42 protein-coding genes are annotated in these 43,635 nt (G+C 73.4%); 12 read left to right on the forward strand and 30 right to left on the reverse strand.

Annotated elements, in window-relative coordinates; genetic code table 11:
• From ACTIDRAF_RS0205720 to ACTIDRAF_RS27435, 3 genes are all read right to left on the reverse strand, one after another.
• Positions 1 to 3,353 (reverse strand): type I polyketide synthase (locus tag ACTIDRAF_RS0205720; RefSeq protein ID WP_016697761.1); only part of this gene is annotated, 3,353 nt, incomplete at its 3' end.
• 24 nt (positions 3,354 to 3,377) lie between these two features.
• Positions 3,378 to 4,994: a PfaD family polyunsaturated fatty acid/polyketide biosynthesis protein gene (locus ACTIDRAF_RS0205725; protein ID WP_039786008.1), complete on the reverse strand. Its 1,617-nt coding sequence runs from the start codon at positions 4,992 to 4,994 to the stop codon at positions 3,378 to 3,380.
• Between the two features lie 22 nt (positions 4,995 to 5,016).
• The gene (locus ACTIDRAF_RS27435; RefSeq protein ID WP_016697763.1) at positions 5,017 to 6,138 is read right to left on the reverse strand and encodes an SDR family oxidoreductase; all 1,122 of its coding nucleotides are present in this window, start codon (positions 6,136 to 6,138) and stop codon (positions 5,017 to 5,019) included.
• A 726-nt stretch (positions 6,139 to 6,864) separates the two neighbouring features.
• Between ACTIDRAF_RS27435 and ACTIDRAF_RS0205735 the strand changes: the two genes are divergently transcribed.
• Positions 6,865 to 7,647, forward strand: a complete 783-nt coding sequence (locus ACTIDRAF_RS0205735) for a trans-aconitate 2-methyltransferase (RefSeq protein WP_016697764.1) — start codon at positions 6,865 to 6,867, stop codon at positions 7,645 to 7,647.
• A gap of 604 nt (positions 7,648 to 8,251) precedes the next feature.
• Here ACTIDRAF_RS0205735 and ACTIDRAF_RS0205740 read toward each other — a convergent pair.
• The 6 genes from ACTIDRAF_RS0205740 to ACTIDRAF_RS0205765 all read right to left on the reverse strand — a co-directional run bounded on the left by ACTIDRAF_RS0205740 (position 8,252) and on the right by ACTIDRAF_RS0205765 (position 14,842).
• The gene (locus ACTIDRAF_RS0205740) at positions 8,252 to 8,452 is read right to left on the reverse strand and encodes a hypothetical protein (RefSeq protein ID WP_016697765.1); all 201 of its coding nucleotides are present in this window, start codon (positions 8,450 to 8,452) and stop codon (positions 8,252 to 8,254) included.
• Positions 8,453 to 8,560: 108 nt separating this feature from the next.
• Entirely contained in the window at positions 8,561 to 9,115 is a 555-nt protein-coding gene (locus ACTIDRAF_RS0205745) for a hypothetical protein (RefSeq protein WP_016697766.1), read from the reverse strand.
• On the reverse strand, positions 9,112 to 11,019 hold the full coding sequence (dnaG, locus tag ACTIDRAF_RS0205750; RefSeq protein WP_016697767.1) for a DNA primase: 1,908 nt from the start codon (positions 11,017 to 11,019) through the stop codon (positions 9,112 to 9,114). Before dnaG ends, ACTIDRAF_RS0205745 begins: the two co-directional genes overlap by 4 nt.
• Positions 11,020 to 11,103: 84 nt before the next feature.
• Positions 11,104 to 12,234, reverse strand: a complete 1,131-nt coding sequence (locus tag ACTIDRAF_RS0205755; protein ID WP_026065815.1) for a serpin family protein — start codon at positions 12,232 to 12,234, stop codon at positions 11,104 to 11,106.
• Positions 12,235 to 12,759: 525 nt separating this feature from the next.
• Positions 12,760 to 14,061: a deoxyguanosinetriphosphate triphosphohydrolase gene (locus ACTIDRAF_RS0205760; protein WP_016697769.1), complete on the reverse strand. Its 1,302-nt coding sequence runs from the start codon at positions 14,059 to 14,061 to the stop codon at positions 12,760 to 12,762.
• Between the two features lie 199 nt (positions 14,062 to 14,260).
• A complete protein-coding gene (locus tag ACTIDRAF_RS0205765) occupies positions 14,261 to 14,842 on the reverse strand; it encodes a YdcF family protein (RefSeq protein ID WP_052168716.1) in 582 nt (193 codons plus the stop codon).
• A 419-nt stretch (positions 14,843 to 15,261) separates the two neighbouring features.
• Between ACTIDRAF_RS0205765 and ACTIDRAF_RS0205775 the strand changes: the two genes are divergently transcribed.
• A complete protein-coding gene (locus ACTIDRAF_RS0205775; RefSeq protein WP_016697772.1) occupies positions 15,262 to 15,822 on the forward strand; it encodes an NADPH-dependent FMN reductase in 561 nt (186 codons plus the stop codon).
• Between the two features lie 202 nt (positions 15,823 to 16,024).
• A complete protein-coding gene (locus ACTIDRAF_RS0205780) occupies positions 16,025 to 16,759 on the forward strand; it encodes a Type 1 glutamine amidotransferase-like domain-containing protein (protein WP_016697773.1) in 735 nt (244 codons plus the stop codon).
• A gap of 148 nt (positions 16,760 to 16,907) precedes the next feature.
• Here ACTIDRAF_RS0205780 and ACTIDRAF_RS0205785 read toward each other — a convergent pair whose 3' ends face one another.
• The 3 genes from ACTIDRAF_RS0205785 to ACTIDRAF_RS0205795 all read right to left on the reverse strand — a co-directional run bounded on the left by ACTIDRAF_RS0205785 (position 16,908) and on the right by ACTIDRAF_RS0205795 (position 19,705).
• Positions 16,908 to 18,296 carry a glycine--tRNA ligase gene (locus tag ACTIDRAF_RS0205785; RefSeq protein WP_016697774.1) on the reverse strand — a complete coding sequence of 463 codons (1,389 nt, stop codon included), beginning with the start codon at positions 18,294 to 18,296 and terminating at the stop codon, positions 16,908 to 16,910.
• 149 nt (positions 18,297 to 18,445) lie between these two features.
• A complete protein-coding gene (locus ACTIDRAF_RS0205790) occupies positions 18,446 to 19,162 on the reverse strand; it encodes a class F sortase (protein WP_016697775.1) in 717 nt (238 codons plus the stop codon).
• A 165-nt stretch (positions 19,163 to 19,327) separates the two neighbouring features.
• Positions 19,328 to 19,705 carry an antibiotic biosynthesis monooxygenase family protein gene (locus ACTIDRAF_RS0205795; RefSeq protein ID WP_157162875.1) on the reverse strand — a complete coding sequence of 126 codons (378 nt, stop codon included), beginning with the start codon at positions 19,703 to 19,705 and terminating at the stop codon, positions 19,328 to 19,330.
• A gap of 59 nt (positions 19,706 to 19,764) precedes the next feature.
• On the opposite strand from ACTIDRAF_RS0205795, the gene ACTIDRAF_RS27440 reads away from it, so the two are divergent.
• From ACTIDRAF_RS27440 to ACTIDRAF_RS0205810, 3 genes are all read left to right on the forward strand, one after another.
• On the forward strand, positions 19,765 to 20,103 hold the full coding sequence (locus ACTIDRAF_RS27440; RefSeq protein WP_342626673.1) for a DUF6703 family protein: 339 nt from the start codon (positions 19,765 to 19,767) through the stop codon (positions 20,101 to 20,103).
• Between the two features lie 156 nt (positions 20,104 to 20,259).
• Positions 20,260 to 20,715 carry an ArsR/SmtB family transcription factor gene (locus ACTIDRAF_RS0205805; protein ID WP_016697778.1) on the forward strand — a complete coding sequence of 152 codons (456 nt, stop codon included), beginning with the start codon at positions 20,260 to 20,262 and terminating at the stop codon, positions 20,713 to 20,715.
• A gap of 10 nt (positions 20,716 to 20,725) precedes the next feature.
• Entirely contained in the window at positions 20,726 to 21,157 is a 432-nt protein-coding gene (locus tag ACTIDRAF_RS0205810) for a Fur family transcriptional regulator (protein WP_026065817.1), read from the forward strand.
• A gap of 754 nt (positions 21,158 to 21,911) precedes the next feature.
• Here the strand turns inward: ACTIDRAF_RS0205810 and ACTIDRAF_RS0205825 are convergent.
• The 5 genes from ACTIDRAF_RS0205825 to recO all read right to left on the reverse strand — a co-directional run bounded on the left by ACTIDRAF_RS0205825 (position 21,912) and on the right by recO (position 26,485).
• Positions 21,912 to 22,694: a TIGR03943 family putative permease subunit gene (locus tag ACTIDRAF_RS0205825; protein WP_016697782.1), complete on the reverse strand. Its 783-nt coding sequence runs from the start codon at positions 22,692 to 22,694 to the stop codon at positions 21,912 to 21,914.
• Positions 22,695 to 22,763: 69 nt separating this feature from the next.
• Entirely contained in the window at positions 22,764 to 23,804 is a 1,041-nt protein-coding gene (locus tag ACTIDRAF_RS0205830) for a permease (protein WP_016697783.1), read from the reverse strand.
• Between the two features lie 35 nt (positions 23,805 to 23,839).
• The gene (locus tag ACTIDRAF_RS0205835) at positions 23,840 to 24,283 is read right to left on the reverse strand and encodes a YbjN domain-containing protein (RefSeq protein ID WP_016697784.1); all 444 of its coding nucleotides are present in this window, start codon (positions 24,281 to 24,283) and stop codon (positions 23,840 to 23,842) included.
• 61 nt (positions 24,284 to 24,344) lie between these two features.
• Entirely contained in the window at positions 24,345 to 25,337 is a 993-nt protein-coding gene (locus ACTIDRAF_RS27445) for an isoprenyl transferase (RefSeq protein ID WP_016697785.1), read from the reverse strand.
• A 332-nt stretch (positions 25,338 to 25,669) separates the two neighbouring features.
• Positions 25,670 to 26,485, reverse strand: coding sequence for a DNA repair protein RecO (gene recO / locus ACTIDRAF_RS27450; RefSeq protein ID WP_016697786.1), 816 nt, complete (start codon positions 26,483 to 26,485; stop codon positions 25,670 to 25,672).
• A gap of 175 nt (positions 26,486 to 26,660) precedes the next feature.
• Here recO and ACTIDRAF_RS0205850 point away from each other — a divergent pair, with 175 nt between their 5' ends.
• The gene (locus tag ACTIDRAF_RS0205850; RefSeq protein ID WP_016697787.1) at positions 26,661 to 27,080 is read left to right on the forward strand and encodes a VOC family protein; all 420 of its coding nucleotides are present in this window, start codon (positions 26,661 to 26,663) and stop codon (positions 27,078 to 27,080) included.
• A gap of 55 nt (positions 27,081 to 27,135) precedes the next feature.
• On the opposite strand, the gene ACTIDRAF_RS0205855 is transcribed toward ACTIDRAF_RS0205850, so the two are convergent.
• The 3 genes from ACTIDRAF_RS0205855 to ACTIDRAF_RS0205865 form a co-directional block, all read right to left on the reverse strand.
• Complete coding sequence (locus ACTIDRAF_RS0205855) at positions 27,136 to 27,546, reverse strand: arsenate reductase ArsC (protein WP_016697788.1); 411 nt, start codon at positions 27,544 to 27,546, stop codon at positions 27,136 to 27,138.
• Positions 27,547 to 27,696: 150 nt separating this feature from the next.
• On the reverse strand, positions 27,697 to 28,812 hold the full coding sequence (arsB, locus tag ACTIDRAF_RS0205860) for an ACR3 family arsenite efflux transporter (protein WP_016697789.1): 1,116 nt from the start codon (positions 28,810 to 28,812) through the stop codon (positions 27,697 to 27,699).
• Positions 28,809 to 29,180 carry an ArsR/SmtB family transcription factor gene (locus tag ACTIDRAF_RS0205865; RefSeq protein WP_039786002.1) on the reverse strand — a complete coding sequence of 124 codons (372 nt, stop codon included), beginning with the start codon at positions 29,178 to 29,180 and terminating at the stop codon, positions 28,809 to 28,811. The genes arsB and ACTIDRAF_RS0205865 overlap by 4 nt, the downstream gene beginning before the upstream one ends.
• A gap of 80 nt (positions 29,181 to 29,260) precedes the next feature.
• On the opposite strand from ACTIDRAF_RS0205865, the gene ACTIDRAF_RS0205870 reads away from it, so the two are divergent.
• On the forward strand, positions 29,261 to 29,698 hold the full coding sequence (locus tag ACTIDRAF_RS0205870; RefSeq protein ID WP_016697791.1) for an ArsI/CadI family heavy metal resistance metalloenzyme: 438 nt from the start codon (positions 29,261 to 29,263) through the stop codon (positions 29,696 to 29,698).
• Between the two features lie 216 nt (positions 29,699 to 29,914).
• Positions 29,915 to 30,748, forward strand: coding sequence for a metal-dependent hydrolase (locus tag ACTIDRAF_RS0205875; protein WP_016697792.1), 834 nt, complete (start codon positions 29,915 to 29,917; stop codon positions 30,746 to 30,748).
• A gap of 99 nt (positions 30,749 to 30,847) precedes the next feature.
• On the opposite strand, the gene era is transcribed toward ACTIDRAF_RS0205875, so the two are convergent.
• From era to hemW, 10 genes are all read right to left on the reverse strand, one after another.
• Positions 30,848 to 31,756, reverse strand: coding sequence for a GTPase Era (era, locus tag ACTIDRAF_RS0205880; RefSeq protein ID WP_026065819.1), 909 nt, complete (start codon positions 31,754 to 31,756; stop codon positions 30,848 to 30,850).
• A 269-nt stretch (positions 31,757 to 32,025) separates the two neighbouring features.
• Positions 32,026 to 32,391: a hypothetical protein gene (locus ACTIDRAF_RS0205885; protein WP_016697794.1), complete on the reverse strand. Its 366-nt coding sequence runs from the start codon at positions 32,389 to 32,391 to the stop codon at positions 32,026 to 32,028.
• Positions 32,384 to 33,787, reverse strand: coding sequence for a hemolysin family protein (locus tag ACTIDRAF_RS0205890; RefSeq protein WP_016697795.1), 1,404 nt, complete (start codon positions 33,785 to 33,787; stop codon positions 32,384 to 32,386). Before ACTIDRAF_RS0205890 ends, ACTIDRAF_RS0205885 begins: the two co-directional genes overlap by 8 nt.
• 16 nt (positions 33,788 to 33,803) lie before the next feature.
• Positions 33,804 to 34,382 carry an rRNA maturation RNase YbeY gene (ybeY, locus tag ACTIDRAF_RS0205895; protein ID WP_026065821.1) on the reverse strand — a complete coding sequence of 193 codons (579 nt, stop codon included), beginning with the start codon at positions 34,380 to 34,382 and terminating at the stop codon, positions 33,804 to 33,806.
• Between the two features lie 5 nt (positions 34,383 to 34,387).
• Positions 34,388 to 35,539 carry a PhoH family protein gene (locus tag ACTIDRAF_RS0205900; RefSeq protein WP_016697797.1) on the reverse strand — a complete coding sequence of 384 codons (1,152 nt, stop codon included), beginning with the start codon at positions 35,537 to 35,539 and terminating at the stop codon, positions 34,388 to 34,390.
• 159 nt (positions 35,540 to 35,698) lie between these two features.
• The gene (locus tag ACTIDRAF_RS0205905; RefSeq protein WP_016697798.1) at positions 35,699 to 36,082 is read right to left on the reverse strand and encodes a histidine triad nucleotide-binding protein; all 384 of its coding nucleotides are present in this window, start codon (positions 36,080 to 36,082) and stop codon (positions 35,699 to 35,701) included.
• A 39-nt stretch (positions 36,083 to 36,121) separates the two neighbouring features.
• A complete protein-coding gene (locus ACTIDRAF_RS0205910) occupies positions 36,122 to 36,877 on the reverse strand; it encodes a 16S rRNA (uracil(1498)-N(3))-methyltransferase (protein ID WP_016697799.1) in 756 nt (251 codons plus the stop codon).
• A gap of 1 nt (position 36,878) precedes the next feature.
• On the reverse strand, positions 36,879 to 38,051 hold the full coding sequence (gene dnaJ, locus ACTIDRAF_RS0205915) for a molecular chaperone DnaJ (RefSeq protein WP_016697800.1): 1,173 nt from the start codon (positions 38,049 to 38,051) through the stop codon (positions 36,879 to 36,881).
• 207 nt (positions 38,052 to 38,258) lie between these two features.
• The gene (gene hrcA / locus ACTIDRAF_RS0205920; RefSeq protein WP_016697801.1) at positions 38,259 to 39,284 is read right to left on the reverse strand and encodes a heat-inducible transcriptional repressor HrcA; all 1,026 of its coding nucleotides are present in this window, start codon (positions 39,282 to 39,284) and stop codon (positions 38,259 to 38,261) included.
• A 171-nt stretch (positions 39,285 to 39,455) separates the two neighbouring features.
• Entirely contained in the window at positions 39,456 to 40,682 is a 1,227-nt protein-coding gene (hemW, locus tag ACTIDRAF_RS0205925) for a radical SAM family heme chaperone HemW (RefSeq protein WP_016697802.1), read from the reverse strand.
• 446 nt (positions 40,683 to 41,128) lie between these two features.
• Here hemW and ACTIDRAF_RS0205930 point away from each other — a divergent pair, with 446 nt between their 5' ends.
• The 3 genes from ACTIDRAF_RS0205930 to ACTIDRAF_RS27455 form a co-directional block, all read left to right on the forward strand.
• Positions 41,129 to 42,817, forward strand: a complete 1,689-nt coding sequence (locus tag ACTIDRAF_RS0205930; RefSeq protein WP_016697803.1) for a nitrite/sulfite reductase — start codon at positions 41,129 to 41,131, stop codon at positions 42,815 to 42,817.
• The gene (locus tag ACTIDRAF_RS0205935; RefSeq protein WP_016697804.1) at positions 42,814 to 42,969 is read left to right on the forward strand and encodes a hypothetical protein; all 156 of its coding nucleotides are present in this window, start codon (positions 42,814 to 42,816) and stop codon (positions 42,967 to 42,969) included. Before ACTIDRAF_RS0205930 ends, ACTIDRAF_RS0205935 begins: the two co-directional genes overlap by 4 nt.
• Before the next feature lie 77 nt (positions 42,970 to 43,046).
• A partial coding sequence (locus ACTIDRAF_RS27455) for a phosphoadenylyl-sulfate reductase (protein ID WP_039786020.1) occupies positions 43,047 to 43,635 on the forward strand: 589 nt, incomplete at its 3' end.

The raw sequence follows: 43,635 nt of genomic DNA on the forward strand, positions 1-43,635 counted from the left end.
GCCCGCGCCCAACTCGACTCCTCCGCCTCCTTCCCCCGGAAGGGCACGCCGCCGAACAGCGCGGCGAAGGTCGACTCGGACATCCGGAGGAACGCGAGGTGGCTCTGGGTCATCATCCGCTGGAAGTCGGAGTGGGCCTGCGCCGCCTGCCGTTGCGCCTCCCCCACGACGCGCAGCCAGTCGGAGCCGCCGTCCGGGGTGGAAGGCGGGGAGTACCCGGAGTCCTCGGTGTCGGCCCCGTGCGCGGCGAACGCGGTCAGGGGCGGCTCGGCGGGTGCCGGAGCAGCTACCCGGTCGCTCTCCGGCGCGAGCCCCGGCCCGTTGTCCGGCACCGTCCGGCCGTGCTGGGCACGGCGTCCCGGTAACGGCGTGGACCCGCTGGTGGTGTCGCCGCGGCCGGCGGGCGTGGCCGGCACCGGAGTGGCCGGCGGCGCCGGCGCGGGAGGAGGTGGAGCGATGGGGGGCGGGGAGCTGGGGGGCGGAGCGGGAACGACCGCGGGCGCGGAGGGGACGGGCCGCGGGACCGCCGACGGGGGGAGTTCCCCGGAGCCGTTCGCCGTCGGGTAGGGCCGGCCGTGGTTCCCACCGTTGATTGACACCGTCATCCTGGGCTTCGCCTCCACTGTCGTCCGGGTCGGCTCGTAGGCCGACCACAACCGGGGGAAATCGAGGGGAACACCGCGCACCGCCAAGCGCGCCAGGCCGTCCCACAGGGCCGTGACGCCGCACCGCCCCGGCCTGTCCAACGGGACGGCCAGGTGTTCGCGGGTTCCGAGGACACGTCCCACCAGGCCCGTCAGCACCGCCGACGGCCCGACTTCGACGAAGGTGCGAACCCCCGCCTCGTACATCGCCTCGACGACGTCCCGGAAACGCACCGCCCGGGTCACCTGGTCGACGACGCGCGCCCGGATCTCCGCCGGGTCCGTGGGGTAGGGCCGCGCATCGGAGCCCCCGTAGACCTCGAGCCGGGGCGGTGCCGCGCTGATCCCCGCCAGGAAGGCCGCGAGGGGGCCCCGGGCGCCGGACATCATGGGGGTGTGGAACGGGCCCGCCGTCCGCAGTGGCACCGAGCGCATGCCCCGCGCGGCCAGGTCGGAGGCCACCGCTCCCACGGCCTCGCGCGGCCCCGCGACCACCACCTCGTCGGGCGCGTTGTGGTTGGCCAGCCAGACCCCCGGGTGGGCGCGCTGCACGTCGGTGACCTCGTCGCCGGGTGCCGTGACCGCGAGCATCGCTCCGGCCTCGTCGGGCAGGTCCGCCATCACCTCACCACGGCGGCGGGCGAGCCGTGCCAGCGAGTCGGCGTCGAACACCCCGGCGGCGTGCAGGGCGACGAGCTCGCCGAAACTGTGCCCGGCCGCGCAGTCCGGTCGGAGGCCCACCTCGCCCAGCACCCCCAGCAACGCCAGGGAGTGGGCGGCGAGCGCCGGTTGCGCCCACGCGGTCTCGGTCAACCGCTCCTGCCGCTCGTCCAGCTCGGCCTGGGAGAACGACGGGGGCGGGAAGACGCGGCGGTGCAGTTCCACACCGAAGTCGAGGTCCGCCACGCGGTCCCAGGGCTCCCGGCCGTCGGGGAGGTGCACCGCCAGGTCCGCGCCCATGCCCACGTACTGGCTCCCCTGCCCGGGGAAGAGGTACCCGAGCCGTCCGGGCCGGGGCACTCCCACGGCGTAGTGCCAGCCGGTGGGGGTGTCGAACGAGGACCCCTGGCGGCGCTCGACGAGATCGGCGGCCTCGCCGAGGGTGTGGACGCCGTCCGTGCCGACGACCAGTGCGAGCCGGACGGGCGCCTCCCCCCGGAACTCCCGTTGGGACCGCCGGGCGAGGTCGGCCAGCGGTTGACCGGTGTCGAGGGACCGCGCGGCCGCCGCGACCTCGGACGCGCTCTCCGCCGAGAGCAGGACGAGTTCGGCCGGCGAGGACCTCACCCGCCACGCCGGCCGGCCCCGTGTTCCCGGTGTCGGCCGGTACTCCTCCAGCGTGACGTGGAAGTTGCTCCCCCCGAACCCGAAGCTGGAGACCGAAGCGCGACGGGGGTGGTCGGAGGGGCGGACCCAGGGTCTGCACTCGGTGTTCAGGTGGAAGGGGCTCTCGTCCAGCCCCAGCTCCGGGTTGGGGCGGTCGACCTTGATCGTCGGCGGCAGAACGCCCTGTTTCACGGCCAGCACGGCTTTGAGCAGGCCCACCGCCCCTGCCGCGCACTTCGTGTGCCCGATCTGCGACTTCACCGAACCCAGCGCGCACCACTGCCGGTCCGGCCGGCCCGTCGCGTCGAAGACCGCCCGCAACGCGGCGAACTCCGCCACGTCCCCGGCCGGGGTGGCGGTGCCGTGCGCCTCGAGCAGTTCCACGGTCTCCGGCCCGTACCCCGCCTCGGCGTACGCCTGGCGCAACGCCCGGCGCTGCCCCCGCTCCAGCGGGGCGTAGATCGACGTGCTCCTCCCGTCGGAGGAGGCGCCGACTCCCCGGATGACGGCGTGCACCCGGTCGCCGTCCCGCTCGGCGTCGTCGAGCCGTTTGAGCGCGACCATGCCCAGCGCCTCCCCGAGCATCGTCCCGTCGGCGCGGTCGGAGAACGGCCGGCAGTCCTGGGTCGGGGACAGCGCGGGGGTCTTGCTGAACCCCACGAACGCGGTGATGTCGTTAAAGGTGTCCACCCCGCCGGTGACCACCAGGTCGGCCCGCCCCAGCCGCAGCTCCGCGACGGCCGAGGCGAGCGCGGCGAAGGAGCTGGCGCAGGCCGCGTCCGTGGTGTGGTTGACGCCGTGCACGTCGAACCGGTTGGCGACCCGGCCGGCGACCACGTTAGTCAGGCCACCGGGGAAGGTCGCCTCCCCCCAGGGGGGCACCAGGTCGACGACGCGCCGCACGAGGTGCTCGACGTCCTCCTCGGGCAGGCCGTGCTCCCGCAGCACCTTGCGCAGCAACGGTCCCTGCAACCGGGTCGCCGTGTAGGGGATCAGGTCCAGGGTGGAGGCGCCGAGGATCACCCCGACCCGTTCCCGGTCGAGGTCGTCGAGACCGATCTCGTCGAACACCTGCCGGGCCACCACGAGCGCCAACAGCTGGGCGGTATCGGTGGCGGAGAGGATCGACGGGGGGATGCCGAAGGCCAGGGGGTCGAAGTCGACGGGGGACAGGAACGCGCCCCGTCGCACGTAGCTGCGGTCGGGTGCCAGGGGGTCGGGGTCGTAGTAGTCCTCGGCCAACCACCGGTCGCGGGGGACATCGGTGATCAGGTCCCGCCGTTCCAGCACCATCCGCCAGAAGTCCTCGACTCCGACGGCACCGGGAGCGAGCACACCGAGGCCGACGACGGCGATCGGCGGGCAGGTCGGTTCAGTTGACATCGTGGCCTCTCTGTCCAGATGGCATCAACCGAGCGGCCGGGAACGGAACCGCAGCGCTTCGGCTGGTACGGCGACTCCTGAGGTCCTGGCCTGGTGCGCCCGGGTGACCACCGCCGCGCCTTCCAGCAGGTTGCGGGCGATCTGCACGACCGAGCGGTTCGCGGGGTCGGCGAGCCACCCGTCGGCGACCCACCGGTTGAAGGCGCCCATGGCGGGCCCGCACCAGAGCTGGTAGTCCAGCCGTCGCTGGTGGTCGCCCTCGATCGCCCAGCGGCTGGAACTGCCCAGGTACCAGCGGAACACCAGCGCCATCCGGTGCCGGGGATCGCGCCGGGCCCTCTCCAGCTCGGCGGGGTCGCGGTGCCGCCAGAACTCCTGGGTCCTGGCCCACACCTCGTCGAGGGAGGCGTGCAGCACCTCCCGTTCGAGGGTGTCCCGCACGGTCTCCGGGAGGTCCTCCAGGCTGGCGTAGGACTCGTACAGGGAACGCAGGCGCCCGGCGCGCGCGGGGAACAGGGTCCCCCGCCGGAGCACCTGGAGGCTGACACCCAGCTCGAACATGTCCGCCGCCGGCGCCATGGTCACGTCGGCCACGCCCGCGTTCGCCAGCAGGTCCTTCGCCTCCTGGGACAGGTCGGCCTCCACGGACGACTGGTTGACCGACCCGGTGACCACGTAGGCGGCGCCGAGGGCGAAGGCCCCCGCCAACGCCTCGGGAGTACCGAGACCCCCGGCCGCTCCGACCCGGACCGGCCGGTCGTACCCGTGGCGGGCGACCAGCTCGTCGCGGAGGCGGAGCACGACGGGCAGCACGCAGCCCAGCGGACGGTTGTCGGTGTGACCGCCGCTGTCCCCCTCGACCGTGACGTCCTCGGCGAGGGGAACGGTCGCGGCGATCTCCGCCTCCTGCGCCGTCAGTTCGTTCCGGCCGACCAACGCGCTCAGCAGGCGGGCTGGTGCCGGCGACAGGAAGAGCGCGGCGGTCTCGGGCCGGGACACCTTCGCGAAAATCCGGGTGCGTCGCAGCACCTCCCCGCTCGGGGCCCTCCGCAGTCCCCTGGCCGCGACGCGGACCGCGGCGGGGGTGAGGTCCATGAAGGCGGACAGCGAGACGCAGGGCACCCGGCGGTCGAGCAGCAGCTCGGCCACGGCGCGTTCCAGCTCGGGTTCGGACGGCGAGTGGATCAGGTTGACCCCCCAGTTGCGGTGGTCGGGCAGCGCCGCCGCGAGTTCGTCCACCGCGCGTTCCACCTCGGCCAGCCCCAGGCCGCCCGCTCCCAGGAACCCGAGCAGGTCCTCCCGCGCGAGGGCGGACACCATCCGGATGCCGGCGATGCCGTTCGCCATCTCGCCGGCCACGTAGGGGAAGCGGACCCCGTGGGCGTCGAGGAAGGACCGGTCTCCCAGCCATTCCGGGTACAGGGGCGGCAGCGAACCGACCAGGGGGTAGCCGGGACGGCCCTCGGCGGCTCCCCCTCCGACGCCGAGGCCGTAGCGGCCGTCGGCGGCGCGGACGACGTGCAGCGGTTCCCTGATCCGGGGGAGGACCGCCAAGATCTCGGGGGCCGTGAACGCCGGGGGCACGGCGCCCGGTGTCCAGCTGGGTGCCGGAACCGAAGGGCTGGGGTAGGCGAGGGACATCACGCCGCTTCTCCTCGGACGGTCATCCACGCCCAGCGGGGCGGGACTCGCGGATGGCTGACGCCAGGTAGTCCAGGTCGACGGGGGGAGCCAGGAGTTCGTTGGCCCCCCGCGCCCCGGCGAGGCTGGCCCGCGCCCTGGACGCGTCGAACCGACGGCGGTGCAGCAGGTAGCCGGTGAGCGAGGGCTGGAGGCCCGTGGCGAACTCCAGTGCGGACAACGGGGGAGGCACCTCGGGAACGAGCTGGATGCGCAACGGCAGGACCCGCTCGATGAGATCGGTGAGGAGCAGGACGGAGACGTCGTGGTCCGCGACGACGTGGTAGGTGTCCACCGGCCCCGAGGGGGCCGCCGCCGCGAGCCGGACCATCATCCGCGCGGCCAGCTCGACGGGGAGGAAGTTCAGCCGTGCCTCGTTGTCCCCGACGACGCGGACGCGGGTCCGGCCCCTGTCGGTGCCCGCCCGCGCCTCGCCGTGCTGGCGGACGACGTCGATCATCCGGCGCACGAGGATCTTCACCGGGTGGCCGGGTCGGGGGCCGCGGAACGGCCGGTTGGTCACCAGGACGCTCGGGCGGAGCACCGTCACGGTCCGCTGGTGTTCCGAGGCCCAGCGGCGGACCAGCACCTCGGCTTCGAACTTGGACTGTTCGTAGAGGTTCTCGAAGCCGTGGCTGTCGTCGAGGTCGTCCTCGGCGATCACGCCGCTCCGCCTCCGACCGGCGACGAAGGCGGTGCTGACATGGCACACGCTCGGGCGCCGCGCGCCGGCCAGGGCGAGCGCCAGCACGCCTCGGGTCCCCTCGACGTTGGTCTGCCGCAACTGGTCCAGCCGACCGCCGAGGTCGGTGTCGCCCGCGCTGTGCCACACCGCGTCGATCTGGTCGGCGAGGAGGCGGAACTGCCGGGAGTCCAGCCCCAGGTCGGGTGCGGCGAGGTCGACCTGGACGATGCGCAACCGTTCGCGCAGGCCCCGGATCTCCGGGGGCGTCACGTCCAACTCGGTGTAGTAGCGCATCATGCGGCGCAGCACGGTGGAGGCGGGGGTTCGTGCGAGCAGGATCAGCTCGTCGTGTTCCGCGAGCATTTCGCGGACGAGGTGAATCCCCAGGAACCCCGTGGCTCCGGTGACGGCGACCGCCATACCCCGCACTCTCCTTCGTCCATTCCAGAAGCAGTCGCAGACAACCACAGGACCGAAAACCACAACAGCCGCTGGTTCACGCGACTGGCCTAGCGATTCATCCATTGCACTCTTCAGTGGAGACGATTCACTCGAATGCCGAGCACTTCCGGCTCATTTCCCCCGGACTACCGGGGTCCATCCGCGTTTGCCTCAGGGGTATTCCACCGTTCAGGGGACGCCCAGCGCGGGTTTCCCCAACACGACACCGGGGCCGCGAGGCGGCGAGCCGCTCGGAACGGCGGCGCTCCGGGGCGCCTCCCGACGAGTCGCGGAATTCCCGCCCACGAGGCGGGACGAACACCTCCGCATGGTTTCGGAATCCCCGGGAATCCCCGTCCCGCCCGGCGGGACGTCGACCGTGGAGGAAGGGCGCCGGGGGAAACGGCGCGCTGGTGCTCCCGACGCCGGAAACCGGTCTCCTCCATTCCCGTTGACCCCCACCAGGCGTCAACCGAAGGAGTGAAAATCAACGAGCTGCGTTCCGCAGCGGGGGTGCACGACGCCCCGGGTCCGGGCGCCCGACGGGCACTCCACCGGAGGCCCGGCGGGGCACGGACGCGGCACGGAGACGCGGGAGCGCGGACACCCGGGGCGCGGGGCGGCACGTCGCCGCTCCGGACCGGGGCACTCGACCACGGCACCCGCTCCTGCTATACAAGACGTACGTACGGTTTTGGAGGATTGATGCAGAACCCCCAGTGGGACCCCGACACCTACCTCACCTTCGCCGAGGAGCGGGGCCGCCCCTTCCACGACCTGGTGGCCCGCATCCGGACGACCACGCCACGCCGGGTCGTCGACCTCGGATGCGGCCCCGGCAACCTGACAGCGGACCTGCCCCGCCGCTGGCCCACCGCCACGGTGCAGGCCCTCGACGCCTCGCCCGAGATGGTCGAGGAGGCCCGGGGGCTCGGGGTGGCCGCCGAGCTGGGCGACGTCCGGGAGTGGCGTCCCAGCCCGGACACCGACGTCGTCGTCGCCAACGCCCTCCTCCAGTGGGTACCCGAGCACCGCGAGCTGCTCCGCCGTTGGGCGGAGGAGCTGCCCGCCGGAGCGACCATCGCCTTCCAGGTGCCCGGCAACCAGGGCAGTCCCGCGCACGTCAGCGTCCGCCAGATCGCCGCCACGCCCCGCTGGCGGGACAGGCTCGGCGACTCGCTCGTCGCCCGCGCCGACGTCGTCTCCACCCCCACCGAGTACGGCGATCTCCTGGCGGCGGCGGGCTGCGCGGTCGACGCGTGGGAGACGACCTACCTCCAGCGGTTGACCGGCGAGGACCCGGTCCTGGAATGGCTGAGCGGGACAGGTCTCCGACCGGTGCGGACCCAGCTCGACGACGCCGAATGGCGGGAGTTCCGGGAGGACCTCGCCCCGCTGCTCCGCGAGGCCTACCCGCGCCGGGAGGACGGCACCACGTGGTTCCCCTTCCGGCGGATCTTCGTCGTGGCGACCACCCCGCACGCCTGAACGCGGCGGGAGCCGGACGGCCCGCCGCGTGCGGGTGGCCGCGCGTCCCACGAGGGGCTCCGCCTCCGGCCCGCCACGGGGCTCCCAGCGCCGCCAGCCACCAGGCGGTACCACCGTGGAGGTGACGGGAACGGGGCGGCCCCCGGCCCATCGGTCCGAGGACCCCGAGGCCTCACCGCGCACGGCAGGAGTGCGCCGAGCTGGACCGCGCGGGCTGGCCCGCCCTGACGGGCACCACGCGGGACGACATGGCGGGTCCGCGCCGGCCAACGCCCCGGAGGCGGCGCTCGTCCCGTGTCCGGGGCGTTCCCCCGAGCCCGCCTGCCGTGGTGGCCCAGCCACGGATCTCCCGGCTGGAACCACCCACCGGCACGGCCGCCGGGACCACGCGAGCCGCCTCCCGACGCCCCGACCGGACCGGCCGGGGCCGCCACCCCCACCCTCGTCGCGCGCGTTCCCGCGCCAGCCGGGCTCGGCCCACGACCGTGCGGCACGGGTGCCGCCAGTGCCGGCTCGAGCCCGAGCCCCCGTTACCCGGCGGACCCTGGTCCGGGGGTGCGGGAACGGGCGCCCACCCGCCCGCACGCCCCGTCGCCGACGAGCCTCAGATCTCCGTGTCCGTGTAGCGGGCCGAGGTCCGCCGGGCCAGGTCACGAACCTTGGCCGACGCCGACTCGACGGTCGTGCGCACCGTCGGGTGGTTGGCGACCTGCTGGTAGGCACGAACCAGTTGCTCGTAGCGTGCGCGCCCCGCCTTCGCCCCCAGGACGTAGCCGACGGCGGCACCGATCGCGATCTTGATCATGTTGCCTCCTCAGGTGGCAGGCTACGCGGGGGTCCCACACGCCGCAGCGGAGCGTGCGCGAACGACTCCACTGCAGGGTGAACGGTCCCCCGCCCCCGGGACTGCTGGCTACTCCGGGGAGGCGTCTCGTGCCTGGCGGATCTGGGCGGCGACCGCCGTCGCCACCTCGGTGACGGCCCCGGCGTCGGTGCCCGGCTCCGGCCGGACCTGCAACAGCACGCCGTCCCGGCCCGGCATCCTCCGCTGGACGAACCAGGCTCCCCCGCCGGGGAGTTCCCGGTGGTGCCGGGACTGGATGGAGCCGGTCACCCGCTTGTGGACGATCTCCGGCAGCCGCCCCGGCTGCTCGAGGCCGTACCGGCGGGGCGCCCGGTCGCTGAGGACCTGCACGTCCTCCGCCGGCTCCTCGGCCACCGACTCGACCACCGTCAGGACACCGTCCCGCCAGGTCGCCTTGCTGATCAGGTGCCAGCCGACCCGCCGGTGGCCCACCTCCACGTCAGGGAGCCACAGGCCCAGTGGAGTCGCGAGGACGACCCCGCCCAGACCCGTCGACGCGGAGGCGAGCACGCGTTCGTCCCCCTCGAGCGTGCCCTCGAAGCCGTCGGGCACGGGCTCCCGCCCGGCCAGCCGCTCGGTGAACTGCTTCCACCAGCCCGTCACACCAGTCCTCCCATGGCAGACTGCTCCCGCAACGCCTTCCGGTACTCCTCCAGGCTCACCAGGTCCCCGAACAGGGCCCGGTACTCGTCGGCGTCCTGGGTGGGCGACATCCGCTGGAGCCTCGACTTCAGGTCGGCGATCTGGCTGGCCACCACGAACTCCCGCATCGCGGCGAGGATGCTGGACACGTAGCGGGGATCGGACTCGGACCGCGACCGCAGCGACTCCACCGACAACTCGGTCAGCAACGACCGGAGCGAGTCGTGCGCGCACTCCCGGCCCACCGCGTCCACCAGCGACGACCCCGACAACCCGCAGGAGGCGCCGCCGGCGGCGATGACCGCGCGGTGCAGTGCCACGTAGGCGGGGTGGGTGAAGGCGCTCTCGTCCAGCGTGTCGTACACCGGACCGGCCAGTGCGGGGAGCTGCAGCGCGATCTTCAGCGCCTCCCGCTGCACGTGCAGCGCGGGGTCGCGGGGATCGGGGCGGGGAGGCGCGTCGACGTCCACGGCCAGGCTGCCCTGGTTCGGGTCGGTCGCCCGTGCCCGTCGGGGACGTGGGGCCTCCACCTTCCCGCCGGCGCTCTCCCGCACCCGCCGCACCACCGTCTGCTCCTCCGGCCAACCGACCCAGCCGGCCAACCGGGGCGCGTAGCGCTCCCGGAGCGCCTGGTCCTTGATCCTGGCGACCAGCGGAACGGTGCGCCGCAGCGCCTCCACCTGCCCCTCGGCGGTGTCCAGGTCGTACTCCTCCAACACCGCCCTGATCGCGAACTCGAAGAGGGGTGTGCGCTGGGCGACCAGGTCCCGGACCGCCGCGTCGCCCTTGTCCTGCCGGAGCTCGCACGGGTCCATGCCCTCCGGCGCCACCGCGATGTAGGTCTGGGTGGTGAACCGCTGGTCCTCGTCGAAGGCGCGCAGCGCGGCCTTCTTCCCCGCCTCGTCGCCGTCGAAGGTGTAGATCACCTCACCCCGGAAGGCGTCGTCGTCCATCAACAGCCTGCGGAGCACCGCGATGTGGTCCTCACCGAAGGCCGTCCCGCAGGAGGCCACCGCCGTGGGCACTCCCGCCAGGTGCATGGCCATCACGTCGGTGTAGCCCTCCACCACGACGGCCTGCCGCCGGCGGGCGATCTCCCGGCGGGCCAGGTCGAGGCCGAAGAGCACCTGCGACTTCTTGTAGATCGGGCTCTCGGAGGTGTTGACGTACTTCGCCTGGATCGGGTCCTCGTCGAAGATCCGGCGGGCGCCGAACCCGACGACGTCCCCGGAGATCTCCCGGATCGGCCACAACAACCGGCGGTGGAACCGGTCGATGGGGCCACGCCGGCCCTCGCGGGAGAGTTGCGCCTTGTACAGCTCCTCCAGCGCGAAACCCCGGCCGAGCAGGTGCTTGGTGAGGGTGTCCCACCCGGCCGGGGCGAAACCGCAGCCGAACCGGGTGGCCGCCTCCTCGTCGAAGCCCCGGGTGGCCAGGAACTCGCGGGCCGCCAGCGCGTCCGGGGTGCGCAACTGCTCCGCGTAGAACTCCGCCGCCGCCCGGTGCGCCTCGATCAGCCGGGACCGCGTCCCCCGGTCCCGCTGGACGGTGGTCCCGCCGCCCTCGTAGGTCAGCCGGTACCCGATGCGGTCCGCCAGCCGCTCGACCGCCTCGACGAAACCGAGGTGGTCGTGCTTCATCAGGAAGCTGATCGCGTCGCCACCCTCGCCGCAGCCGAAGCAGTGGAAGGTGCCGTGGTTGGGGCGGACGTTGAACGACGGGGTCTTCTCGTCGTGGAAGGGGCACAGTCCCTTGAGCGCGCCCGCGCCGGCCCGACGAAGCTCGACGTACTCCCCGATGACCTCGTCGATCCGGCTGCGGTCCCGTACTTCCGCGATGTCGCTGTCCCGGATCCGTCCCGCCACGCCCCGAGTCTAGGGACACCCCCGAGCGATCCGCTCGGAGGTCCGCCCGGCGGCCCCCACGGCCCCTCGCCGGGGCCCCGCCCGTCACCGACCGGGGTCGGCCACCCTCGCCAGGAAGTACACCTCCCCGCTGCGGCGGTGCCGCACGAGCAGCAGGAAGGGCCGGTCCAGGCGGACGACCACCGGGCGTGAGGGAGGCGCGGCGGCGGTGAGGGAGACCACGGCGGCCGTGGCGGCGGCGCCCTCCAGGCCCTGTTCGTCGACCCGCAGCACCGCCTCGTGCACCACCGAGGACAGCAACACCCGCCGGGACGCGCTGATCCCGCTCAGATCGGCGTCCGGGGTGAAGACGGTGTTCACCCCCAACGCCCCGAGCGGTTCCTGGAGCTCGGCCCGGCCGGAGACCCGCAGCCGGGGCAGGAACAGGTCCACCTGCGTGGACCGCATCGAGTCGAGCAACCGCCCCAGGGTCCACGCGTCCAGGGCGACCTCCGAATCCGGGAGGTCGCCGTCCGGGAGCAACGCGACGGCCTCCACCCCGCCGTGCGCGGGCAGGCTGACCGCCTGCCAGCCGTCCTGGGCCGCGTGCGGCAGCCGGCCGACCTGCCGCATGGTCGGGACGTCCCGCCGGCCACCAGGCGCGTGGAAGGGCTGGGGGGAGGTCTCGCGCTCGGTGAACCCGGAGATCCACGACGTCCGCAGGTACAACGCGTTCACGAGGGTGGCGACCGTCCTCGGCTCCACCGCGCCGGGCGCCAGCAGCTCCGGGATGAGGTCACGCGTGGTCTCCGCCACGTCCTGGTTGATGAGCCGGCGCACGCCGTCGGGGTCGGACGCGAAGTCCGCCGCCCGGACCGCCCCTCCCGGCCAGTCCCCGAGCCCCTCGACGAAATCCCCCGAGACGTCGATGTCCGGTCGAATCCACAGCGTGTTGCTGAGCGCCAGCACCGGCCGCTCCTGGTGGGTACCGAGGACCTTCAGCGCGCTCGCCGAGGTGAGGCGTTCCGCGATGCGGTCGACGCTCGCCACTTTGCCGGGGCTCAGCAGGGCCAGCAACTCGTCCCTGGTCCGGCCGTGCGCCCCGGAGGCGACGAGACCCAGGCCGCTGGTGACCGAGTAGGGGGACCAGCAGAAGGTGGTCGCGGGATCTGGTTCGAGAGCACGCAGCAGGGACAGCGCGAATGCGAGATGAGCACGATCATCCACCGAGGACAGCTCCCTGGTCGAGGGTTTCCGGCCGCCGACACGTCCCGCGACCGGGCTGTTCGCCAACCTACCGCCGGCGCGGGGTGTCGCGGGGCGCCGAGGAGGGCCGACGCGGACCGGGACCGACGACGGGGTCAGCCTGGTGCGGGGGTGCCCCGGCCACGCGGGGCGAAACCGGCCCCGGGTCCCTCGGGCGGGCTCCGCCGGGCGGCAGCCGCGAGGCGACCCGTGACCCCGGGGTGCATACCGGGGTCGTGTGTTCACCCCCGCCGACACCCAGGCCGCCTCCACCCGGGAGACGCTGGTCGTCGACCGTCCGCCGGTCGCGGCGCTGGCACCGCCCGGCCTCGGTGGCCTCGCCCCGGTCTGGACGAGCTCGGGGCGGTGGTCGTGCCCCTGTCACCGCTCGCCGCTCCCCCGGTCCTGCCAGGCCGGGTGCCCCCGCTCCTGGTCAGGAGCCACGCGAAGGACGACGGGACCGTCCCCGACGCGCCCCGCCCGCTGGGACGGGCGGACGGGATCGACGGGCCCCGGTCAGCCCCCGGATCCTCGCCGAGGTACCAGCTCGCCGTGCCACCGGCGGGCCTGCGCGTCGGTGAGGCAGGCGACCTGGTCGATGACCACCCGCAGCCGCCCCGTGTCGTCCGGGGCCCGGAGCCAGGCTGGCAGGAAGGCCGGATCGAGCGCGTCCGGCGCCCGGTCCAGCAGCGCCCCGACCAGTTCGGCCAGCAGCTCCCGCTGCCCCGCCTGCGCCGCGAGACGACGCGGATCGCTCATGACGTAGCGGACCGCCAGGGACTTCAACACCGCCACCTCGGCCGCCACCTCCGCCGGGACGACCAGCTCGGCGGCGTACCGGACGAGCGGCCCGGGACCGAACTTGTGCCGGGTGCCCGCGATCGCCGCCGAGGCGAACCGTCCGACGAGTTCACTGGTCAGGCGCTTCAACGCCACCTGGGCTCGCAGGCCACCGTCGTACTCCAGGACATCGGCGACCACGGGCAGCCGAGCGAGGCGAGCGGCGGCGGTCTCCAGCTCGGCGACCCCGTCCACGGAGAAGTTCGCGGCCGCGAGTTCGGCAAGGGCGCGCCGCTCCACGGCGTCGGTGAGGACGCGCAGCGAGATCCGCCCGGCCACCACGCCGTCCTCGACGTCGTGCACCGAGTAGGCGACGTCGTCGGCCCAGTCCATCACCTGCGCCTCCAGGCAGCGCGGCGGGTCGGCCTCCCCCGGGGAGGAGCCGGCTCCGCTGACCGGAGCCCCGTCCCGCACCCAGTCGAAGACCGCCTGGTCCTCGGCGTACACGCCGAACTTCCGCTGCCCGGCACGTCGCGGCCACGGGTACTTGACCGTGGCGTCCAGGGAGGCCCTGGTGAGGTTCAGACCGGCCACCCGCTGCTCGGCGTCGATCGACTTCGGTTCCAGCCGCGTCAGGATGCGCAGCGTCTGCGCATTGCCCTCGAACCCCCCGCAGGAGGCGGCCAGCTCGTTCAACGCCTGCTCACCGTTGTGGCCGAACGGTGGATGGCCGATGTCGTGGGCGAGTCCGGCGGTGTCCACCACGTCGGGGTCACACCCCAGCTCGGCGCCGATGCCCCGGCCGATCTGCGCGACCTCCAGCGAGTGGGTGAGCCGGGTGCGGGGCACGTCTCCCTCGTCCGGCCCCACCACCTGCGTCTTACCCGCGAGACGGCGCAGGGCGGCGGAGTGCAGCACCCGGGCGCGGTCCCGGGCGAACGGGCTGCGCTGTTCGCCGTGCACGCCGGGCAGGGCGGCTTGCTTGGGCTGCTCGGGGAGCAGCCGGGCCACGTCGTGCTCACGGTACCGCTGGTTCATCGGGGCAAGCCTACGGCCTGCCGCTGCCCGGGCGGTGTGAGCGTGCCCCCATCGGCGCCCGCGATCCGGGGTCCGACCTGCGGATCTTCGAGGGTACCGCCGCGCCGCGCCGCACCCCGGGCCGCCTCACCCCCTGGCCCCGGCCGTGCCGCCACCCCCGTGGTCGGTGCCCCGCGCCCCGCGACGAACGGGCCGGCCCTCAGCCCAGGCCCGTTTGCGCGTCCACCGCCACCGGGGCGTGCGTGGCGCGGTAGTGCAACAACGCGGCCGTCTCGCGGATGATGTACCGGGCCTGCCGCTCCCGGGTCTGCACGATGGGACCCCGCCGGGTGGGTGAGGCGCTGGCGTCCAGTCCGGCGTCCCTGGCCATCGTGACCGCCCGCAGCGAGTGCCAGGGATCGCTGACGATCACCGCGCTCCGCCACCCCTGGCGCTCGGCCTCCTCGGCGGCCGCCCGGACGCTGCCGAGGGTGTCGCTGCCCTCCCCGACCGGGACGATGGCCGCCTCGGGAACTCCTCGGTCGACCAGCCAGTTCCGGCCCGCCTCCGCCTCGGTGTACACGTCGCCGGCTCGGCTTCCCCCCACGGTGAGGACCCGGTCGGCGACGCCGTCCGCGTAGAGCTGCGCGGTGTGCTCGAGGCGGGCTTCCAGGACGGCGGAGGGACGGCCGTTGTACTGCGCGGCGCCCAGCACGATGACGACGTCCGCCGGTCCCCGGTCGTCGTCGCGGGCGACCTGCCAGACGCGGAAAAGGGTGCCGCCGACCACGAGCAGGCCCATCAGGAGAACACCGATCACGGTCCTGGTGAACAGACGTCGAAGCCGGGAGCCACGGGAGGACGGAGTGGCGACCACGGGAGAATGGTGGCAGAAGGCCCGGCGACGCGCTCGGCCCGTCGATCTTTTGACGCCGTCCTCACCTGCCCGCTCACCGCACCCGCTCCACCGGCACCGGTCCGAGGGCACCCCCCTCCCGGGGGACGGTCACCGCCACCGACCTCCCACCACGGACCGCCGGGCGCTTCTCCCGATCCGGGCCCGGCCGGGCGGCGACCGCGGGGGCGGGGCGGCCGGGCGGCGGGGACGCTCGTTCCCCGCCCGTGCTCCGGACCGCGCTCCCGCGCCCCGGGTGAGCGGCCGCGGTGACGGTCCGGCGCGCGGTCGGCTCGACAACCCGGACGACCCAGTACACCTCGATCATGTCGCGACACCCCGCCCGAACCCTGCTCCTCATCAGCGGAAGCACCCGCCGGGGGTCCGTGAACTCCTCCGCCCTGGCCACGGCCGCGTCCACCCTGCCCGAGGGGTGGCAGGCCACCACCTGCTCGGCGCTGGCCGACCTGCCGCACTTCACGCCCGACCTCGACGGCGAGGCGATCCCGGGGTCCGTCCGCGACCTCCGCACGGCGGTCCGCGCCGCCGACGCCCTGCTGTTCTCGACGCCGGAGTACGCGGGAACCCTCCCCGGAGCGTTGAAGAACCTGCTGGAGTGGACGATCGGTGACACCGTCATGACCGGTAAGCCGGTGGCGTGGCTGAACTGCTCGACCGCGCCAGGACGCGCGGCGGGCACCTACCGGACGCTGCGAACCGTCCTCACCTACACCGCCGCACGCGTCGTCGAGGACGCCTGCCTGGACGTGCCGGTGGAACGGCGGCTGATCGGGGCGGACGGCGTGGTCACCGACGCCGACGTCCGGCACCGGATCGGCACCTCGGTGCGCGCGTTGACGACGGCGGCCACCCGCACCCGGCCCTGACCGCGCTCACGGCGGGTCCGAGCCCGCCTCCGGCGCGGGAGGCGGGCTCGGACGGCCGCCCGGACCAGGACGCCACCGGCTTCCCGCCCCCGACACCGGCCGCGCCGACATCGGACCCGGAGCCGCCCACCGCCTGGCCGTGCCGGCGGGTTGGTCCGGTCACCCGCTTGCCCCGGTCGCCGCCATCCACGAAGGTGCAGCCATGTCAGCAGCGCATCCCACCATCCTCGCCACCTCCGGCGGCCTGCTGCGGGGCCACCGCACCGAACTGGAGTTCGCGCCGCTCCTGCACCATGCCGTCGACCTCTCGGGTGTGCGCGGCCGCCGGCCCGTGATCTGCCACGTCGGGACCGCCGGCGGTGACCAGCGGTGGTTCAACGCGGCCGTGTCGGAGGCCGGCCAGCTCGCCGGGGTCGAGGTCCGGCACCTCAACCTGTTCCCGATGCCGCCGACCGCCGACCTCGACGACTACGTCCGGTCCTGCGACGTCGTCTGGGTGAACGGCGGGTCCGTGGCCAACCTGCTCGCGGTCTGGCGGGTGCACGGCCTGGACACCGTGTTCCGCCGCGCCTGGGAGTCCGGCGTCGTCCTCGGCGGCGTGTCCGCCGGGTCGATCTGCTGGTTCCGGGGCGGCACCACCGACTCCTTCGGTCCGGAGCTCCGGATCGTCGACAACGGACTGGGCCTGCTCCCCTACGGCAACGGCGTGCACTACGACAGCGAGGCCGCGCGGCGGCCAGCCGTCCATGCCGGGGTGGCCTCGGGCGAGTTGCCGGACACCTACTGCACGGACGACGGCGTGGGCCTGGTGTTCCGCGGCACCGACCTCGTGGAGGCCGTGACCGAGCGCCCGGGCAAGGGCGCCTACCTGGTCACGCGCGACCGGACGGGCGCCGGGGTGACCGAGCGGCGCATCGAACCCCGCGCCCTGCCCTGAGCCGACCGGCACCCGCCCGCCGTGGGGCCGGGGTTCGGAAGACCGGCGACCCGCACCGGGCCGAGGTGGGGCGACCAGCCCCGCCCGCCCCGGGAGGGCGCCGGCGGCTGATCGCCGCCACGCGACCCCTCCCGGGGACCTCCGCGTCTCAGCAGCCGACGAGGCGGGCGGCCAGGTAGGACTCCAGCTGGTCCATCGACACCCGCTCCTGCGACATGGTGTCCCGCTCGCGCACGGTCACCGCGTTGTCGTTCAGCGAGTCGAAGTCGATCGTGACGCAGAAGGGCGTGCCGATCTCGTCCTGACGGCGGTAGCGGCGGCCGATGGCCCCGGCGTCGTCGAAGTCGATGTTCCAGTTCCTGCGCAGCGCGGCGGCGAGGTCACGCGCCTTCGGCGAGAGGTCGCTGTTCCGCGACAGGGGGAGGACGGCGACCTTGACCGGGGCGAGCCGGCGGTCCAGCTTGAGCACCACGCGCGTGTCGACGCCGCCCTTGGCGTTGGGTGCCTGGTCCTCGTGGTAGGCGTCGACGAGGAAGGCCATCATCGGGCGGCCCACCCCCGCCGCCGGCTCGATCACGTACGGCCGGTACCGGGAACCGGTCTTCTGGTCGAAGTACGACAGGTCGACACCCGAGTTGTTGCTGTGGGTGGTCAGGTCGAAGTCGGTGCGGTTGGCGATGCCCTCCAGCTCGCCCCACTCCTGCCCCGCCGAGAACCCGAAGCGGTACTCGATGTCCACCGTCCGCTTCGCGTAGTGGGACAGCTTCTCCTTCGGGTGCTCGTAGTGCCGGAGGTTCTCCCGGGCGATGCCGAGGTCGGTGTACCAGTCGGTGCGGAAGTCGATCCAGTACTGGTGCCAGGTCTCGTCCTCACCGGGCTCGACGAAGAACTCCATCTCCATCTGCTCGAACTCCCTGGTCCGGAAGATGAAGTTGCCCGGCGTGATCTCGTTGCGGAAGGACTTGCCGATCTGGCCGATGCCGAACGGCGGCTTCCGCCGCGAGGTGGTGAGCACGTTCAGGAAGTTGACGAAGATGCCCTGCGCCGTCTCGGGCCGCAGGTAGTGCAGGCCCTCGTCGCTCTCGACCGCGCCGAGGTGGGTCTTGAGCATCATGTTGAACTCGCGGGGAGCGGTGTACTGGCCGCGCGTGCCGCAGTTGGGGCAGGGCACGTCGCCGAGGTCGCCCTCCAGCACCTCCTTGCCCGTGCGCTCCGCGTACTCCTCGGCCAGGTGGTCGGCGCGGTAACGGCGGTGGCAGGACAGGCACTCCACGAGCGGGTCGTGGAAGGCGCCCACGTGACCGGAGGCGACCCACACGTCGCGGGGGAGGATCACCGAGGAGTCCAGACCCACGACGTCCTCGCGGCCCTGCACCATCGCCTTCCACCACTGGCGCTTGATGTTGTCCTTCAACTCCACGCCCAGCGGACCGTAGTCCCACGCCGACCTGGTCCCGCCGTAGATCTCACCGCTGGGGTAGACGAAGCCACGGCGCTTGCACAGGTTGACGACGGTGTCGATCCGATCGGCGGGCACGGGTACTCCAATGACGGTGTGAGCGGTACTGACGCGCGATGCACCAAGAGTAGCGACACCGACCTGGTGGCTCCGCGCGCCCCGGGACGGCCCCCGGGGACCAGGCGACCGGGGGGGGTGTCCGCTGCCGGGCTCACACCGGGTGACCGTCAGGCGTCGGCCGGGGAGGACTCCAGCTCGGCGATCACGACGCGGTTGTCCTCGTACCCGTCCTGACCGCCGACGAACTCGCCGCCGCAGGTGACGAGGACGAGGCGGTGCGGCCCCTGCTGGCCGAACAGGTCCTCCGCCCGCGCGGGCAACTCGTCCTTGTGCAGGGTGAAGACCTCGACCGTCCGGTAGACCCAGGTGCCGCCGTCGACGTCGGTGACCTCGACGCGCTGGCCGACCTGGGCGCGGTGCAGCTGGTCGAAGGGACCGTCCTGCCCTCGCCAGTTGACGTGCCCGGACATCACCGAGGCTCCACTGGCGGCACCGAGCCCCGCGCCCCACCAGGCCGCCTCGCCCAGGTCCTCCGGAATCGGGAGGACACCGTCGATCACCTCCGTGCGCACCAGGGTCGCCACCCCGCCGTCGGCGAGCCGGACCGTGCCGGGCGGTTGCGGGGCGTCGGTGACCGGGGCGGAGGGCTGGTCGGGGACGGCCGGGGGCGGAACGGCCGATGGTTCCGCTGCCGGCCGCTCACTGCTCGTCGGCGCCGCCACCACCTCGGGCGCGTCGTCGTCCGAGGCGATCAGGACGGCGACGAGCACCCCGAGCAGCGCTGCCGCGACCCCGGCCGAGACGAGGCCGATCCACTTCCGCGCGCCGCGACGCGGGCGCTGGCTGTCGCTGGAGTCCGACGGGTAACCCTGCTGCGAGTACATGGCCAGTCTTCCTCGGTGCGCTCGATGTCGATGCCCGGTTCGCCGCCGCTGGCGCGTCGTCACCGGACGTGAGACCGCATCAGCCTGCCAGCCAGGACCCGGCGGAGGTAACCGCCCGATCGGAGGACGAAGGTCCACTCGGACGGTGCAGCGAGCTGGGAACGGTCACCGACGGGGGATCTCGGGCCCGGCCGCCTCCCCCAGCCGCACCGTGCCCGCGTCGTCGGCGAGCAGGCTGTCGGACCGGGTGACCACCCCGCCCTCCCCCTCGGCCAGCACCTCGTACACCGCCGACTCGGCCGGCAACGCTTCGGCGAGCAGCGGAACGACGTGTTCCCGCACCTCGAACGGTGAGAGCGCCCGCCGGTAGGCGGTCACCGACTCGAAGCGGGCGACCAGGACCCACCGGCGGGCGTCCTCGGTGGCCCGTGCCAGCCGCGCGTCCAGGCAGCCGGACTGGTCGCTGAGCAGCCGCAGTGCCCGTTCGGCGCGTTCGGCGAAGCGGGTCCGCTCCGAGTCGGGCACGTCGAACGGGCAGATCATCAACACGGCGGGGGTCCTCTTCTCGGTGGTGGCAGGATCTGGGGACGGACGACACCAGTGTGTCCGGCGCCACGAGGCGACGCGGAGCGGGTGGGAGGTCAGCGATGGGCGGATCCGGTGGAGGAACGCGACAGGACCGCGACCGCGGGGCGGAGGGGCCGCTCAGCCGGGTGCCGCCGGCGGTGGCGTTCGTGGTGGTCCTGGCCGTGTTCCTCACCGGGGTCTGGGCTGGTGGCCCGCTGGGCGCCGCGCTGTTGTCGGTGCTCCTGCTGTTCGCGCTCGGCCTGGTCGTCACCCGCTGGCACCACCTGCGACCGGCGGAACGGGCGGGCCGGGTACTGGTGGTGGCGGTGCTCGCCCTGGTGACCGCGTCGGTCCTCGTTCCCGCCCTGTCCTGACCGGTCCGGCCCCGGCCCCGGCACTGGCACTGGCACTGGCACTGGCACTGGCGGGGAGGACGCGGCGCGGTCACCGACCGGTTCCAGCGCCTACGATGTAGGGGAGCCTGGCACGCGTGCGGTGCCGGCCCCGTGCGCCGACCGTAGGAGATCACCATGCCCGCCCCCACCCCTCACGGGACTCGCGCGGCCACCCCGGCCGCCGGGGCGGCGGCCGACATCCCCGGCGGTGACCACTGCGGGGTGCGGGACGCGAGTCCGCGTCCGCTGCCCGACCAGGAGACCCTCGGCGCGGCGGGCGACCTGCTGCGCGCCCTGGCGGCGCCGGTCCGGATCGCGATCGTGCTCCAGCTCAGGGCCGGTGACCGCTGTGTCCACGAGCTGGTCGACGCGCTCGAGGTCGCCCAACCGTTGATCAGCCAGCACCTGCGCGTCCTCAAGTCGGCGGGGGTGGTGCAGGGCCGCAGGCAGGGCCGCGAGGTGGTGTACCGCCTGGTCGACGAGCACCTGGCGCACATCGTGGTGGACGCGGTGACGCACGTGGAGGAGCCGGGCGAGCGGCAACGCCCCGAACGCACCGCCGGTGCCCGCGCACCGGCGACGACGCCCTGACGGAGGTTTCGTGACCGTTGACAAGAAGCCTGTCGCCGTGCCTGGCCTGCGGGCCACCCGGCAACGGGCGGCGGTGTCCAGCCTGCTGGCCAGGCAGACTGACTTCCGGTCGGCGCAGGAAATCCACGAGGAGCTCCGCCGCAGCGGCGAGGGCATCGGTCTGACCACGGTGTACCGGACACTCCAGAGCCTGGCGGAGGCCGGTGAGGTCGACACCCTGCGCACCGACTCGGGTGAGGCGATCTACCGGCGCTGCTCCAGCCATCACCACCACCACCTGGTGTGCCGGCACTGCGGGCGGACGGTCGAGGTCGAGGGTCCCGCCGTCGAGCGGTGGACCAGCAGGGTCGCCCAGGAGCACGGCTTCACGAACGTCAGCCACACCCTGGAGATCTTCGGCGACTGCGAGGGCTGCCACGCGGGGTCCGGCTCGGGGGGCTGACCGCCCTCGCCCCGGTCGACCGAAGCGCTTCCCGGAGCCGGTCTCGGGCGCCGCCGTCGCGCCGCTGCCCCGATCCTCGCCGCCCACACCCCGGTGGCACCGATCGCCACCACGGCGAGGTGGTCGTGCCGCCCCGGTGTCCCGCACCGGTCTCCGCGCCCACCCGGACGATCTCCGGCGGGCGTCGCCCGAGCCGCAGCCCTCCCCCGGGGCCGTGGGCCACCACCTCCCCGCCACCGACGCCGACGTGCCGGTCCGCGCGGAGGCGGCCCAGCGGAACGGGGCGACGTCGTCGGGTTCTCCTGGCTGGCCCCGTGTGCGCTCCGCCAGCTAGCGGCCCACTCGCGCCGTGGCGTGCCCGGCTCTCCGTGCGGACCGGACGACCGGGCGGCCGCACACGCCGCGAGGGGCCGCACCGCGACACCGACGACCACACCCTGACGATCCTGGGGTGCCACCGGCGAGCGGACCGCCCGCACCCGCGGGCGGCCGAGGACGAGACCCGACCCCGGTCGCCGGCCGCGCTGACGCCCTTGATCGAGGCGCACACCGCCGACAGTCCTTCACCGGGGCGGGAGCCCTGCCGGTAGCGGAGACCGGGGACGGGCGAGGCGCGCCTCGCCCGCCGGAGCCGGCATGGGCTTCCCCGGGCGTCGGATCGGGGAGGCCCCGAACCCGACGAGGCCCTGCGCCGTGGGTACGCCGGGGCGGCGCTGCCGCGACGGGGCAGGAGAGTGCGGGCTGGCCGGCCGGATCAGTACTCGTAGGGGTCGCTGGGCGGTTCCACCGCACGGACCGACTCGCTGACGAACGTGGGAACGTGACCGTTGGCGGCGGTGGCGGAGTCCGGAACCACCTCCCCGGTCACCTCCACCCAGGAGTCCGTCTCGTGATCGGCGAACTCGGCGAGCGCCGGTCCCTCGATCCGGAGCTTCACCGGCACGGCGTCGGCCGCGCAGCACATGATGCGCACCCGGGCGACGTGCACGGCGTCCGCGTCGTGGACGACGAACCCGGTGACCCGCACGGTACGGCCGTCGAGGGTGCCGGACCTGTCCCACACGGTGCGCATCACGACGTCGGTGATCTGGAGCTCGGCGACCTCGTCCGAGGCGTCGATCGGCTGGAAGAGACCACCTCCCGCCGGTTCCTCGTCGGAGACGATGGACCGGCTACCGGCCCGCTGCACCGAGTCGGCGCCGAGCGCCGGCGGAGCGACCAACAGGATGGCCAGCACCGGGACGAGGAGCATCCACGTCGACCGCCCGGAGCCGTGCTCGTGGTCGTGGCCGTCGTCGGAGGGGCCGCCCGGAGCGCCGTCGTGGGAGTGGCCACCGACCGGCTCGGGCCGGTTGCGGTGCGCGCTGATGTCCCTGGCTATGGCCAGCGCGGCGACCAGGATCATCGCCACACCGGCGAAGACCACCAGCGGCAGGAGCGAGGCCCGCACGTAACGCAGGTAGGTCTCGTTCCAGGAGATCTTCAACAGCGCGCCGCCCAACAGGATCAGCAGCACGTTCTGGGTCTCACGTCGCACCGTGGCCGCCTTCCTCGTCGCTCCCCGTCGGTACCGCCGCGCTGGATCGCCTCGACCCGCGCGGGACGATCACGAGGCCCCCAGCAGTGGAACACCGACCGCGAGGGCGCACACCACCGCCACCACGAAGGTCGCCGGGGCGAACCGGGCGGCGAACGCCCTGCCGAAGGTGCCGGACTGGAGCGCGATGAGCTTCACGTCGACCGCCGGCCCCACCACCAGGAACACCAGTTTCGCGGTGAGCGGTATCCCCGGAAGCGAGGCCACCACGAACGCGTCGGCCTCGCTGCACAGCGCCAGGACGACCGCCAGCAGGGCCATCACCACCACGGCGAGGGCGAGCTGTCCGCCGAGGGAGTCCATCCACTCCGCGGGCACCGCCACGTTCAGCACCGCCGCCGCCAGGCCACCCAGCACCAGGAAGCCCCCGGCCTCCACCAGGTCCTGGCGCACGGTCTCCACCAGCACCCGCCACCGCGGCCCGGTCCGGTCGGCGCGTACCCGCCGCAGCGCGCGCTCCGCGATCCACTCCGTGCGCCCCAGACGCAGCCACAGCCAGCCCATCACCACGGCGGTGAGCAGGGAGGCGACGAACCGGGCGACCACCATCGCCGGCTGGCCGGGGAACGCGATGGCCGTCGCGACCAGCACGATGGGGTTCACCGCCGGAGCGGCCAGCAGGAAGGTGAGCGCCACGGCCGGGGCCACCCCGCGTTGCATGAGCCGCCGGGCCACCGGCACCGAGGCGCACTCGCACCCGGGCAGCGCCAGCCCCGCCGCGCCGGCCACCGGCACCGCCGCCGCGCTGTTGCCCGGCAACGCCCTCCGCAACGCGCTCTCCGGGACGTAGGCGACGATCAGCCCGCTCACGATGACACCGAGCAGCAGGAAGGGGAACGCCTGCACGCACACGGCGACGAAGACGGTCGCTCCCGTCCGCACGGCCGGGTTGTCCAGCACCCCGACGAGGGCGTCCTGGAACACGACGGCGAGCACGAGCAGCAGGCACAGCACCTCCAGGGACCCGATCCGCGACCGCCAGCCGCGTGGCTCGACCCCCCTGCCGGTCCCCTCCGAGGGATCTGCCCGCTCCGGGGTTCCCGTTGTCACTGCCGCCTCCCCTGCCGACGGTCGTATGGGTGGTGTCAGCGCTGGTCGACCAGCTCGGTCCGCAACTGCGACGCGGTGGAGACGACCAGCATCAGCAGGGTGCTGAGCGGGGCGGACCCGAGTCCCTCCGCGGGGAAGGCGTACCGGAGGGTGACGTCCATGCCCCGGTCGGTGCGGATGACCCCCAGCGTCCCGAAGAGCCCTTGACCGGCCCGCTCCGCGGCGGACCGGGCCAGTTCGGCGTCGTCGGGCAGGTCCCAGGCGACCACGCAGGTCAGGCTGAGCATGGTGAGCCCCTCGACCAGTTCGGTGCTCTGCACCGCGCAGGGGACGTCTCCGTGCCGGAAGGTGAGCGCGCCGTCGTCGTCGACGACCACGTCGTGGTACCGCTCCAGCGCCTCCCGGGCGGCGGCGAGCAGCGAACCGGTGCGCACCGCCTCGGGGTGGGGCGCGGTGTCGGGTGCCGGGTGGTCGGTCACGGGTGTTCCTCCTGGTGTCCCCGGCCGCTCCGGGGGGTCTCGCGGTGGGTGGGTCGCCGGGTCACCGGGCGTCGCCGGCGGGCCGCTGGTCGGCCTCGCCCACCCCGTCACCGCCCTTCCCCTCGGTGTCCTCGTCGTCACCGGGTTCGACGTCCCACTCCCCGTCCGTGGGGTCGGGAGTGACCTCCCGCTCCTCCCAGGACGGCAGGTCCTCCCGCTCGGGATGCGTCTCGGTGGCCGGGACGTCGGCGGCGACCGGGGTCTTCACACCCCCGAACCGGCGGTCGCGCCGAGCATAGATGTCGCAGGCCTTCCACAGCTCACGCCGGTCGAAGTCGGGGAACAACGTGTCCAGGAAGACCATCTCGGCGTAGGCCGACTGCCACAACATGAAGTTGGAGGTCCGCTGCTCGCCCGAGGGGCGCAGGAACAGGTCGACGTCGGGCATGTTCGGCTCGTACAGCCGCCGGGTCAGCATCCGCTCGTCGATCCGTTCCGGGTTGAGCTTGCCCGCGGCGACGAGCCGGCCGAGCTCCCGGGCGGCGTCGGCGATCTCCGCCCGGCCCCCGTAGTTCACGCACATGGTGAGGGTGAGGACGTCGTTGTCCTTGGTCCGCTCCTGGGCGATCTCCAGCTCCCGGATCACGCTCCGCCACAAGCGGGGCCGACGACCGGCCCACCGCACGCGCACGCCGATGGAGTCCAGGTAGTCGACCTGGCGGCGGATGACGTCCCGGTTGAACCCCATGAGGAAGCGCACCTCCTCGGGGCTGCGCTTCCAGTTCTCGGTGGAGAACGCGTAGACCGACAACCACTTCACGCCGAGCTCGATGGCCCCGCCGACGACGTCGATGAGCACCGCCTCACCCCGCCGGTGGCCCTCGGTGCGGGGCAGGCCTCTCGCCCGCGCCCACCGGCCGTTGCCGTCCATGACCAGGGCGACGTGGTTGGGCACCAGTTCCCGGGGGATGGCGGGGGGCTGGGCGCCGGAGGGATGTGGGTCCGGGGCGGAGACGCCGGACCGCTCCCGGCCCCACCGGTGACGACTCAGCATGTGATGTGCCTACCTCCTCGACGTGTGGGAACGGCGCGGCCGGCCGTGGGCGCCAGCGAACGGCCTGGCGCCGGGTCGGACGCGGCCACCGACGCCGTGGCGGGCGGTGGAACCGCCGTCACCCGTGCGGGTCCCGGGCCGTGTCGGCATCGCCCGGGCCGGGACGGCGTGCTCCCGGTGTGCCGTTCCCCGCGACCGCCCATCCTGCCTGACCGCCCTCCGCAGCGATCAGCGGGTGGCTGCTCACTCCCCTGGCGGTCGCCCAGGAGTCACCGGGGCGACGGTGCGTTCGCCGGACACCGGGGTTCGGGTGTCCCGCGACTCATCCGTGGTCACCGGGCCACCGGCGACGGGTCCGCGTCCGCCGAGGCGTTGTCGGCGCCGTGCTCCGGGTCGGCGGGCCACGGGGCGTCGTCCCCGGGCCGGTCGACCAGGGCCAGGGACCGCAGCTGCCGCTCCACGTGCCACTGCACGTGCGCGGCGACCAGGCCGGCTCCCTCCCGGCGACTGGCGGCGCTGGCCGCCTCGGCGTCCGCCCAGTCCCCGTGCAGCAGGGCCGCCAGCAGTTCGAGGGTCTCCGGGGCGGGGGAGACCGAGCCGGGGGGACGGCAGGTCGGGCACACCGACCCACCAGCGGGCACGTTGAACGCCCGGTGCGGTCCCGGCTCTCCGCAGCGGGCGCACTCCAGCAACGCCGGCGCCCAACCCGCCTGCGTCATCGCCCGCAGCAGGAAGGCGTCCAACACCAGGGTCGGTTCCCGTTCCCCGTTGGCCAGGGTGCGCAACGCCCCCACCACCAGCAGGTAGATCCGCATGGCCGGGGTGCGTTCCTCGGGGGTGAGCCGGTCGGCGGCCTCCAGCACGGCCGAGGCGGCCGTGTAGCGCTCGTAGTCACCGACCAGGCCGGCGCCGAAGGCGTCCAGGGTCTGCACCTGGGTGACGACGTCCAGGGTCCGACCGGTGTAGAGCTGGAGGTCGACGTGGCCGAAGGGTTCGAGCCTGGCGCCGAACCGGGACATCGTCCGCCGCACGCCCTTGCCGACGGCGCGGATCTTGCCGTGCCGCCGGGTCAGCAGGGTGATGATGCGGTCCGCCTCACCGAGCTTCTGCACACGCAGCACGACTCCGGTATCGCGGTACAGGCTCACCGGGCCATCCTGCCACCCGGGTGGCGCGGGCCGGGGGAGGGGCGCCGTCCGGAGGCACCACCGGGGGCACGTCCGTCCGCGTACGGGATCGCACGGGATGTCGTACCGCGCCGCTAGCGTGGCGGCCGGTCCTTCCCAGGCCCGACGAACCGCCACGCACGGAACCGGAGCACCGATGACCACCGCCGCACGCGAGATCACGCTCAGCCTGCCGATCGAGGACCGGCAACGGTCGATGGCGTTCTACCGCGACGCCTTCGGGTTCGCGTTGGTCGGCCCGCCGACCGAGGACGGCGTGCCCGAGCCGCTGGCGTTCCGGCTCGACGACCGCGTCCTGCTGGCGCTCATCCCCACGGAGGGCTTCGGCTGGGCGCTCGGCGACCGGGAGGTCGCCGCTCCGGGCACCAGCGAGTGCCTGGTGACGGTGTCGGTCGGGTCGTCGGCCGAGGCCGATGACCTGCTCGCACGGGTCATCCACGCCGGGGGTTCGGTGATCAGCGAGCTCACCGAGCAGCCGTGGGGTTACTCGGGTGTGTGCGCGGACCCCGACGGGCACGCCTGGCAGATCCACGTCGACCCGCCGTCGCCGTCCTGACCGGGCAGGCCGCCGGCCCCGGGGGGAAGCGCTCGAGGGCGTGCCGCCGCCCTGCTCATCCCGAGGCGGGCAGGAGCTCGGTGAGCAGGGCGACGACCCGGCGGTCGATCTCGTCGCGGATCGGTCGGACGTCCTCCACTCCCAGCCCCGCCGGGTCGTCGAGGCGCCAGTCCAGGTAGCGCTTGCCCGGGTAGACCGGGCAGGCGTCGCCGCAGCCCATCGTGATCACCACGTCGGCCGCGCGCACCGCGTCCTCGGTCAGGGGCTTGGGGAACTCACGACCCAGGTCCAGGCCGACCTCCGCCATCACCTCGACCACCACCGGGTTCACGGTGTCCGCCGGGGCGGAACCGGCCGAACGGACGGAGACCCGTCCCCCGGCGCGGTGGTGCAGCAGGGCGGCCGCCATCTGGGAACGGCCGGCGTTGTGCACGCAGACGAACAGGACCTCGGGTTGGGGGGACATGGCTGACTCCTCCGTGTCGTACGAGGAACGACGCAGGTCGCGCCGCCACCCGGCGGGAGCACCGGTGGTTCGGGCAGCACCGCTCCTCCTGCGAGCCCGGCTGGCGAACCCGCCGTGCGGTGGGTGGGTGGTGCGGACCGGCCCCGCCCCTCAGGCCCCACCCCCGGTGCGGGTGGGGCTGAGCTCGCGGTCATCGTCCGTCCGGTCGTCGGGGGTGGCGAACAGGCGCCGCGCCCACAGCGCCACGTACACGAGGCCGACCAGGACGGGGACCTCGATCAGCGGGCCGACCACGCCGGCGAGCGCCTGCCCGCTGGTGAGGCCGAACGTGGCGATGGCCACCGCGATGGCCAGTTCGAAGTTGTTGCCGGCCGCGGTGAAGGCCAGGGTCGTGGAGCGTTCGTAGCCCAGTCCCAGCACCCGGCCCAGCGCGAAGGAGCCGGCCCACATCGCGGCGAAGTAGACGAGCAGCGGCAGCGCGATGCGGGCGACGTCCCACGGCCGGCTGGTGATCTGCTCCCCCTGGAGCGCGAAGAGCACGACGATGGTGAACAGCAGCCCGTACAGGGCCAGGGGGCCGACCCGGGGCAGGAACCGGTTCTCGTACCAGTCCCGTCCGCGTGCGCGCTCGCCGAGCCGGCGCGTGAGGTAGCCGGCGAGCAGGGGAACCCCCAGGAAGATCAGCACGGACCTGGCGATGTCCCAACCGGAGACCGCCAGCTCGGCCTGGGGGAGGCCGAGCCAGCCGGGCAGCACCGACAGGTAGAACCACCCCAGCGCCCCGAAGGCCACCACCTGGAAGACCGAGTTGAGGGCGACCAGCACGGCGGCGGCCTCACGGTCCCCGCACGCGAGGTCGTTCCAGATGATGACCATGGCGATGCAGCGGGCCAGGCCGACGATGATCAGGCCGGTGCGGTACTCGGGCAGGTCCGGGAGGAGCAGCCAGGCCAGCGCGAACATCAGCGCGGGTCCGACCACCCAGTTCAGCACCAGGGAGGAGAGCAGGAGCCGGCGGTCGGAGGTGACGGTGTCGAGCCGGTCGTAGCGGACCTTCGCCAACACCGGGTACATCATGACCAGCAGGCCGACCGCGATGGGCAGCGAGATCCCGTCGATCTGGACGGTGTCCAGTGCCGACCCGAGACCGGGAACCGCGCGGCCCGCGGCGAGGCCGGCCAGCATCGCCGCCAGGATCCAGAGGGGAAGCAGCCGGTCCAGGGTGGAGAGGCGCCCCACCACCCCGCTTTCGGCGGTGCCGTTCACGTGCCCACCCGCTCAGGCAGCGCGGATGCCGTCAGCACCGTCGCGAGCGCTCCGAGCGCGGCGGGCCGAACCCGGTAGTAGATCCAGGTGCCCCGTCGCTCCCCGTCGATGAGCCCAGCCTCACGCAGGACCTTGAGGTGGTGCGAGATCGTGGGTCCGGTCAGGTCGAACGCGTCCGTCAGATCGCACACGCAGGCCTCTCCGCCCGCGTGGGAGGCGACGAGGGACAGCAACCGGAGCCGCACCGGATCGGCCAACGCCTTGAACATCCGGGCGAGCTCGGTCGACTCGTCGGCGGAGAGGGGCCGACGCATCAGCGGCGAGCAGCACAGGGCCTCGACGTCCACCGCCGGGGGATGCTTCGACATGCGTCAATCTTGACATACATCTATTTAGAGAGCAATCTAGCCAAGCTTGTTTCGATGCCTGTCTATGCAAGGGAGTACTCATGGCACGCCTGCAACTGGCCCTCCGGGTGGGTGACCTGAACGCCTCGATCGCCTTCTACCGCAAGCTCCTGGGCGTCGAGCCGGCCAAGCTGCGTCCCGGCTACGCCAACTTCGCCGTCACCGAACCGCCGCTCAAGCTCGTGCTGCTGGAGGGCGAGCCCGCGCAGGACACCGCCCTGGACCACCTCGGCGTCGAGGTCGAGACCAGCGAGCAGGTCGGCACGGCGACCCGCCGCCTGTCCGAACTGGGCCTGTTCACCGAGGTGGAGAACGACACGACCTGCTGCTACGCGGTGCAGGACAAGGTCTGGGTCCACGGCCCGGGCCAGGAACCGTGGGAGGTCTACGTCGTCAAGGACGACTCCGCCGTGTACGGCACCAACCCGGAACTGACCACCACACCCGAGCAGGCAGCACCGAGCGCGTGCTGTTCCTGAGCACCCGGCGGACACCCGGTGGGCGCGCATGGCCGCTCACCGGGTGCGCGACCGGTGGTCCGGTGGACCGCGAACGGCCCACCAGCTCGACCCGACCCGCCGGCCCGGCCGCCCGGCTCCGGGCCACCGCCGCCGCGATCCGAACCGTCCCGCCCCGCCCACAAGATCGACACCTTCGGTAGTTGTGGAGGGACCGCGCGACGTTCGGGAGGTTGGGTGAACAACGGTGGCCACAGCACGACGGGTCTGCTGGCCGGGGTGGCGACGACGATGGCGCTGGCCCCACCGGCCGGAGTGGAACCGACGGTCCCCCTCTTGCTCACCGGCGGCCTGGTGGCCGCCGGAGCGGCGCTCCTCCCCGACATCGACCACGAAGGCTCCACCATCACCAGGTCCGGGGGCGCGCTGACCGCACTGCTGGCCGGCGGGATCCAGTCGGCGTCCCGGTTCGCCTACCGCGCGACCCGCACCCGGCACGACCTGCCCGGCGACGGGGCACACCGCTACCTGACCCACACCCCGGTCGCCGCCCTGACCGTCGGGCTGGTCGTCGGCCTCGCCCAACAACTCACCCACTGGGTGATCGTGGGAGTCCTGCTGCTCTGCCTGACCGCGTCAGTCCGGTCCCTCAGCTACGCGCTCCCGCGCGGCGTGCGGCGGGTCACCCTCGCCCACCGGAGGCTCTGGTCGGCCGGCTACGCCATCGTCCTCACGGTCGCGCTCGTCCACACCGGCGCCACCGAGGGCATGGGGTGGCCGCTCGGAGCCGTCGTCGCGGTCGGGATGCTGGTCCACGTGGCCGGCGACGCCGTGACCGAGTTCGGGGTTCCGCTGGCCTGGCCGGTCCGGCTGCGCTGCCCGTCCCGGGCGTGCCGGCGCGCGACGCGGTCCCGCCGGCGGCGGCGCTGCCCAGGCCGGCGCTGGCACCGGCTGCACCTGCTGCCCCGACGTCTCCGCTTCCGGAGCGGCAGCCAGGTGGAGAAGGTCGTGCAGGCGGTCAGCCTGCTCGGCACCGGAGGACTGCTGCTGGCGGTGGGCCTGACCGGTTGACCGTCCCGTCCCCGACCGCCGTCCCACGGCCTCACCCCGGAACCCGGGTCGACCGCCACCCGGGAGCCCGTCAACCGGAACGGCGGGACCGGGGCGGTGTCAGAAGCCGAGCCGGCGGAGCTGCTTGGGGTCGCGCTGCCAGTCCTTGGAGACCTTCACGTGCAGGTCCAGGTAGATCTTCGTCCCCAGCAGCTTCTGGATGTGCTGCCGCGCACTCGCCCCCACCTCGCGGAGCCGCTGGCCGCGCTGCCCGATGACGATGGACTTCTGGCTCGGTCGCTCCACGTGGACCACCGCGTAGACGTCCACCAGGTCGTCCCGCCCCTCCCGGGGCGCCATCTCGTCGATGGTCACCGCGATGGAGTGCGGCAGTTCGTCCCGCACCCCCTCCAACGCGGCCTCCCGGATCAGCTCGGCCACCAGCGTGGCCTCCGGCTCGTCGGTGAGCTCCCCGTCCGGGTAGAGCGGGGGGCCGACCGGGAGCCGGCCGACCAGCAGATCGGCCACGACGTCCACCTGGTAGCCGTCCACGGCCGAGACGGGCACCAGCTCGGCGAAGTCCATCAGTTCCTGGAGCGCCAGCAGCTGCTCGGCGACCCGCTGCTGCGGTACGAGATCGGTCTTGGTGACGATGCCCACCACGGGCGTCTTGCGGGCGATCGACCGCAACTCGGTGGCGATGTACTTGTCGCCGGGGCCGATCCGCTGGTCAGCCGGGACGCAGAACCCGACGACGTCGACCTCCGACCAGGTCTCCCGGACCACGTCGTTGAGCCGCTGCCCGAGCAGGGTGCGCGGGCGGTGCAGGCCCGGGGTGTCCACGACCACGAGCTGGGCGTCCGGGCGGTGCACGATGCCCCGAATGGCGTGCCGGGTGGTCTGGGGCTTGCTGGAGGTGATGGCCACCTTCGTGCCGATCAACGCGTTCGTCAGGGTGGACTTGCCCGCGTTCGGGCGCCCGACGAAGCAGGCGAAGCCGGACCGGAAGTCGTCAGCCGGGGTGGTCATGCCCCCATTGTCGCTGACGGTGCCGCACCTCTCGGCACCCCGGCCCGTCACCAGCGCTCCCGGGAGGAACCTCCCGAGCGGGGGCACCACGACGCGGCTTCCCGCCCTCCTGCTGGCGCACACCACCGGCGCCGGTCCCGCACCCGCCGCCAGGCTGACGGGAGCGGCGGAGCACGGCGGGCGGACGCACCGGCCGGGGGCGCGGCGGGGCGCCGCACGTTCCACTCGGCCGCACCGGCGCGCGGTGTCCGGTGCCCGTCCAGCGCGGCTCAGCCGTCGACGGCCCCGGCGCTCGCCACGGCCCCGGTGGCGTCCGCGCGGATCAGCAGCGCACCAGGGGTGAGGTCGCGCACCACGGCACGGGAGGCCTCGTCGACGTCGCCGGCGTCGGTGACCACGGCCACCGCCTCCAGCCCCTCCGCACCACTGGCCACGGCCGCGGCGACGGCCGCCTGGACGGCGGTGAGCCGCAGCGACGGCAGCGCGACGGTGGCCGCCGCGTAGGTGCGGCCGTCCAGGTCCCGCACCGCCGCGCCCTCGGCCGCGCCCGTACGGGCGCGCGCCGACCTCGCGAGGACCACGATCTTGCTGTCTTCCTGACCCAGTTCAGCGGTGACGGCCGGCGATTCAGCCACGGGCGGCGCTTCCTTCCTGGTCATGACTGTCAGCGATCGCCCGCTGGGCCGCCTCGGCCTCCGCGGGCTCGGTGTCCAGGGCGCTGGTGGGCCGGCGGCGAGCGGCGCCGGTCCGACGCGCCAGCAGCGTCGTGATCCGAATCCGTCCCCGGCTGTCCTTGCCGCCCTCCGCGCGCAGCCACAGACCGTCGATGTCGGCCTCCGCACCGGGCAGCGGAACACGGCCCAGCCGGTGGGCCAACAAGCCACCGGCGGTGTCGACGTCGTGTTCCTCCAGCTCGAGGTCGAACAGCTCCGCGAGGTCGTCCAGCGGCAACCGGGCGCTCACCCGCGCGGTGCCGTCCGGCAGCATCTCGACCGGCGGGCGTTCCCCCACGTCGTGTTCGTCAGTGATCTCGCCGACGATCTCCTCGAGGATGTCCTCGATCGTCAGGAGACCCGCGGTGCCGCCGTACTCGTCCACCGCGATCGCCAGGTGGTTGCGGGAGACCTGCATCTCCTTGAGCAGGTCCACCAGCCGCTTGGAGTCGGGTACCAGCGCGACCGGCCGCATCAGGTCGGAGACGGCGGTGTGCGTGCCCGAGGTGCGGTCGAGGGCGGCCGGGCCGCTCGACTCCACCGCGTGCCGCACCAGGTCCTTCAGGTTGACCACGCCGACGATGTCGTCGACGCTCTCGCCGATCACCGGCACCCGCGTGTACCCGGTGCGCAGGCACAGCGCCAGGGCCTGCCGCACGGTCTTGTGCTGCTCGATCCACACGATCTCGGTGCGGGGCACCATCACCTCCCGGGCGACGGTCCCGCCGAGGTCGAAGATCGAGTGGATCATCTGGCTCTCGCCCGCCGCGACCACGCCCCGCTGCTCGGCCATGTCGACCAGCTCACGCAGCTCGACCTCGGAGGAGAACGGCCCCTCCCGGAACCCCCGGCCCGGGGTGATCGCGTTGCCGACCAGGATGAGCAGCCGGCTCAACGGGCTGAGCACCCGGGCGAGCAGCCACACCGGTCCGGCCAGCAGGCAGCCCACGCCGTAGGGGTGCTGCCGGCCGATCGTCCTCGGGCCCACCCCGATGAGGGCGTAGGACACGACGAGCATGACCAGCCCGGCGATGAGCACCGCCAGCCAGTCGGGGTCGAAGGCCTCCACCACCACGACCGTGACCAGCACGGTCGCCGTGAGCTCGCACCCCAGGCGCAGCAGCACGAGCAGGTTGATGTGCCGGGGCCGGTCGGCGACGACGGCGGCGAGCCGGGAGGCTCCGTTCCGCCCGGCCCGCACCATCTCCTCGACGCGGGCTCGGGAGACGGTGCTGATCGCCGAGTCCGCCGCCGCGAACACCCCGGCCAGCGCCACCAGCAGGACCGCGACCGGGAGGAACACCGGAAGGCTGGACATGCTCACGCTCCTCGCCTCAGCTGCCGGGTTCGCCCGACCGGTGGTCTGGCGCCTCGGCCCCGGGACCGTCGTCGAGCCCGGCCGCGCCCAGCACCCGGGAGTCGGCGCTGTGCTGCCTGGCGAGCCGCCGGGCCTCGGTGAACTCGTGTTGGAACTCGGCGAGCAGCCGGTTCTGCAACGCGAACATCTCCCGCTCCTCGGCGGGTTCGGCGTGGTCGTAGCCGAGGAGGTGCAGCACGCCGTGGATGGTCAGCAGGTGCAGCTCGTGGCTGAGGCTGTGGCCGGCCTTCTTGGCCTGGTCCCGGGCGAACTCGGGGCACAGCACGATGTCCCCCAGCAACGCGGGACCGGAACCGCCGGCGTCCGGCCGGCGCGCCGAGTCCAGCTCGTCCATCGGGAAGGCCATCACGTCGGTCGGGCCTGGCAGGTCCATCCAGCGTTCGTGCAGGTCGGACATCGTGTCCAGCTCCACGAGCAGCACCGACAGCTCGGCGAGCGGGCTGACCCCCATCTGGTCGAGGGCGTACCGCGCGGCCGCCACCACGGACTTCTCGTCGATGGCCACGCCGGATTCGTTGGCGATCTCGATACTCATGTCGTTCACCGGTCCCGGCGCCGGCCGCGGCCCTGCCGCCCGGCCGAGCCACGGCCCCGGTCCGATTCCTCCTGGTCGTCAGAGTTGTTGTCGTGCCGGGCGTGCCAACGGTCGTAGGCCTCCACGATGTCGCTGACCAGCCGGTGCCGGACCACGTCGTTGCTGGTCAACGTGGAGAAGTGCACGTCGTCCACGCCCTCGAGGACGTCCCGGACCATACGGAGACCGCTGGTCGCCCCGCTGGGCAGGTCGACCTGCGTCACGTCACCGGTGACGACGATCTTCGATCCGAAGCCGAGGCGGGTGAGGAACATCTTCATCTGTTCCAGGGTCGTGTTCTGCGCCTCGTCCAGGATGATGAAGGCGTCGTTCAGGGTGCGTCCCCGCATGTACGCCAGCGGAGCGACCTCGATCGTGCCCGCCTGGGTCAGCCGGGGCACCGAGTCGGGGTCGATCATGTCGTGCAGCGCGTCGTAGAGGGGCCGCAGGTACGGGTCGATCTTCTCGTAGAGGGTGCCGGGCAGGTAGCCCAGGCGTTCCCCCGCCTCCACCGCCGGGCGGGTGAGGATGATGCGGTTGACCTGCTTGGCCTGGAGCGCCTGCACCGCCTTGGCCATCGCCAGGTAGGTCTTGCCCGTGCCCGCCGGGCCGATCCCGAAGACCACCGTGTGGTCGTCGATGGCCTCGACGTACTTCTTCTGGTTGAGCGTCTTGGGGCGGATCGACCGCCCGCGCCGGGAGATGATGTCCAGGCTCAGCACCTCGGCCGGGGACTCACCGCTGTCGGCGGAGAGCATGCCCACGGTCCGGCGCACGACGTCGGGCTTGAGGTGTTCTCCCTTGCCCACCAGGGTCACCAGTTCGTTGAACAGGCGTTCCGCGAACGCCACGTCCGCCGGCGCCCCCGACAGGGTGACCTCGTTCCCTCGGACATGGACATCGGCACTGACCAGCCCCTCCAACGCGCGGAGGTTCTCGTCCTGGGAGCCCAGCAGCCCCAGGACGAGGGGGTCGGGGACGACGATGCTGGAGCGCGCGCGCCCGGGGCCGCCCGCCGACCCGTTGCCTGCTGTGGTGTTCGCCGCTCCGGCCGGGGCGGTCCCGCCCCCCGATGTCGTGTCGACACTGCGAGCGGTTCTCGCTGCGGATCCAGCCACGTGCTCTCGGGCCTGCCTTCTGCGCCTGTGCGCGCCTCTCGACTCCCGTCCGGTGCGTCCGGCGCCGAACGGCCACGCCACGATGCTAGCTGCCGTGGCCGTCGCGACGCACTGTTGATTCGACTACCCGCGCACCGGGTGACGGGACGCGACCCCTCGTCACGCGTCCGAGGGAGCCTTGAGCACGCCCCCCACGAGGCCGCCGAGCGGCTCACCACCGAGCAGGTGCAGGTGGGCGTGGAAGACGGTCTGTCCCGCGTCGGCACCGGTGTTGAACAGCGTCCGGTAGCCCGTCGTGGTCAGCCCCTCCTCCTCGGCGACCGCGGCGGCGACGGCCAGCATGTCGACCAGCAGGGACGGCTCCTCCCGCCCCACCTCGGCGGCGTCCGCGTAGTGCGTTCTCGGGATCACGAGGACGTGGGTGGGAGCCTGCGGGTTGATGTCCCGGAACGCCACCACGGTGTCCGTCTCTCGCACGATCGTGCTCGGCAACTCGCCAGCGACGACACGGCAGAACAGGCAGTCCGCTTCCGCTTCACTCATGGCCCCAGGCTAATGCTTCACGATCAGCCCCGGGTCACGTCACCACCGGCCGGTCAGGGCGCCGAGGGCACCCAGCGCCACCACACCGGCGGTGGAGGCGCGGAGCACGGTTCGCCCCAGCCGCACCGGGACAGCCCCGGCCTCGGTGAGGACGGCCAGCTCCCGGTCCGTGATCCCGCCCTCGGGGCCGACGACCAGCAGCACCTCCCCGGTGGCGGGCAGGGGCACGGAGGGCAGGGGCCGGTCCGCGACCTCGTGGAGGACCAACGCGAGGTCGGCGGAGGCCACCCGGTCGGCGAGCCCGCTCAGGCCCACCGGTTCCTCGACCGCCGGCAACCACGCCCGCCGGGCCTGCTTCGCGGCGGACCGGGCCGAGGACCGCCAGCGGGTCAGCCCCTTGGCGCCGCGCGGCCCGTCCTCCCACTTCGCCACGCACCGCTCCGCCCGCCACGGCACCACCGCGTCGACACCGGCCTCGGTGGCGAGCTCGACCGCCAGCTCACCCCGGTCGCCCTTGACCAGCGCCTGGGTCAGGGTCACGCGCAGCGCCGGAGGTGCTTCCGCCCAGCGCTCCAGGACCTCGGCGCGCAGTTCACCGCGACCGAGCTCGGCCACCCGGCACCGGGCCCGTCCGCCCGATCCGTCCCCGAGCAGCAGCTCCTCCCCCACCCGCAGCCGCCGCACGGTCGCCGCGTGCCGCCCTTCCTCGCCGGTCAGGCCCACCTCGCCGGCCTCGGGCAGGTGGTCGACGAGGAAGACGGGGAGCCCGGCCGTGCGGCGGTCCCGGTCCCGCACCTCAGCGGTGCCCGAACGAGCCGCGCAGCCGGGAGAACAGCCCGCCGCTCCTGCCGTTGGTGTGGGCCGCGGCCAGGTCCTCCTGTTCCTCGCCGCGCAGCGCCGCCAGCTCCCGGAGCAGTTCCGTCTGCCGGCCGTCGAGCCGGGTGGGCACCACGACGTCCAAGTGGACGTGCAGGTCACCGGTGCCCGCGGTACGGCCGTTCGGCCGCAGCTTGGGCATGCCACGTCCGTTGAGCAGTACCTCGGTGCCCGACTGGGTGCCGGGTTCGACGCGGATCTCCTCGGTGCCGTGCAGGGTCTCCAACGGGATGACCGTGCCGAGGGCCGCGGCGGTCATCGGGATCGACAACGTGCAGTGCAGCTCCGCCCCCTCCCGCACGAAGACCTCGTGGGGGAGCTCGGCGACCTCGACGTAGAGGTCACCTGCCGGACCACCGCCAACGCCGACCTCGCCCTGGTTGCTCAGACGCACCCGCATCCCGTCACCGACGCCCGCGGGGATCTTGACGGTGATCTCCCGGCGGGCACGGACGCGGCCCTCGCCGTCGCAGCGGCGGCAGGGGTCGGGGATGACCTCGCCGTACCCCTTGCAGGTCGGGCAGGGCCGTGCGGTGACGACCTGGCCGAGGAACGACCGCTGCACGGACTGGACCTCGCCCCGACCGCCGCAGGTGTCGCACATCTCCGGCACGGAGTCGTTCTGGCACCCCGTGCCGTGGCAGAGGTCGCAGACGATCGCGGTGTCGACGGCGATCTCCTTGCTGACGCCGCTGGCGCACTCCTCCAGCGTGAGCTCCAGTCGGAGCAGCGCGTCCTTGCCCGGCTGCACCCGGCTGCGGGGGCCGCGGCCACCTCCGCCAGGGCCGCCACCACCGAAGAAGGCGTCCATGATGTCGCCGAGCCCGAACCCGGCGAAGGGGTCGGACGCTCCCCGTCCGCCACCACCGCCGCCGTTGGCCAGCGGGTCACCGCCCAGGTCGACGATCTTGCGCTTCTGCGGGTCCGACAGCACCTCGTAGGCGGCGGTCACCTCGCGGAACCGCTGCTGGGCGTCCGCGTCCGGGTTGACGTCGGGATGCAGTTCCCTGGCCAGCTTGCGGTAGGCCCGCTTGAGCTGGTCCGGCGTGGCGTCCCGGCTCACCCCGAGCAAGCCGTAGTAGTCCTTGGCCACCTTCTCCAGTCCTCCTGTCGCAGCCGCCGCCACCCGCGGCTGCCGCGCTCTCGCTCGGTTCGCGCGCCCCCACGGCGCGCGCCTCGGTTGCCGGCAGTGGCACCCGTCCGCTCGGGTCGCGCCGGTCCGGGTCGGCCACTGCCCGTTCGATGGGCTTCCCGTCCATGTTCCACGTCCGGCCCTGGTCTGTCCCACGGCCGGAGGTGGTCAGCGTCCAGCGAGTATCTCCCCCACGTAGGTGGCGACCGCGCGGACCGCGGCCATCGTCCCCGCGTAGTCCATCCGGGTGGGGCCCACCACACCCATACCGCCCAACACCATGTCGTGCACCCCGTAGCCCACGGAGATCACGGAGGTGTCGCGCATCTCCTGTGCCTCGTTCTCCCCGCCGATGCGCACCGTCACGGTGCCGGAGTCGCGGGCCGTGGCCAGGAGCTTGAGCACCACGACCTGTTCCTCCAGCGCCTCCAGAACCTGGCGCAGCGAGCCGGGGAAGTCGGTGATGTTGCGGGTGAGGTTCGCCGTGCCGCCCAGCACGAGCCGCTCCTCGGGGTGCTCCACCAACGACTCGATCAGCACGCTGCACACCCGCAGCACCGCGTCCCGCAGCTCGGCCGGGGCCTGCTCGGGCAACTCGGCGACCTTGGCTGACGCCTCGGGGAGGCGCTGGCCGACCATCGCGGAGTTGAGGATGGTGCGCAGCCGCCCGACGTCGTCCTCCCCGATGACGTCGGCGAGGTCGACCATCCGCTGGTCGACCCGGCCGGTGTCGGTGATGAGCACCAACATCAGCCGCGCCGAGGTGATCGGGACGACCTCCAGGTGCCGCACCGTCGACCGGGTGAGCGTCGGGTACTGCACGACGGCGACCTGCCTGGTCAGCTGGGCGAGCAGCCGCACGCTGCGCCGCAGGACGTCGTCGAGGTCGAGGGCGCCGTCGAGGAAGCTGCGGATGGCCCGCCGCTCCGCCCGGGACAGCGGCTTCACCTCGCTGAGCCGGTCCACGAACAGTCGGTAGCCCTTGTCGGTCGGGACGCGGCCCGCGCTGGTGTGCGGCTGGGTGATCAGCCCCTCCTCCTCCAGCGCAGCCATGTCGTTGCGCACGGTCGCGCTGGAGACACCGAGGTTGTGCCGGTCGACGATCGCCTTGGAACCGACCGGTTCATGGGTGGAGACGTAGTCGGCGACGATCGCGCGCAACACCTCGAACCGGCGTTCCTCCGCGGTCGCCATCAGGTGCCTCCCACCTCGTCCGGATGCCTGGGTCCTCGACGCCACCGGCCCGGTGGCCGGCGCGTCGCCTGATCCAAGTTTAGTGGTGTCAGGAGACCGTGAGGTCGACCTTCCTCGGCTGCGGCTCGATCGTGACGCCCGGCGACGGTACCGGTACCGGGTGTCCGGCGGTCAAGCCACCAGACGACGCACCACGCCGTCGGCGAGCAGCCGCCCCCGCCTGGTCAGCACCGCCCGCCCCGACCGCAGCGCCTCGGGGTCGAGCAGCCCCTCCACGGCGGCGGCCTCGGCCTCGGCGCGCGCCGACCCGGCCAGCACCTCCACGGGGAGCCCGTCGACGACCCGCAGCTCCAGCAGCACCCGTTCCACCAGCTGGTCCGCCTCGGCCAGGACCTCCCGTCCGGCGGCGGGGGTGCGCCCCTCGGCGAGGAGACCCGCGTAGCGCGCCGGGTGCTTGACGTTCCACCACCGCACCCCGCCGACGTGGCTGTGGGCGCCCGGGCCGACGCCCCACCAGTCACCGCCCGACCAGTAGCCGAGGTTGTGCCGGCACCGTGCCCCCGCCCCGGCGGCGGTCAACGCCCAGTTGGACACCTCGTACCACCCGAACCCGGCTCGGGTCAGGGTGTCGTCGAGGAGTTCGTAGCGCGCGGCGAGCACGTCGTCGTCGGGCGCGGGCAGGTCTCCGCGCCGCACCCTCCTGGCCAGGGCCGTGCCGTCCTCGACGATGAGCGCGTAGGCCGAGACGTGGTCCACCCCCGCCTCGACGACCGCGTCCAGCGACGCCAGCAGGTCGCGGTCGGTCTCGCCCGGGGTGCCGTAGATGAGGTCGAGGTTGACGTGCTCGAACCCCGCGGCCCTGGCCTCCCTGGCCGAGGCGGTGGCCCGTCCCGGCGAGTGCTGGCGGTCCAGGACGGCGAGCACGTGCCGGGCGGCCGACTGCATGCCCAGCGACACCCTCGTGTACCCGCCGGCGCGGAGGGCGTCGAAGAACCGGGGGGAGGTGGACTCCGGGTTGGCCTCGGTGGTCACCTCGGCGTCCGGGGCGAGCCCGAGGGTGTCGCGGATCCAGCCCAGCACCTCGACCAGGCGATCCGCTCCCAGCAGGGAGGGGGTTCCCCCGCCGACGAAGACGGTGTCCACGGGTCGGCCGTCGCCGAGCACGGTGGCCGCGAGCTCCAGTTCTCGGCGCGCGGCCTCGGCCCAGGAGTCGGGGGACGCCGCCCCACCCAGTTCACCGGGGGTGTAGGTGTTGAAGTCGCAGTAGCCGCACCGGGTGGCGCAGAACGGGACGTGGACGTAGACGCCGAAGGGCCGCTGGCCGAAGGTGGACAGCGCTTCCGGGGGCAGGGAGCCGTCCGAGGGGACCGGCTCACCGTCGGGCAGGGTCGAGGGCACCTCCGCAGTGTTCCACCGCGCCGCCGACGACCGGGCGGGCGGTGGAACACCACCCCCGGGAAGCCGTGGGCGAGCTCCCGACGTGAGGCGTGCCGCACCGCGCCCGCCCCGGGGTGGCGGTGCGGCACCACCGCCGTCCCAGCGCCCGGCGACCGCGGGAGAACCCTCGCGCCGCTGGTTTCCCACCATCCGGTCGGGGGTGGACCGGTGGTCAACCCCGTGGCACGCTCGAGGCCATGACCGCACTGCGTATGCGACTGGTAGCTCGACGTCACGTCGACTACAAGCGCGTCGCCAGCGCACTGTGCCGTCCCGGCCGTTAGACCCGCGCCGCGCTCCTCTCCCACCAGCAGGCGCCGGGTGCGTCGGCTGGACCTCTCACCGCCCGCCTTCCGGGCCTCGGCCACCGCACCCCGCGCGCACCGTCCGAACGTCGGAGGTCACGCATGGTTTCTCCGCCCGAGACGACGAGAACACCCCCGCGTCGTCGTGGTGAAGGGCAGTGGGCCCTGGGGTACCGGGAACCGCTCAACCCCAACGAGCGGTCCAAGAAGGACGACAACCCGCTGAACGTGCGGGCCCGCATCGAGTCCCGGTACGCCGCCGGCGGGTTCGCCAGCATCGACCCGGCGGACCTGCGCGGCAGGTTCCGGTGGTGGGGCCTGTACACCCAGCGCCGCCCGGGCATCGACGGCGGCCGCACGGCGGTGCTGGCACCCGAGGAACTCGACGACGAGTACTTCATGCTCCGGATCCGGATCGACGGCGGGGCGCTCACCACGGAACAGCTCCGCGTCATCGGGGAGGTGTCCCAGACCTACGCGCGGGACACCGCCGACATCACCGACCGGCAGAACGTCCAGCTCCACTGGGTGCGCATCGAGGACGTGCCGGCGATCTGGCGGGAGCTGGAGGCCGTGGGCCTGTCCACCACCGAGGCCTGCGGTGACTGCCCCCGGGTGGTGCTGGGCTCCCCGGTGGCCGGGATCGCCGAGGACGAGATCGTCGACGGCACCCCCGCCATCGAGGAGATCGTCCGCCGCTACATCGGCGACCCCGAGCTGTCCAACCTGCCCCGCAAGTTCAAGTCGGCGGTGTCCGGGTCACCCCGGCAGGACGTGGCGCACGAGACGAACTGCGTGTCCTTCGTCGGCGTCGACCACCCCGAGCACGGTCCGGGGTTCGACGTGTGGGTCGGCGGTGGCCTGTCCACCAATCCCCGGCTGGCGGTCCGCCTCGGGGCATGGGTTCCCCTCGCCGACGTCCCCGACGTGTGGCACGGGGTCGTGCGGATCTTCCGCGACTACGGCTACCGGCGGCTCCGACACCGGGCCCGCCTCAAGTTCCTCGTCGCCGACTGGGGTGCCGAACGGTTCCGGAAGGTGCTGGAGGAGGAGTACCTGGGCCGCCGGCTGACCGACGGCCCCGCTCCCCCGCACGCCACCCGGGACCGCGACCACGTGGGGGTGCACCGGCAACGCGACGGCCGCTACTACGTGGGCGCGACCACCGTCGCCGGGCGGGTCTCCGGGTCCACGCTGGTGGCGCTGGCCAAGGCCGCCGAACGCGCCGGCTCCGGGCGGATCCGCACCACCGTGCACCAGAACCTGCTGGTGCTCGACGTGCCCGAGCCACAGCTCGCCGCGCTGCGCTCCGACCTGGATTCGCTCGGTCTGCGCTCGGACGGTGGGCCGTGGCGGCGGGGCGTCATGGCGTGCACCGGCATCGAGTTCTGCAAGCTCGCGATCGTCGAGACCAAGGGCCGGGCGAAGGAGCTGGTGTCCGAGTTGGAACGCCGTCTCGCCGACGTGGGGCCCGCCCTCGGTGACCCCGTGACGGTCAACATCAACGGCTGCCCGAACGCCTGCGCCCGCACCCAGGTCGCCGACATCGGCCTCAAGGGGCAGATCGTCCGGGACGAGGACGGCCGCCAGGTCGAGGGGTTCCAGGTGCACCTGGGCGGCGGGCTCGGTCTGGACGCCGGATTCGGCCGGAAGCTGCGGGGGCTGAAGGTGACCGCCGACGAGCTGCCGGACTACGTCGAACGCGTGGTTCGACGGTACGTGGACCAGCGCGAACCGGGAGAGCGGTTCGCGCAGTGGGCGCAGCGCGCCGAAGCCGGAGCGCTCGCATGACCGGACGAGCCACCCCCCACTACTGCCCGTACTGCGGAGACGAGGACCTGTACCCCGAAGCCGACCACGCCCGGGCCTGGCGCTGCGCCGCGTGCCGGCGGGTCTTCGCGGTGCGCATGCTCGGTCTCGCCTTACCGGAGGTGTCCCCGTGAGCACGACCCGTCCGCCGACCACCGCAACCGGCCCCGCACCCGACGACACGGACGCACGGCGCGCGGAGTCGCGCGCGCTGGCCCAGCAGGGCGCCCGCGAGCTGGCCGGGGCGGACGCCGCCGCCGTTCTGGCCTGGACGGCGCGCACCTTCGGCGACGACTGGATCGTCGCCTCCAACATGCAGGACGCGGTGCTGGTCCACCTCGCGTCCCGGGCACGGCCGGGTGTCCCGGTCCTCTTCCTCGACACCGGCTACCACTTCGCGGAGACCATCGGCACCCGCGACGCGGTGGCCGCCACCTACCCCGTTCGGGTCGTCAACGCGGTGCCCGAACGCACCGTGTCCGAGCAGGACGCGGTCGACGGACCGGACCTGTTCGCCCGTGATCCCGACCGGTGTTGCGCGCTGCGGAAGGTCGCGCCGCTGCGCCGCGCCCTCGCCGGCTACCGCGCCTGGGTGACCGGGGTGCGCAGGGTGGAGGCGCCGACGAGGGCGGACACGCCGTTGGTGACCTTCGACGAGCGGCACGGCCTGGTGAAGGTGAACCCCCTCGCGTTCTGGAGCGACGAGGACATGGCCGACTACGCCGCCGAACACCAGGTCCTGGTGAACCCCCTCGTCGCGGCCGGCTACCCCTCCATCGGCTGCCAGCCCTGCACGAGCC

The sequence above is a fragment of the Actinoalloteichus spitiensis RMV-1378 genome (assembly GCF_000239155.1).
In the GTDB taxonomy this organism is placed as follows: Bacteria; Actinomycetota; Actinomycetes; order Mycobacteriales; family Pseudonocardiaceae; genus Actinoalloteichus_B; species Actinoalloteichus_B spitiensis.

Coding starts and splice junctions, on each gene's coding strand:
- ACTIDRAF_RS0205725 (WP_039786008.1), bottom strand. CDS start 4,994: ATGTCCCTCGCCTACCCCAGCCCTTCGGTTCCGGCACCCAGCTGGACA.
- ACTIDRAF_RS27435 (WP_016697763.1), bottom strand. CDS start 6,138: ATGGCGGTCGCCGTCACCGGAGCCACGGGGTTCCTGGGGATTCACCTC.
- ACTIDRAF_RS0205735 (WP_016697764.1), top strand. CDS start 6,865: ATGCAGAACCCCCAGTGGGACCCCGACACCTACCTCACCTTCGCCGAG.
- ACTIDRAF_RS0205740 (WP_016697765.1), bottom strand. CDS start 8,452: ATGATCAAGATCGCGATCGGTGCCGCCGTCGGCTACGTCCTGGGGGCG.
- ACTIDRAF_RS0205760 (WP_016697769.1), bottom strand. CDS start 14,061: ATGAACCAGCGGTACCGTGAGCACGACGTGGCCCGGCTGCTCCCCGAG.
- ACTIDRAF_RS0205765 (WP_052168716.1), bottom strand. CDS start 14,842: ATGGGCCTGCTCGTGGTCGGCGGCACCCTTTTCCGCGTCTGGCAGGTC.
- ACTIDRAF_RS0205775 (WP_016697772.1), top strand. CDS start 15,262: ATGTCGCGACACCCCGCCCGAACCCTGCTCCTCATCAGCGGAAGCACC.
- ACTIDRAF_RS0205780 (WP_016697773.1), top strand. CDS start 16,025: ATGTCAGCAGCGCATCCCACCATCCTCGCCACCTCCGGCGGCCTGCTG.
- ACTIDRAF_RS0205790 (WP_016697775.1), bottom strand. CDS start 19,162: ATGTACTCGCAGCAGGGTTACCCGTCGGACTCCAGCGACAGCCAGCGC.
- ACTIDRAF_RS0205795 (WP_157162875.1), bottom strand. CDS start 19,705: ATGATCTGCCCGTTCGACGTGCCCGACTCGGAGCGGACCCGCTTCGCC.
- ACTIDRAF_RS0205805 (WP_016697778.1), top strand. CDS start 20,260: ATGCCCGCCCCCACCCCTCACGGGACTCGCGCGGCCACCCCGGCCGCC.
- ACTIDRAF_RS27445 (WP_016697785.1), bottom strand. CDS start 25,337: ATGCTGAGTCGTCACCGGTGGGGCCGGGAGCGGTCCGGCGTCTCCGCC.
- ACTIDRAF_RS0205850 (WP_016697787.1), top strand. CDS start 26,661: ATGACCACCGCCGCACGCGAGATCACGCTCAGCCTGCCGATCGAGGAC.
- ACTIDRAF_RS0205855 (WP_016697788.1), bottom strand. CDS start 27,546: ATGTCCCCCCAACCCGAGGTCCTGTTCGTCTGCGTGCACAACGCCGGC.
- ACTIDRAF_RS0205865 (WP_039786002.1), bottom strand. CDS start 29,180: ATGTCGAAGCATCCCCCGGCGGTGGACGTCGAGGCCCTGTGCTGCTCG.
- ACTIDRAF_RS0205870 (WP_016697791.1), top strand. CDS start 29,261: ATGGCACGCCTGCAACTGGCCCTCCGGGTGGGTGACCTGAACGCCTCG.
- era (WP_026065819.1), bottom strand. CDS start 31,756: ATGACCACCCCGGCTGACGACTTCCGGTCCGGCTTCGCCTGCTTCGTC.
- ACTIDRAF_RS0205890 (WP_016697795.1), bottom strand. CDS start 33,787: ATGTCCAGCCTTCCGGTGTTCCTCCCGGTCGCGGTCCTGCTGGTGGCG.
- ybeY (WP_026065821.1), bottom strand. CDS start 34,382: ATGAGTATCGAGATCGCCAACGAATCCGGCGTGGCCATCGACGAGAAG.
- ACTIDRAF_RS0205905 (WP_016697798.1), bottom strand. CDS start 36,082: ATGAGTGAAGCGGAAGCGGACTGCCTGTTCTGCCGTGTCGTCGCTGGC.
- hrcA (WP_016697801.1), bottom strand. CDS start 39,284: ATGGCGACCGCGGAGGAACGCCGGTTCGAGGTGTTGCGCGCGATCGTC.
- ACTIDRAF_RS0205930 (WP_016697803.1), top strand. CDS start 41,129: ATGGTTTCTCCGCCCGAGACGACGAGAACACCCCCGCGTCGTCGTGGT.
- ACTIDRAF_RS0205935 (WP_016697804.1), top strand. CDS start 42,814: ATGACCGGACGAGCCACCCCCCACTACTGCCCGTACTGCGGAGACGAG.